This is a genomic window from Calyptranema fuscum S582 (assembly GCF_055793305.1).
Window position 1 is genome coordinate 1 of the sequence record NZ_JBSLYH010000047.1, and the last position, 57,395, is coordinate 57,395.

Here is a 57,395-nt window from a genome sequence, read left to right on the forward strand (position 1 = left end):
GAACAGCCTGGGGCATTCCTTGCTGTTCTTGTGGGGTCCTGAAGCTCAATGGGATTTCACCCGTTGGTGTCAACTGGGCGGTCTGTGGACATTTGTTGCCTTACATGGTGCCTTCGCCCTGATTGGCTTCATGCTGCGGCAGTTTGAAATTGCTCGCTTAGTGGGGATTCGTCCTTACAACGCGATCGCATTTTCAGCACCGATTGCTGTTTTTACATCTGTGTTTTTGATGTACCCCTTGGGACAGTCGGGCTGGTTTTTTGCTCCTAGCTTTGGAGTCGCCGCCATTTTCCGCTTCATCATTTTCGTGCAAGGGTTCCACAACTTTACGCTCAACCCATTCCACATGATGGGTGTGGCAGGTGTATTGGGCGGTGCGTTGCTGTGTGCGATTCACGGTGCAACGGTAGAAAACACCTTGTATGAAGATGGCGATAAGGCAAACACGTTCCGCGCCTTCAATCCGACGCAGTCAGAAGAAACCTACTCGATGGTGACGGCAAACCGATTCTGGTCACAGATTTTCGGGATTGCGTTTTCCAACAAGCGTTGGTTGCACTTTTTCATGTTATTTGTACCTGTGACGGGTTTGTGGATGGCAAGCATCGGCATCATCGGCTTGGCATTGAACCTACGGGCATATGACTTTGTCTCACAGGAGTTGAGAGCGGCAGAAGACCCCGAGTTTGAAACGTTCTACACCAAGAACATTTTGTTGAACGAAGGGATTCGCGCTTGGATGGCTCCTCAAGATCAGCCTCACGAACACTTTGTATTCCCTGAAGAAGTTCTACCTCGTGGTAACGCACTGTAAGGTCTGAACCTCTGTTAATCAAAGCGATGCCGTTGCCCGATGGGCAACGGCATTGCTTTTTGCGTTCACGCACTGAAACTGCGCTTTGCGCACGAAAAAACAACTTTTAAAACAGACTCTATAGCAGTATGCAAGTTCGTTAAGTACAGAAACGGTGTTGTGGGGCGCGGAGCGCCCCACAACACCGTACTGAATCAACCAGCGCTATAGTACACCAATTTAAAAGTTTTAGAGGGGGTGGAGGGGGTTTTACCCCCTCTTGGGGGCGCAGCCCCCAAACCCCCATGTTGCAAAATTTCGTGTTTGCAACACTAGAATCTGCAACCCTGGATCTGTTTCTTCAAATCATTGTTTTCCCTTGGTCACACCCAAAAATCCCTATGCTATAGTGACATCAGTGTTAGACATCTAGCATTCCATGTTTCTAGTAAAACCGTTAGGGAACAAGGAGGTGATGCCCATGCAAGATAGTAGTATACGCATGGGTCTGAAGGTTGAGGTTAGCTGGCTGTGCGCCAGGGCCGTTCGATAAGAGCTGACTCAAACCTCTGAGAAACCTTTCTCTAGAGCTTCGCTGGGTAGGCTTCTCTTAGTTCCTCCTGGCAGTCAAGTCTCAACCTTAAAGACCCGCTAGACCGCTCTTACCTTTATAAAGTGTGAAAGTTTCGGCTCGATCGCTTTGGGTAAGAGCGGATAGTTTTTTTAAACAACTTTTTTCAGCAAATTTTGTCGAGTTCAGGGTTTTAATCGATGGCTCAATTGCTTAATGATGCTGAAATTCAAGAGCGGATTGCCCAATTAACGGATTGGACGCTCGCAGGCAAAGAAATTCGATGTCTGCGAAAATTTAAAGACTTTGTTGAGGCGATCGCCTTTGTCAATCGTATGGTCGAACCTGCTGAAGCTGCCGGACATCATCCCGATCTGGCAATTTCCTACAATAAGGTGACAGTGACGTTAACCAGCCATGACGCGGGTGGCTTAACCGCAAACGATTTTGAGATGGCGCGTGTAATTTCTCAAATTCATTAAGGCCAAGTCCATAATCCTTAAAAAAGGGGAGTTGCGCATCGCGCAACTCCCCTTTTTTAATACAGCAGTTGAGGGTTGATTGGAACAAAGGTTGTGTGAGAACCCGCGCTCCGCGCGGGTTCTCACACAACCTCCTGATTCAACTGTCGAGACAGTTGCTATAGCTCCACTTAAAACCGTTCTACATGGGGGAACTGTTGATGGGCGATCGCCTTGGCGGCTTCTCCACAGGTGCGTGGAGTCGGAAATATTTTTTCAGGATTGGCGATCTGCTTGGGATCAAATACCTGCCGGACAAACTGCATGGTTTCTAAATCGGCTTCGGTAAACATTTCTGGCATATAGCACCGCTTGTCTGCCCCAATGCCGTGTTCACCCGAAATGCTGCCCCCCACTTCCACACACAGCTTGAGGATATCGCCCCCCAGCGCTTCAACTTGCTCTAGCTGACCGGGAATGGAATTGTTGTAGAGAATCAGCGGATGGAGATTGCCATCCCCGGCATGAAACACATTGGCAACCCGATACCCATGTTTTTCACCCAACGCCGCAATCTGGTTGAGTACATAGGGCAGCTTGGTGCGGGGGATGACGCCATCTTGCACATAGTAATCAGGGCTAATCTTACCCATAGCAGCAAATGCAGCTTTGCGTCCTTTCCAAAGGGTAAGGCGTTCTTCCAGATCCGTAGCTGTTCGGACGTTCCGGGCACCATTCTGAAAACAGATGGCTTCTACCCGTTTGCTATTGGTTGCCACTTCAACTTCTAACCCATCCAGTTCGATCAACAAAATGGCAGTGGCATCACGGGGATAGCAATTGGTTGCTACCACATCTTCCACTGCATTGATGCTGAAGTTGTCCATCATTTCCATGCCAGCGGGAATGATGCCAGCACTGGTGATATCAGAAACGGTTTGCCCCGCTGCTTCAACGCTGGTAAAGTCGGCTAAAAGCACATGGATAGCTTCTGGCACTTTGAGAATCCGCAGGGTAATTTCAGTGGCAATGCCCAGCGTTCCTTCCGAGCCAACAAATACGCCTGTAAGGTCATATCCCGGCATCTCTGGCAGTTTATTGCCGACATCGATCACAGATCCGTCGGGTAGTACCAGTTTCAGACCCAGGACATGGTTAGTCGTGACGCCATATTTGAGGCAGTGAACGCCGCCCGAATTTTCTGCCACATTGCCACCAATGGAGCAAATGATTTGGCTGGATGGGTCAGGCGCATAATAAAACCCGGAGCCGCTGACCGCTTGGGTTACCCAATTGTTGATCACACCCGGTTGGACGACGACCCGTTGATTTTCTAAATCGACTTCTAAGATCTGGTTCATCCGTGAAGTGACGATGAGAACGCAGTGTTCTATAGGCAGCGCCCCGCCAGACAGTCCTGTACCAGACCCACGCGCCACAAAGGGAATCTGATGGCGATCGCAAATTTTTAGAATGTCTGCGATTTGCTCGGTCGTTTTGGGCAACACCACGACCGCAGGTCGTTGGCGATAGCTCGTCAACCCATCACATTCATACACCAGGAGTTCTTCGCGACGCTGGATCACATTGGCTTGACCAATTGCCGCTGCAAACTCTCGAATAATTGGTTGCCAGTCTCGTTGGGTTGACAGAGTCACCATAGTGTTTTCAGCGATTGAATTTTATGTCTCATTCCTTTGTTTCTTCGCTTTGAAAATGAGTGGGGTTTGTCGTTGACGTACTCGTCGGAAAATCTATCAGAGATCTAACGCTCTTCATCTTCATTCTGTCACTTTAAGAAGACGAAATTTAGAACGCTGATTTCTGGGTTGTATGTCGTGTGTGCCAAAGATGAGAGTAGGGAGAATAGCTATTTCTTATATTCTCTGATGAGAATAACAAAAAGAAAATCATACATAAGAGTATTGATTTGTCAAATCTGAGCAAAGGATAGCTGAAATTTGAAGAGGTCAGTAATGTTATTCATTTCAGCTTGCGTTTCAGCATAATTTAGCAGCTTCAGACGGGTAAGGAGTAATTTGGCGCTTCTTTCAAAGGAATTTGAGCTATAGACAAAGCTTGTCTATAGTGAAAATCATCAATCACGGGAGATCCTTATGGCATAAGCGATCGCAATCTGACACAGAAAAAATTTTTTCGAAGTCGGACTTTATAAGCCAATTTGTTGTGGCTTTAGGACTGATTGCTTTCACACTAGAGCTAACAAGGTTCTTCAGAACCCGCAAAAACAAGATCTGCCTACCGCCGGGAAGCATCGGGCAGATCTTGTAAATCCATTAACCAAATAAAAATAAGAGGTCAATATGACTCAAGATCAAAGTAACATGCCGGTCCAGTCTCAAGACACAGCCACTACTGGCACTATTCTCTCTATCGAACCTCAACTTCTACTTGATCCCACTGTTATCAAGGCATTAGTGGATTATGGAGGAGCAAGTCTTCTCCTCGTTGCGCTTGGCTTTGTTCTTTGGATGCTAACTCGCTTTGTGGAGGCAGTGAATAAGTAGTAGAAAAGCGATCGCCGTGTTAAGGCTGAAGCGACTATTCATTATTGCTTTGGAGTTAATCTTTCCTAGACTAGGCGATCGCTTTTTGAACAAATTTATAGAAAAGCTGATTTACAAAAATAAAGATGTCCAATTTCAATTTGCATATAATTGACCAGCATAAAGGATATCAATAATGCTCACTGATCCAGAAAACCTTGACGAGCAACCACAGCAATATGATGAGCCGATCATTGCTGCTAGTCCAGAAGAAGCAGAGTGGCTCTGTCAGAAAATAGCTGAGCGGGACGGTGTGCAACTGGTTAAAGTTAAGCAACCTAGCCAGATGCGCCGGGGGCAAAATCAGATGTATCGTTGTATCTTTGAATCAAACCCGATCGAGTAAATTGGGTATAGATTGAGGAACGCGAACGATGAACGCCACCGAGCAAGTCAAAGCCTTAAAGATGCGACCGGGAGCCAAACCAGGACAGATCATTCTGGGAATCGATTTAAGTGAAGTTGAGCATCCTTCCGAGATTCTCGCTTTATTAGAGCAGCAAGGCTATGAACCGCAACTGCGGTATTTGGAGCTTAAAATCGGTTTGCATATTTTTGCCGTCCTCAAAGAGGAACAGCATGACTCAACCGTCATGCTTGATGACGAGTATTTAATGGACGAATGGGAAGCCCTGCGTCAAGCAATCACCCCACCAACTGCTGTTCGCCTGTGGCGAGGCTGGCCGCAGGAACAAAGCACCGCTGCTTAGAAATCTCCTTAATTGAGTGATTCCAGGAAGGACTGCACTCGCCCATCTGGACTTAAGACCAGGCGAATGCGAGCGCTTTGACCTGACGACAGGGGTGACACAAACGCACTGCCAACTGTGGGAATGCTTGTGCGATCGAAATAGATCCGCGAGGCTTCGCCTAGGGGTGTAATTTGCAAGATCGACCCATCGGCACCAATTAACAAGCGATATTCCAGGGTTTGATTTAACGCTTGCGGTGGCACCCAGGATTGTTGAATCATGTCTCGTGCTTCTGCCACCTGTGGAATGACGTCAAAAGCCGTCACACTTTGATTTTCAGGAGCCGCTTGAGGTTGTGGAATGGTGGAGAGTGAGGCTGGATTTTGTGATTCTAACGAGGGTGCTAAATCCGCAGAAGCCGATCCGTTCGCACCTTGCCCCGGAATTGCCCGAGCCGTTGGCACGCTGGAGGAGCCTTGCGATTCATCTAACGAAAACGTTTGAGGCGATCGCCCACTACCATTGGCTGTGGCGGGTGGGGCAGTCGCTATTTGGGGTGAAACCGGAGCCAGAGATGGCAATGCCGGGATGGGTCGGGCTTGTTGGTTGCCTTGTTGGTTGCCTTGCTGATTGCCATTGGCTGGGGTCGAGGGTGCGGGTCGTCTTCCTGCCGGGGCACGCCCAGGGGTAGTAGCCGGTTGATTAGGACGGGCAGCCGGTTGCGTCGGACGGCTGAGTGCGGCAGGGGGCAAGGGGCGTAAATCTGGAGGAATGCGTGTTGCTGTACGAGAAGGTGCCGGTTGCTTGGCGTTACCCAATGTCTCATCGGCGGGTGCCTGTGCCGTACTCGTTGCACTTTCTGTTGTTGCGGTTTGGGGTGAAGGTGCCGATAGATCCGTCACATATTTAAAGATCGACGTGCTTACCCCTACTGCTAACACCAACACGGCGACCGCCTGCAACCATCGTCTTGATGCTAAACTGCTAGTCTTCCCCAGCGCCGGTAATGCCAGAAGGTCGGCAGCATATTCATCCAGTGCATTCGCCAGATCAAACAATTGCAGGGCACTAAGCTGGATGGAGGGACCGGACACCTCATTTGCCAGTGACCCTAAAAACAACTCATGTTTGATCAGACTGTTGGACGTGAGGTAAATTCCAGCATCATTTGCGGCAAATCGATGGTTTGCACTTGCACCCGCAGTAGAACTGCCAACGACTCTCAACGGTTCACCTGGTTTATTGATGCGAGAGACGCCACCGTTTGAATTAATCGCGGCTGGAGCAATTTGCAAGCCAGATGAACTATAGTCGGGGTCGAGCAACTGCTGAACGTAGCCCGTGACCGATTCGCATAAGGCTTCTAGTTGAACGCGATCGCCCTGTAACGTCACATGATCCTCATGAATCAAGCGGGGATCATCAAAGCTGAGATGAAAATGTAAATTTTTAACGACCGGACGATCCGTCCAACGAGACAACGGTGAACCTGCCGCCACAATTTCCAGCGTGCAAGTTGGAGGTGTATATCGACGGAGAACGGAGGTAGGCATCGGGACTGTAGGGAAAGGATAAGGAAAAAACGGGGAAAAGGCGGATTCAACGATTTAGAGAAATGCCAGTCAGAATTAAGCCTAACAGCTCATAGCTCAGGGTTCACAGATAAAACTTAACACTCAAAACTTAACATTTCTAATAGATTTAGAGCGGTTTATTTAGAACGGTCGAGTAATGCCATCCATAGCCGTCGTACACCCTGGGAACCGCTGTAAAACATCAGGTCAATCAGCAGTTTGAGTGCCAGGTTGCTGAGCTGATCGGCATGGGTTTCGTCGCCGTCTTCCATGCGCTCCTGGTAGGTATTGCTGAAGTTGTCTAAATAATCACCCAATAAGGCAACCTGATGGGGTGGGCGATCTTGTTCGGCAAGTTGTTCCAATAACCCGACCGCTCGGCGGATCAGCTCTTGATGTTGTTTTGCCAGATGACAAATGATCAAGACCAGTGTGCGTGCCTCTTCTACATCCAGTCGTTTGCGACCGTGCCCTTTGCGCAATGGGCTAGATTGCCGTAATCGCCAGAGGGAAACTCGATCTGCGACGATGTTGGTCAGACCTAAGTCTGCTGCCGCCTGGAGCATGGCTTCTGAGCCAATTCCAGCAAGCGCCTCCAGGGACAGCAACACCAAATCTAGTTGAGCTTTGATGTTATCTAGTTGATCAGGATCGAGAGGCTCTGTGACTGGGAATTGTTCCCAAGCAGGTTGCGGTGTTGGCGACTTGATGCTGGAAGGCATAGTTTCAGGATATGAAATAAAAGATGTCCCGGTGGGTTGGTTACGAGTCTTGAAACAGGTGGCGATTCAAACACTCTGTTGGTGCTGGCTGCGATCGCCTTCCGTCTTGACAAACCTGACGATTGCGATCAGACCCAAACGTTGTAAGGGTCGTGTATGTCTTAAATTAAACACTAGCCTGAACGGGTTGGGATCGCCTCTGAGGACAGTTTATTAGTTGGCAAAAGCTCAGGATCAGCCATCAAATTGAGCTTGAAGGAATGTTGGGAGGGCGCGGCAACGCCGCGCCCTCCCAACATTCGCGTAATTCGCGCTAATCAATATAAGCAACGGTAACGCCTGTACCGCCATCGGTTTGCTCTGCGGCTTCAAAGCGCGAGACTTGAGGGTGTTGTTTCAAAAATTCTTGAATCCCTCGTTTGAGTTTGCCGGTGCCATGACCGTGAATGATCCACATCGGACCCGCTGGTGCTGTGGCGATCGCCCGTTCGACGACCACTTCGGCATCTGCCACCCGACTCCCCCGGATATCAATCGTATTACGAGCCGTCCGGACTATGGGTGCCATATTGGCAGAGGATGGCGCTGGCTCTCGCTCGGCTGCTTGCTCTCGTCGCACGTTTGCCGCTTTGCTGCTTTGCTCCTCTACGGTTTTTGCCTTCGGCAATTCCGCCTTTTCACCCTGAAGTGATTCCACATCTGCCAAAGAGATCGTCATCTTCATGATGCCGAAGCGGACGGTCATCTCACCATCGTCATTTGGATGGGTGAGCACTTCCGCCGTTTGCCCCAGTCGTGGAATCCGGACGCGATCGCCCACTTGCGGACGAAATCCCGGCTTCGGTTTAGCCGCTTGCTGCCGAGAGGGCAGAGTTTGAGCCGCAATTTGATTAACGGCATCGGTTGCGTGCTGCGCCTCTTGTGCCGTCATCGGACCCTGTTGCAATTGCCGAATCACCTTAGCAATATCCGCTTTTGCCTGGGCGATCGCCGCTTGTACAGCTTGTTCTTGTTGTTGCTTCAGGTCTTGCTCGCGTTGTTTGAGTAAATCCGCCTTCCGCGAGACTTCTTGATGTAGCTTTTCAGCTTGTTGTAGCAGTTGTGCAGCAGCTTTGGCTTTGTCTTCCTGCTGCCGACGTTGTGCTTCCAGACCAGCAATGACTTGATTGACTTCTTCAGAATCTGATACACCGACATGGTTTTGAGCCTGGTCAACAATGTCGCCACTTAACCCCAGCCGACGGGCAATGCTGAGTGCATTGGAACGACCGGGAATCCCCCACAACAACCGATAGGTGGGCGATAGGCTGACATCATCAAACTCCACCGACGCATTTTCAAAACGCTCATCTTGATATTTCAGCGCTTTCAGCTCGCCAAAATGAGTCGTCGCGACCGTCAGCATTGCATGATCTGCCAGATGCTTAAGCAACGCGATCGCCAATGCACTACCTTCTAACGGATCCGTTCCGGCTCCGACTTCATCCAACAAAACCAGAGACGTCCGAGGTTTAAGTGGTTGGCTATTGGCTGTTAGCTGTTGGCTATTAGCTGTTAGCTGTTGGCTATTAGCTGTTAGCTGTTGGCTATTAGCTGTTAGCTGTTGGCTATTAGCTATTAGCGGCTCCCCAACTCCCCCAACTCCCCCAACTCCCCTATCTCCCCCAACTTCCCTACTTCCTACCGCCTCATTCCCCTGAAGCGCTGCCAAAATCCGGCTAATCCGCCGAATATGGCCTGAAAAGGTGGATAGGCTCTGCTGGAGCGATTGTTCATCGCCAATATCCGCCAGAACTTGATCAAACCAGGGCAATTCAACGGGTTCTCGGGCAGGGACAAATAACCCCACCTTTGCCATCAAAACCGCCAGCCCCAACGTCTTCAGCGTCACTGTTTTGCCGCCTGTGTTGGGACCTGTGATGGCGACCACCCGAGTGTGGGGCTGAATTACCAGATCAATCGGTACAACGGCTGATCCCTGTTCGTGGTGCTGTTGCCAAACCAGCAGCGGATGGCGCAGTTGCCGCAGGATGATCGGTTCGCAGGGCAGGATAGAGCTAAGGGATGGTGGGGTTAAGGGATGAAGGGATGAAGGCGCTAGTGCAGAAGCGGGACGATCCAACGGATCGTCCCCCGACTCCTGAGATTCGATCTCTGGGGGCAAACCATCTCTGGACGAGAATCCTGGATTTTGAATCTCTGATAGCTTGATAAATCGAGGCGGATTGGCACCCAACCAAAATGAATAGCGAGAACGAGCCGTGGCAAGATCCAGAGCCGTGGCGATCGCCAGCAATCTCTCTAAATCAGATTTAACATCGGCAACCTGTGCGGTTAATTGCCGACGCACAGCTTCTTCTTCGGACTGTTCCTGACGCAATAGTTGGCGCAGGCGATTGCCCATTTCCACAATGCTGTGGGGTTCGACATACAGCGTTGCACCGCTGGTAGAGGTGTCATGCACGATGCCGGGAATGGCGTCTTTTTGAGGAGCTTTCACGGGCAGGACAAAGCGATCGCCGCGTTGGGTAATCAGCGGTTCCTGGAGGGCATTGGTCTGCCGTTGAATGATGCGATGCAATTTTTCGTAGATGCGATCGCGTTGTTGTCGTAGATCGTCTCGTACCTTTTCTAACTTGAGGCTGGCACGATCCATCACCTTGCCCCGTTCGTCAATGCAACGATGGATCTCTTGCTCCAGTTCGGGGTAGGTGCGTAAGTCGGCAACCAGCTGATTGAGAACGGTCAGATCTGGATAATTGTCGATAGTGCGGCGCAGGTGTCGGGCACCCGACAGAGTGGTGGCGATCGCCAATAGCTCATCCCCTGCCAGAATGCCGTGGTGTTCGGCTCGTTCTAGTGCCTCTCCAATATCTTGAATCCCGTCAAAATTGAGGCTGATCACTCGTGTATTTTCGAGCTGATACACCTCCTGGGTCTGTGCCAACAATTCCAGGCTTTGTTCGGCTGTGTCAGGAATTCTCAGGCTCCGTGCTGCCACCGCTCCTAACTTAGTTGCCGCAAATGTTGCCAGATGCTGACATAGACGCGACCATTCCAACAGTTCTAAAGTCTCGGCTTGAATCAAGATGTTTGCGACCCAAATGAATTTGAAACAGAGTTTCCTATGCCAACGCTGATCCTCATTCAATTCTAACGGAGGCAGGGGGTAGAGATGGGGGTGAATTATGGATGCGAAACGGAGAGACGCGATTCGTCGCGTCTCGACCCGATCGGAGAATCGTTGACCTTTGACTTGTGCTACATCCTGACATTGGGACGGAGCAACCAGAGGTGTTCTGAATACAGCAAGTTTTCCAGGCCTTCTTGCAGAATTTCGGCGCGTTCATAGCGAGCCTGGGCAAAGGATACAGTGCCGTTGGCATAGAAGTTGTTGGCAGTGGCAACCCGAGTATGACCGCCATTGGCGATTTGGGCACCGGGGTGATCTTGCAGGAGACAGTCTCCCGGTTGGGCTTTAGCCAGTAAATTGGCGATCGCCAGGCGTCGTTCTCCATCGTCAGATAAGGACAGCATGGCAATTTCATCGATTAGCTGAAAATGTATCTTGTTGCCATGTTGAGGGGCATAGCGATCGCTCCATTTAAACCATTGGTTGGCATTGGGATATTCGCCCGTCCCTTGATTGCCGTAATAGGGTGGCTCGTACCCACCTTTGCGCAACACGTTGCCGCCAAAGAGATTGCACTTCCATTTGTTGGTCATAAAGGCAAACGGACGGTTGACCGGAACGGCATGATTGGGATCAGTGTTTACCCAGGGTTGAGGCACCCCATAGTTCAACGCTATGCTGCCCGTACATAGCTCAATGGCAGCGGTCGTTAAATCCTTGGGAGTTGCTGCCAAAATTCCGGGTGCAGTGGTCTGCCTCAGCACGCGATCGAGGGCTTTTGCGGTCATCACGTCCACGCTGCCTGTGATGGGCAAGCCTTCTTTTTGTTGAAACGCTTTTACGGCTTTCAGGGTTTCATTACCATAATCGCCATCAGCCCCATACAGCGGCAGCATATAAGCTAACTGGCGGGTACGACTGGCGATCGCAATCAATGCCCGTTGCACAGTCTTCACAGCAGGGTGCTTGCGACCATCGTCGGGTAAAACCACGTCGCCATTTAACAGACCTGTCTCATTGGCAAGAGTGGCGATCGCCGGTTCCACGGTAGTTGTATTGCCCAGGCTGCGCAAGAGGGCTTTGAGCTGACTGCCGACTCCTGCTTCTAACGTATCGACATAGCGCGTCGCAATCAGGGCAGCATCTTGTACGGTAACGGTGCGATCGCGAATCAATTGTTTCAAATTTGCCAGATCCGCCGCAGTAAAGCGGGCTTCGGTAATCAGGGCGCTGGTTTGGGGGCGTAAAACAGGCATGACAATCTCTCCAGGAACTTGAACTCTATCGACCGGGAAGATGGCATCAAACCGCAAGTTGATTGAGAGCAATACAGTGTGGCTGTATTGCCCAGAATGTTATTGGTTTGAGCGAGCGACGTCGTAGCCGTCGCTCGCTCAAACCATTGGGGTTGATTCAATTCACGATCCTAAGGAGTTCTACAGAGCCACGGAGAAAGGTTCCGTAGATGTGCGGAGAGAAGCCTCAGGCAAAATCAACATGGCATCGCCAAAGGAATAAAATCGATACTGCTGGGCGATCGCCTCATGATACAAATCCAACAAGCGTTGTCGCCCAATCAACGCACTCACCAGCATCATCAAGCTTGATTTGGGCAGATGAAAATTGGTAATTAAGCCATCCACTACCTGCCAGCGATAACCGGGATAGATAAATAAATTGGTTTTGCCACAGCAGGGTTGCAAGGTTCCCGTCTGAGCCGATCCTTCCAGGGCACGGGTGGCAGTCGTGCCGACTGCCACTACCCGACCACCCTGCGCTTTGGTGTGCTGAATTTGATCGATGACGTGGGGCGAAACCTCGATCCATTCGCCATGCATGGAGTGAGTCGTAATGTCTTCCACTTCTACAGGGCGAAATGTGCCCACTCCCACATGCAAGGTGATAAAGGCAAGTTGAATGCCTCGCTCTTGCAACCGCTGGAGCAGGGTTGGGGTAAAGTGCAATCCGGCAGTAGGTGTCGCCGCCGAGCCAGGGTGTTCAGCATAAACCGTTTGATATTGCTCGGGTTGCGATTGCGATTGGTCGATATACGGCGGTAAGGGTACCTGACCGAGTTGATCCAGCACCTGCAACAGCGAGTAGCCCGGGGGCAAATTAAACGCCAGTTTTCTACCCCCTGTGTCGTCATCTCTGGCGATGACGTGAGCCCGTAGGGTGAGGCGATCGCCCTCCATCTCTGCGCCTGGGAGATGAACCACCCCAAATTCGATCTCTGTTCCCGGCTTCAAGCGTCTGCCCGGTTTCACCAGAGCCAACCACTGCTGCGGCTGATCTTCTTCTAAGAGCAACACTTCTACCCGAGCACCCCCCGGTGTTTTCCCATACAGACGTGCCGGGATCACCCGTGTATTGTTGAGGACTAGTAGATCTCCGGGGCAGAGCAAATCCGGCAGATCCCGGAAGATGCAGTGACGGTGTTCGGTCAGCGAGTTGACCACCAACAAGCGGGAGCTATCTCTGGGCACGACCGGGTTTTGTGCAATGCGGTCGGTCGGTAACTCATAGTCATAGGCAGTTAGCTGTAAATCAAGCGGGGTTGGGTGAGCGGGCGAATACGCCGCGTTGACCATCGGGTTATGTAAATTCATCCCAGTATTTCTGACAGTGTTAGGGCGATCGCAACGTGGGCTTAGATCCCAAGTTTTTTGTCTTTATGTTTTCTTAAGGGCTTGGGGATCGCGTGAAATGCTGACTCAACAAGCGTTTCAGCAAGAAAGCCGAGCGGTTGTAGCCGGGTTGGTAGGCGAGGATCAAGCTTAAGTTCATCCGTAACAATGGGGAGAACCCCTTATCAGGGCGGGGACTTCTCCCCTATCACTGATAGTGATTTATCGGCAGAATGAAGATGTAGCTTTTGCGCAGGCATTGATATGGCGGAATATATCTACTATTTAGCGAATGCCAGCCTGACGCTGAGGGTGGTGGAGTTTCTTCACAGTAGTCCCTGGTTATCAGTTCGCTTCATGACCGTAATTCATCAAATTGATGGATGGGTGATCAAAGTTAAGTTAAATCATCCTCTCGATCCACAGCGTGACGGTGACTTCCAAGCGTTTCTAAATGAGTTGGGTATTCCTCACGACCCAGAGATTCGGGTCAGAATGGCGCTTTGGGGACTGGAAACTGGTCAATCACCGATCGATGTCATGCGTCGGTATCAAGTTGCGATTGTTTCTCATGGTAGACCCGACCGGAGCGAGATTGAAGAATTTCGCAAACAGTTTGTGCAAGGTTTAGGCTATTGTCCTGAAACGCTTGCCTAAAAGTTTTGAGCTTGACTGGTGAATCTGGGTTGATATCAAGGGGTGCGGTGAGCGCCCCTTTTTTATTGGCTGTTGGCAAAAAATGAGCGCATAATTTTATTGGCGAATGATTCGATAGGGCTGCGATCGCCTTTTGCCAGTGCAAACATCGCTGACCCGTTGTATAACTGCATTTGACCCCTTTTACTAACCTGCTCAATGACCACCAAAAATATCATCTTCTCTGTTTTACTGATCTTTGTCCCAATTTCTATCCTGGCGCATTTTTTAGAGTGGAGTCCGCTCGTCATCTTCATTACCGCTGGTTTGGCAGTCTTACCCCTTGCCGCCTGGATGGGAATGGCAACCGAAGAAATTGCGGTGGTGGCAGGACCAACCCTGGGAGGGCTACTGAATGCAACCTTTGGTAATGCGACCGAGTTAATTATTGCCCTGGTTGCACTTAATGCTGGCCTGGTTGATGTGGTCAAGGCAAGTTTGACAGGGTCTATTGTCGGCAACCTCCTACTGGTGTTGGGGCTGTCTATGTTTTTAGGCGGATTGCGCTACAAAGAGCAAGAATTTCAGCCGATTGTGGCACGGGTCAATGCCTCGTCGATGAACCTGGCAGTTATCGCTATTTTGCTGCCGACAGCGGTTGACTTTACCTCTAACGGCATTGATGAACCGACGCAGCAAAAGTTATCGATCGCCGTGGCGATTGTGTTGATGGTGGTTTATGCGCTGACGTTGCTTTTTTCCATGAAAACCCATGCTTACCTGTGTGACGTCGGCGAAGCAGAAAATGAAACGGAGGCGAATGCCGGTCATCCCCAGCCGCCCAATTTAGCATTGTGGATTAGTGTTTTGCTGGTTGCTACGCTGTTAGTTGCGATCGAATCGGAACTCTTAGTCAGCAGTTTGGAAGTGGCAACAGAGAAGTTGGGTTTAACCGAACTGTTTACGGGTGTGATCTTGCTACCCATTATTGGCAACGCGGCTGAACACACGACTGCTGTCGTCGTCGCCATCAAAAATAAGATGGATTTATCTGTTGCCGTTGCCGTCGGCTCTAGCTTACAGATTGCGCTCTTTGTTGCCCCCGTGTTGGTGCTGGTCGGTTGGGTCATGGGGCAACCGATGGATCTAAATTTCAACGGCTTTGAACTGGTTGCCGTTGCCGTTGCTGTGCTGATTACCAATTCCATTAGCTCAGATGGTCGGTCAAACTGGCTGGAGGGGGTCTTACTTCTGGCAACTTATACCATCATTGCCATTGCCTTTTATTTTCATCCTGTCATTGACGGCATGGGCTAACCTGCAAGGGTTTTCAAGATCCAACCGATCACGATTCCTGCTCCCCCAAAGCGCACAGCCTGCCAAAAGATTTCGCGCAACCCATTCCAGGAAAACAGTTGGCTTTCCAGGGCAATTTCCAGATCTTCCAAGCGTTTTCGGATGTGCTTGATTTCTGTTTTTAAAGCCGGGGTGGGTTGCTGACGATAGTCGTGCTGGCTTTGGCTCAGCTGTGCTTGTAAATCACGTTGCAGTAGTTGGTCTGCTTTGACCTGGTAGTAGCGGGCTTTGAAGGTTTCTAGCGATCGCTCAACATCGGCGATCGCCAATTCCAGGTCTTGTTCCTCAGAAGGGGATGGGTCTTGCATGGGCGATGAAAATAGATATCGGTGAATATAGCGGGTTCAACGGGCAGTTTCTCTGCGGTGTTCTAGATCGGTAATGTGTTGGCAAGGCGCGCGGAGCGCGCCTTGCCAACACATTACCAACAGATTTGAACCACGACCGGGAAAATGCCAGTGAGCAAAATCAATTGGGTTTAGCCGCAGGGATTCAGGACGTTATCTTATACTGAAATTCAGACCGATCCATCGAAACCCCGCGCCTTGATTATGCCCGAACCCCTGATTTCTAACGTCATTTCGACCCCACATAGTCAAACTCTGGCAAACTACAGCACCCTAGAACTGGCTCAAGCTCTGGCAGAACGGTTGGCGATCGCCCCCAATGATTGGCATCGACTCAAGTCTAACCGCAAAGCCAGGGCGGGTGAGCAAGCGGCTACGGCTCTGGTGTATTTACTAAAAGATCAGCCCGAGGAAGCCCTGGCACGATTACAACAAGCCAGCGGTTGGATCGATCGATCGATCTCGGCACCCCCTTGCCCCAGCCATGGCGATCGCTAATCATCATCGCTAAAAAACATCATCGCTAGACAACGTGAATGGCAGTGCCGCAACGCGGCACTGCTATCCATCACCCTTTAGTGTTAGTCACGCCACCCCATTCACATCGACCTTTTCACCCGGACACATCCCACTATGCAATTTATCGATCAGGCAGAAATTGAAGTTCACGCTGGTAATGGTGGCGATGGCATGGTAGCCTTCCGGCGAGAAAAATATGTCCCTGCGGGTGGTCCGTCGGGCGGTAATGGGGGACGGGGTGGCTCTGTCCTACTGGTAGCCGCGGCAAATCTCCAAACCCTGCTCGATTTCAAATATGCTCACGTCTTCAAAGCCGAAGATGGGCAAAAGGGGGGTTCCAAGAGCATGACGGGGGCTTCAGGCAGCGATCGCCATATCCAGGTGCCCTGCGGCACGGTGGTGTATGACGCCGAGACAGATGAAATTATTGGCGATTTGGTCACTGCCGGACAGACTCTTCTGGTGGCGCAAGGTGGCAAAGGTGGGTTAGGGAACAAGTGCTTTCTCAGCAATCACAATCGCGCACCCGAAAAAGCCCTACCTGGCATCCCTGGCGAAATTCGGTTGATTCGGCTGGAGCTAAAACTATTGGCAGAAGTGGGCATTATTGGCTTGCCCAATGCCGGAAAATCGACCTTGATTTCTGCTCTGTCTGCGGCACGTCCTAAAATTGCCGATTATCCCTTTACCACCTTGATCCCCAATTTGGGTGTTGTCCAACGACCCACGGGTGATGGCACGGTGTTTGCGGATATTCCGGGATTGATTGAGGGGGCACACCTGGGCATTGGTCTGGGTCACGACTTTTTGCGCCACATCGAGCGGACTCGCGTCTTGTTGCATGTGATTGACGTAACTCAAGACGATCCGATCAACGCCTATCACACCATTCAAGATGAGCTGGTTGCCTATGGGCGAGATTTAGAAACGCGTCCCCAAATTGTGGCACTGAATAAAATCGATACGATGGCTTTGGACTTGGATCAGGTCGAAGCGATCGCGGCAAAACTACAAACGTTAACAGACGCCCCCATTTTCACGATTTCAGCCGTCGCCCGCACGGGGTTAGAACCCTTGCTTCAGCAAATCTGGAACACCTTAGATGCTGCCAACGAAGCCCGCGAGTTAGCTTTACCCATGGGTCCAGGTTGACAACATGGCATGTTAAGGGACTCGCCCAAGGATTGCTGAATCTGAAGTGGGCTGTGAAACCAGAGGTTTCACAGCCCAATCTCTGATACTGACAGATTTTGTGTCGGAGCCATTCAATTCTGTAAGGGCATAGCATTTGGGCAGCAATCTTCGAGGTCAATCAAGGATGTTTTACCAACTGCTACGTCTTTACGCCAGGGCAACACAAACTGAGCTAAAACTAGCTCAACTCAGACCCAGATTCAGCAAGAATGAAAGGCGATCGCCTAAGAATCCTCATAAAAATAACTTGAATACTTTTTATGGGAGAGTGCGGCGGAGCCGCACTCTCCCATAAAAAGTGTGGGTTTTAATTTTGTAATGATCTTAACTCCACGCCCTAGCGAATTTTTGCTGCCAAAACTTTGTTGGGTTCGGGTTGGGTTTCGTGCTGTCGGAAGATTTCTAATTGGGCTTCGATCTGGTCGCGCACAATATCTCGGTATTCGATAAAGTGCTCTGCATGGGCACAGGTGACGAGATAGTGTTCCCACACCCCCGGATTTTTCTGAATCATGCTAAATAGCTGTCGCCAGAACTGCCAGCGTGTATTGCGTTTGATTCCTTGTCGCCAAACAATAATAGCGAGTGCTTTCAGATCTACCAGGCTGGGGAACTGGCTGGGCGCTTGGCACGGAGAGGGCTTCATGTTCAAGAAATGGCGGTAGACACGGGCAAGAAACCGATCGGGTTCGTATAACGTGCGGAACGCATGGACATATTCTCTGGCGATCGCCTCTACCGGGCGCGTTGGCACAAAGTTCATCAATGCCATCTGGTTACCATCGGTTTTACTATCCAGCATCCGCCCTTCTTTTTCCAGACGATACCACAGTGCTGTATGGGGCAAGGCTTGCAAAATCCCAAACACAGCCGTGGGAATAGCCGTCTGCTCAACAAATTCAATAATGCGATCGCCTGCCCCACTCTTTTCGCCATCAAAGCCGATGATAAAGCCTGCCATAATCCGCAGACCCGCCTGGTTAATCGCCAACACCGAATCAGCCAGAGACGAGCGGGTATTTTGAAACTTTTTCGTCAGTTGCAAACTTTCTTCATCTGGGGTTTCAATTCCCAAAAACACAGCATTAAAGTTGCACTCGACCATCAACTGCATCAGTTCTGGGTCTTGCGCCAGATCGACGGATGCTTCCGTATTTAACGTAAATGGGTATTGGCGTTCTGACATCCACTGCTTCAACTCTTGCAGCAAAAGTTTGACGTTGCGCTTATTGCCGATGAAGTTGTCATCCACCATAAACACAGCCCGTCGCCAACCCAGGTTATACAGGTATTCCAGCTCGGCAATCAGCTGCTGCGGCGTTTTGGTTCGGGGTTTGCGACCATACAGCACAATGATGTCGCAAAACTCGCACTGAAACGGGCACCCGCGCGAAAACTGCACCGACATTGAATCGTAGGCATCAAGTTCCAATAAATCAAACCGAGGAATCGGTGTTTCCGTGACATCTGGTTTTTCGTCATTTGAACGGAACACTCCTCGCAGCTCACCCCGTTGCACCGCATCCACAAACAGGGGTAGGGTAATTTCCCCTTCATCTAAAATCAGGTAATCCGCTCCTGCTTCCAGGGCATCTTCTGGAATGGAGGTGGGATAGGGACCCCCCACCGCAACCCGTTTTCCGCGCTGCTTCGCGGTTTGAATCAACGCCAGCAAATCTTGTTTTTGCACAATCATGGCAGACAAAATCACCATGTCTGCCCACTCCCACTCTGCCTCTGTAATATCCCGAACGTTGCGATCGACTAGCTTAAACTCCCAGTCCTGAGGCAATAAGGCAGCAACTGTCACTAACCCCAGCGGCGGCAGCAGAACTTTGCGATCGACCAGTTCCAAAATTTTCTCAAATGACCAAAATGTCTTCGGAAATAGAGGATAGAGCAGGAGAATTCGCATAGATTGTTAAGTTTAATGATGCTAAAGCCCCAGCTTATCGCACATTCAGGGGCAACATGTGCATCGATCGCATTTTGGGACAATTCAATCAATCCCCTGCTGCCATCGAGTGAGGACCAGGGATATGTTGAGAAGTGGCTCGGAGCGGTGTTTCTTATACCAATTTAATTAGCGATTGCATCGGATACCGCAGGGGCGCATCGCCATGCGCCCTTACAGAAGATTGATGTGCCATGCAGCCTGCTTAAATCGGTATTAACATATCGCTATTCTGATTCTGAGTGCCCATCAGTATTTCCCGTCCTTCCTCCGTAGAGATACGGAAACTGGCTAGACTGGCGATCGCAAGGTCTAAGAATCTTGGTTTTTATAACGACGCAGGGTGATGATAGATCACGCTATGATTCGATCGATTTGCTAGTGTCTCCAGCTACATTCTTCACCTGCCAAGCGATCGCACCATGCTATTACAGTCAACGTCTTCATCTCGTCGTGCAGTTTTTCTAGTGGGATGTCCACGCTCTGGCACAACTTTGTTGCAAAGTATGCTGGCGGCCCATTCTCAAATCGAATCTTTCCCAGAATCAAAGTTCTTTTTGCAGTTGGTTTCGACCCCCGACTATCAGTCAAAGCGCTACGCAATGGGGCTGATTGCACCCCAATTAATTCCCTGTATTGATAGCTTCTTGCAAGCGGTAGACCATCCAGAATGGCGTAAGACCTTACCCCCAATCCCATTAATTGGTTGGTATACCCGTTGGTTTTTGCATACGCTCGATCGCCTGACTCAATTAAAAGGCAAACAATTTTGGCTCGAAAAAACCCCAGATCATCTGCGTTGCCTGAAATATATTGAACAATTTGTTGAACCTGTGCGTCCTGTTCAGGTGATTCATATTGTTCGGGATGGCAAAAATGTGATTGCTTCTCTTTATTCCCTTTCGCAAAACCATCCCAAATTTTGGGGCAAGTACTTTAAATCTCTCGATGCTTGTATCGATCGCTGGTTAGAAGACGTGGAACTGACCAAAGCGTCTCTCAAAAAGCCAAACCATACCTTAGTCCGATACGAAGATTTGATTACCCGACCCGATCAGGTATTGGCGGATCTCTGCTTATTTCTGGGGATTCCCAGCGAAAGCGCGATGCTCGAAAATTACAGCCAGGTTGTCAGCAGCTTAGTCTTGCCCCGAGAATCCTGGAAGACCTGCGTCGGCACTATGTTGCAGATCAATCCCTCCCAGACATTTACTCAGGTGTTTGATGCAGATCAGCAAGATTATGTCTTACGCCGCATTGCCGGTGTAGATCTGGAAATGCTGCAATGCTGCTAATCAGCTCAATCTAGAACATTAAAAACCGTAACTCGTTTTGAGAGAGCGACGGCGGAGCGTCGCTCTCTCAAAACGAGTTAGTTGTATTCAATCTATGTCCTGTAGCGCTGTGCGGATTTTTCTTGCGAAAAACGGGTGGGTTGCACAAGATATGCTTAACAGACCTTAATCTGTTCCAGACAAGAACCTTAAGCCTATCCGTAGAAGTTTTTTATCATGTTAGGTTTATGGACATACCTAGCAGGAGATACTTATGCCGCTCCAAACTCCTCCTCCCCCCTCTATCAGCCCTCGTCAAATGAACTTGTTGCGCATCGTCGCTTCGATGGCATGGTCAGATGGGCATCTTGCCTCCGAAGAAGTGGATATGATGCTCGATCGTTTTAGTGGCATGTTTGCAGCTGATGCGCCGCAGCAACAAAAGCTGCGCCAAGAGCTTCAAGAATACTTAACCCAAAACATTCCGCTAGAAGAATTAACACCGAAACTGCAAACTCCTGAAGAGCGTGAATTGGTTCTGAAATTGGGCTACGAAGTGATTCAGTCTAGTTCGCGGACACCCGACGAACCCAAGATTAACCTCGAAGAAGCCGCCGCTTACCAACGTCTGATTGCATTGCTCGGTCTGCCTGCCGATGTTGTCCATCGGATTACAGCAGAGATTTCATCTGAATCTCACGATAGCGAGGGCCTGGTAGATACCCTCACCCGCAAGCTAGAAGAATTTATGCAAGGGTAACTGATGTTGCCTTCTCAATGTCGTGGCTTCTTTGCCCGCAGAGTTAACTCATTGCCAACATGCGTTGGATGGGGCGGAGGGCTGCCAAACGGACTTCCTCAGATAATGTAATTTCTGGGGAACCGTTTTTCATCGCTAAATAGAGCTTTTCTAAAGTGTTGAGGCGCATATGGGGGCACTCATTGCAGGCGCAATTGTTGATTGCGGGTGCAGGGATAAAGTGCTTACCGGGCGCTTCTTTTTGCATTTGATGGATAATGCCCGGTTCGGTCGCCACAATAAATGTATCGTTAGGGCTTTTGAAGCAATACTTGAGCAACGCAGTGGTAGACCCAATGTAATGAGCATGTTGCAACACATGGGGTTCACATTCTGGGTGGGCAATGATTTCAGCTTGAGGATGCTGAATGCTCAGTTGCACAATTCTTTTTTCTGAAAAGGTTTCATGAACAATGCAACTGCCCTGCCAAAGTACGAGATCTCGTCCAGTTTGGGCGCTAACATATCGCCCTAAGTTGCGATCGGGCGCAAAGATGATCGGTTGATCGGCTGGAATCTGCCGAACAATATCGACGGCGTTAGAACTGGTGCAAATGATGTCGCTCAGTGCCTTAATTTCCGCAGAACAGTTGATATAAGAAATGACGATATGATCTGGATGTTGGGCTTTAAAGGCTGCAAATTCCGGGGCAGGGCAACTGTCGGCGAGAGAACAGCCCGCATTGAGATCGGGGAGTAAGACGAGCTTATCAGGATTGAGGATTTTGGCGGTTTCTGCCATGAAATGGACGCCTGCAAAGACGATAACGTCTGCGTCAGTGCTGGCTGCCTGACGGGAAAGCCCAAGCGAGTCACCAATATAGTCGGCAATGTCTTGAATATCTGGATCTTGATAATAATGTGCCAGGACTACAGCATTAAGCGATCGCTTTAAGTCTTGGATTGCGCCAACCAAATCGCGGGGTAGGGGCGTGGAAACAGCAGAATTTTGGTGAGAAATTTCAGTAGTAAACACAGTTAAGAGGTTTCCGGGGTAGATCTTAGGTGTGTAAGATCTACGATTATAGTCAATTTCACCAAAAATAAAAACGTGGAGTTTTTATCTCACCGTATTCTTTTTGCACAATAGTTTGATCGGGTAGTAGAATCGTGATTTGAATTAAAAGTCAGGGTCAAAACCTCGTTTGGTTTGCAACTTGGCTCAACACAAGAATTTTTACTTTCAGGATTGTCGATGTTATCCAACTCAATTCTTTTGGGGAGAACAATGGCTTTGCTATCGTGCTCTCCAAAGGAGTTACAGCTTCATTAATTGATGAGCCGCAGGATCACACATTAATGAAGATCCAAAGGTTTATTTTTGCAGGTGGGGCGTTGCTGCGCTTTCAGAAATGAATGTTGGATGGAGATCATTGACTCAACAACGACTCAAAGTTGTCAAAAAATAAACCCACCAAGGCTCTGCTCATGGGAGTATACAAAAATGCAATGGAAGTGCTGGTAGAAGAAGAAGTTGATCGACAGGTCAACGCCCTACCCGCTCGTGCCGCTTCCTATATTAATCGCCTGGAATTAGTTGCCTACGCGTTGAATCAACTTCCTCCTCTGTACGCTACCAGTCAACAGGGGTTATCTTACCAACTGCAACGCGGGCGGGCAAAACTTTCAGGTCACATCAACCAAGCCGTGCAACGAGCATTGGCTGCGGTGCAGCGTGAGCCGATTCGAACCTACATGCCACTGCAACCTCAGCAGTCTGCTCATCTACGAGATGTCTTAAGTCAACTACGGCTTTTACTCAAAAATGATCAGTTGAATTGGGAGAATCTCCCGATTGCTGTCAAACAAGCGCTGGGAGAAAAAGCGAATACGCCCTCTCGGCAGCCTCAGTATCCACCGACGCTCAGTTCGCTCAACTATCCCATTCCGCCTGCTCACCTGCCGGGAAAACGAGCTATGCCAGCTCCAGCGGTTAATGCTACGCCAATCCGATCTGTACCGACTGTCGCGCCATCACCCCTGTCCCAATCTCCTGCACCTCTGCCAATGCGACCTAAAAATTCGTATTTTCCGGTCAAGGATATAACGACACAACCTTCCCAGAAAGACGATGATTTTAATGGATGGGATGATCCGCTCTATAAGGTCTGATAACGTTTTCAGGGCAGTTTTACGGAACTGCGTTTCATGATCAAATTCATTCCTCGATCTACTAAAATCTAAACTGTAGCTTTCGTTACTGTTTTCGATCGTGCAGTTCGTGAGTTTTCTAGAGAGGAATTTGAATGAGCGTTAACCCTCATCAGAAACTAACTGAGAGTCCGAATCAGATTCCTACTTCACCCAGGGTTGATAGTCCGGAGTTTGATCGGTGGATCAGGGATGTTAAGCAACAGATGATTGCCAGTCTTCGTCGGCGCGAAGGTCGATAAGTGCGTTACGAGTCACCCTTTGCAGGGTGCAGTTGAAGCTTCAGGGTGCAGCTGAAGCCCAATCGCGCCTGAAAACTAAGTTTTCAGGCGCGGTTGGGTTAAATATAGCGCTTTGCGTCTGGATAAATTATTAAGTCTACGATCCTAAGGAGCAGGCGATCGCCAAGCAGGGAGAACGGTTTCCTTAAAACTCTTCTGCATCGTAGCTACTGCCCCCACCAGATTCCTGATCTTTTTTGGAGCCGAGCAAATCGAGTCGATCCACTCGCACCACAGGTCTAGACCGATTCGTTCCTGTACTCCGGTCTTGCCAGTGCTCAATCTTTAAGGCTCCAGTGACACCCACAAGACTTCCTTTGCGCACATAGTCTGCTGCAACTTGGGCGGGTTGTCCCCAAACTTCCAGGTTAAACCAATCGGGTTCATCACTGTTGCGACTCCGACGCCGAACCGCAAGCGTAAATTTACAAACGACACTACCCGATTCAAAGTATTTGACATCTGGGTCACCGCCGACCCGACCGACAAGATTGACTATATTCAAACCCATTGCTTTTTACCTTTAGCAGAGGCACTGAGAGTGGCTTAGAATCAAAAATTAAGTAACACCCGGACGTTTATTTTTGGCAGCGCGGCGACGCCGCGCTGCCAAAAATAAATCCTTAAATCTTCGGTTTTATGAGATCCACGATCCTTCGATAATCCTAGACAATACTGACTGCAATTTGCATCGGCAAGGTATTAATCGTTTGCTCAAACCCTTGCTCAAACATGATACCGACTATTGCAGAATAGTGTGATGGGTATCGCTGGACTGATGCGTTGTTGCCGGTGTGTGCTTACACAGCACAAGTTTTTTATTCAGGTCTATACCCTGAGATAGACGCTTAATTCAGGCGGATGCAGTGAAGTAAAGACTTGGCATCCTGTCCTATAGATTTTGCATATATAAGGATCAGAGACTAATTAACCGTAATTCTCTTATGAGAGCGATCGCAAAGCCATTACTCTCAAAAAAGAATTAGATGTCATCCCATCCACAATCTTGAAACACAAACGTAGGGGGGGAGTCTGAGACCTGATCTAAAAATTGGTTCGATGGGTCTAAAACCCATTCAGATAGGCTGTTTTACCCGTTTTTAGCCAGGGTTTTGAGCCAGATTCAATGAGTATTGTTGCTCAACAAACCTTAAAAGATAGTAAGATCCATCCTGATTGTAGGTTTATGTGTCTGAAACAGATTTTGAAAGGTTCTATATCATAGAGTCTTAAAATGAGATACATTTTGTTTGACTAGACGAGTGATAAAAAACGTAATAAAATCCACTTCGATTGACATAAATCGCATCATGCGATCGCAAATGGAATTATTTGACTGTGGGGGCTTGACAAGCTAGTGGGTTTCTTCAATCGCTTCTCGTTCTCGCGTGACATGGGTATCGACTTAGGTACCGCAAACACGTTGGTTTATGTTTCTGGTAAGGGTATTGTTCTCCAAGAGCCATCCGTCGTTGCTATCGACCAGGATAACAAAATCCCGCTAGCCGTTGGTGAAGATGCCAAGAAAATGCTAGGTCGAACTCCAGGAAATGTCGTTGCGCTGCGTCCATTGCGAGATGGTGTTATTGCAGACTTCGATACAGCCGAGCTGATGCTAAAGCACTTTATTCGCCGCGTACATGAAGGGCGCACCCTGGTTTCACCTCGAATCGTCATCGGTATTCCTAGTGGGGTGACTGGCGTTGAGCGACGAGCCGTCATGGAAGCCGCGTCGCAAGCCGGTGCTCGTGATGTTTATTTGATCGATGAGCCTGTGGCTGCTGCTATTGGCGCAGGGTTGCCGGTGGCAGAACCAACGGGCAACATGATTATTGACATCGGCGGTGGCACCACAGAAGTTGCCGTCCTCAGTCTTCAAGGAACCGTCTTGAGTGAATCTGTCCGGGTTGCCGGAGACGAGTTGAGTGAAGCTATCACTCAATATATGAAGAAGGTTCATAACCTGGTGATTGGGGAAAGAACATCGGAAGAAATCAAAATTTCTATCGGTTCTGCCTATCCCATGGATGAAGATGATGAGATTGTCATGGATGTCAGAGGGCTGCATTTGCTCTCTGGTTTACCTCGAACCGTTACTGTCAAGGGGCCTGAGATTCGTGAAGCCATGTCTGAACCCCTGGCTGTGATTATTGATGCTGTGAAGCGAACCCTAGAGCGGACTCCGCCTGAGTTGGCAGCCGATATTATCGATCGGGGCATCATGCTGGCCGGTGGTGGAGCGCTGTTGCGCGGATTAGACACCTTGATTAGTCATGAAACTGGCATAGTGGTTCATGTCGCAGCAGATCCTTTGAGTTGCGTGGTTCTAGGCACAGGGCGAGTGCTTGAGAACTTTAAGCAACTGGAACGGGTATTTAGCGGTCGCTCTCGCAATATGTAGGTTTAATGTTTACTTTACGTCGTTGGTGGGATCGACATGGACTAAGAATCGGGCTCAGTGGTGTCGTGATCACTACAGCCTGGCTCTTAAGGCAATCTCAAGGGCTACCTGTACTTGAGGTTTACCAGTTACTCTCACGTCCGTTTCAAGGGGCTCCCCCAGCTCAAGAAAGTATTCTGGAAAACGCTCAGGTACAAGAGTTAAAGCAACGACTTGCCGAGCTAGAAAGCCAGAATCGTCAGCTTCGTGAGTTGATCAATTATGGCGAAGATTTGCCAGAGGGGCATGTTTTTGCACCCGTGATCGGGCGTAGCTCTGATCATTGGTGGCAGCAACTCACGTTAGGACGTGGCAGTCGTGACGGGATTGAGCTGGGGGCAATTGTTTCAGGAACGGGTGGTATCGTTGGACGGGTTGTCCAGGTTACTCCCAATACTAGCCGAGTGTTATTGATTAGTGACCCCAGCAGCCAGGTGGGTGTGACGGTGAGTCGAACCCGTGCCATGGGCTATATGCGGGGGCAATCTCAAAACCGTGCGGTGATGGAGTTCTTTGATAAGGTGCCGGATGTGCGTCCGGGCGATGCTGTATCTACCTCTGTTTTTAGCCAGTTGTTTCCGGTTGGCTTGCCCGTGGGTTATGTGGAGTCAATTAATTTAGAAAAGACTCCAGCTCCAGAGGCAATTATTCGTTTATCTGCACCCATTAGCTCTCTGGAATGGGTTGTAGTTTTGCCGAATCCGAAGGTACAGACATCTCCTGATGCCGGTGCAGCCGATCGCAGCTCGTCTAATGGTACGTCTACGGGAGACGCAGATCCTTGACGCCAAATCTACTTCAATCTAGTATCTATAGCCGACATCTCTCGAACTGGGGTGTCACGATCGCCTCTGTTTTGCTTTGCCTATTTATATTACCGACACGCTTTCCGGGGATGGAGTTGCTCGGCGTTGGTCCCAACTGGTTGCTGATTTGGGTGGTGTCGTGGAGTGTGAAGCGCACCGTTTGGCAAGGAGCGATCGCCGGATTAGCGTTAGGTCTGATTCAAGATGGCATGACCACGTACAGTCCTTCCCATGCAGTGGGTTTGGCGTTAATCGGAGCCCTAACGGCACGCATTCAAAAGCAGCGCTATATCCAGGAAGATTTTATTTCCGTAGCGCTGATTGTTTTTGGGATGGCAGTGGTGGCTGAAACGGTGACGGCGATTCAATTCAGCGTATTGGGATTTTTGGATAGCGACCTGCTGCCAAAGCGATCGCTGGCTGAAATTTGGTTTTATCACCAGCGAATTGCCCTCAGTTCTGCGATTCTCAGTAGCTTATGGGCACCCGTGGTTTACTATCCCCTCAATCGTTGGTGGGAACGGGTTCGAGCCGCAGAACAAGATTAGAGATCCATAATCGTCAGCGTGTTAGTTATAGAAACGGTATTTTGAGGCGCGGAGCGCCTCAAAATACCGTACGGACTCATCCGCACAACGATCTATGGGGATGCGGCGCGAAGCGCCGCATCCCCATAGATCGTTGCAAGCGAGTTTGATATTAGCTCGCTCCCTTCAGTTCTTGCCAATTGAGTTTGCCGGAATGAAAACTAGCCGCTTCGATGGCAATGTCTTCCGGCAGAAGGGTGGTTAATACTTCATCAGATAAAGACGACATGACGGCAAGCCGATTGGCTTGCTTTTCGATCGTTTTCTCAAACAGATTGCGAATCACTCTGGCATTACCAAAGGTGCGATCGCGATTGACGTACAGTTCATTCAACAGCTTTTGTAGCCGATCTTTTGCCTCTGGCGTGAGATTGAAGTGATTTTTTTGGCTCATTTTGTCGAAGATCAATAACAGTTCTTCAGGTTTGTAATCGTTGAAATAAAAATATCGATTGAATCTAGACTTCAAACCTGGGTTTGCTTCAATAAAGGTCGTCATTTCATCGGTGTATCCCGCCACGATGACAACCAGGCGATCGCGATGATCTTCCATGCGTTTCAACAAGACATCGATCGCCTCTTGACCAAAATCACGCGCCGCATCCTGAGGCACCAGAGCATAGGCTTCATCAATAAACAAAACCCCATCTAATGCAGAGTTGACCAATTCTTCGACTTTTTTAGCGGTCTGCCCAATGTAGCCTGCGACCATCCCTGCTCGATCGGTTTCCACCAGATGCCCTTTGCTCAAAAAGCCCAAGCCCTTATAAATTCGGCTCATTAATCGGGCAACGGTCGTTTTTCCGGTGCCGGGAGGACCACAAAACACCGCATGAAGCGAAACTGGGGTTTTGGCTAAACCTCGCTCAGCCCGGATCTTTTGGACTTTGAGAAAATTGGTGAGGGTTTTAATTTCTTCTTTAATGTTGTCCATGCCCACCAGTTCATTCAGCTCTGATAGCGCCTGTTCTAAAATCTGGTCGAGATTTTCTTGCGTTGGTGGAGGTTCTACGGCTGGAGGTTGGGCGGCGGTTTGGACTTGGTCTGGGGTCGGAGGTGATTGGCTGGATGACGTGACCTTTGGCAACGTGGCGATCGCCTGTTGCAGCGATTCTTGATAGCTACCGACTTTGGCATAGGCATGCAGCAATTGCCAGATCTGCGACAAGCCTTCCATTTCTTGCATGGAAATGTTGCCATCGGACTTAACCAGCACCTGCGCAAATCGATAAATAGCGTTATTAATCGTGCCTAAATAATTAGTTCCTTTTTCCTCATCCAATCGATTCAAAATGGCAGGTAATGCTAATTGATCAGGAGATTGAGTGCCGCCCGTCAGTTCTAATAAAATTTGCAGCGTAATTTTTTGATATTTCAGGCGATTTTCTTCCGAAAATTCCCAGGAATCCATCGCAAACGAGAGCTTTTCTTTATCCTGCTTAATCAAGGCATAAATGACCAAATAGGCGAGCAATTCCGCCGAACTAATTTCTTTATTGCTGCGGCCGCAAATTTGGACAACTTTTGCCAAATCTCTCAAGACTAAATCTGTGAAGCGCGGATCGACAGATAGTAGGGGAGTAAGGGACTTGTAAAGTTCCTGAGCTTCTTGCTTCACTTGTCTGAAACTAACAATTTGCTTAAAGTCCACAAATATCTCCTATGAGAGCACGTTGGCATCGATCGAATGTTTTAAGAGTCAGGATTATCAGGCGGGTCAGGGGCAATCTCTGCACTATTTCCCCGGACGGGAGGTAAGATCTCAACCAAGCCTAGCTCAAATGCAATATCTGGCAAATCACCTGCAATATATTTACCCGGTTCAAAAATGCGGCCTGGGGTAAAGCAGATTTGGCGCAATTCCACCATGTCCCCCGGTGAAAATGCAGTTCTGCTGAATCGCCATTCGATCGCCATTTTTACATCCTCATTGTCCTATGGGTGAAGCTATAGCGCTACGCGCTCAGAACCAGGATGGTGATGGATTGAAACGCGTCGCGTTTCAATCCATCACCTGTCCTAAAACGAGCCAGGTTCATGTCGAATGATGGGGGTTGACTTATCTCTCTAGTTCTAGCAGGTTTGAGGGTTCAGATGGCACCGAACAACATAACCGTCTCCTTGTCAAATGCGGCGTTGCTGATTTGCGGGATGAATTTGAACGTGAACCCTTTGGGTTCACGTTCAAATTCATCCCGCCATTAAGCTGAATAGACCCCATCTGTTGTGTGAGATCCCCGCGCTCCTGTCGTAACCAGCCCTTCGGCTGCTATGGACGTTGACCTGGACGGGGAGTTTAACCCATTGCCCAAATTTTAAAGGGATTGGAGTAATGATTCATCAAAATGATCTGGTCTAATTCCATATCTAGTGTAATGATCAGGAAAATAATCCTACCTGTGGAATTGAGACTGCTGCCTTTGTCCTCCAACCGCTGGAACCATGTCTTATTCTCTCTCTGCTGCTAAGCTGCAAACCTACTATCGTTGCCCCCAAGCCTACTATTTTCGCTACGAACGTAGAATTCAAGGGGCTGCTTTCTTTAGTTCCGCAGCCTTGGGAACGTCGCTTCATCAGGCGTTGGCGCAAATTTATAAAGACTGGCACTATCAAGACGCCATTCCTACCACCGATTGGATTGAGCAGTGCTGGAATCAGCAGATTCGAGATTTATCCGCAAATCAGGTATCCGAGGGGCGGTCGATCTTGATGCGTTACTATAACACCTTCATTGCAGGGAAAGGGGCGATGCGTAAACCCCTGGCGGTTGAAGGCAGAATTCAAGGGTCGATGTGGGTAGAAAATTTAGAATTTTCGTTATCCGGACGATACGATCGCCTGGATTATTTGGACGATGGTTTGGAATTGATCGATTACAAATCGGCGCGGGAAGTGGATGTGTTTGATCCCGATGAGGTCGATTTGCAGATTGGGCTATATTATTTGGCGCTAGAACAACGCTATCAACGCAGCCTGAAACGCCTCAGTTTGCTGTATTTGCGCACTGGCGAAAAACTTTGCTTTGAGGCAACCCCAGAACATCGGGAACGGGTGGAGTCGGTGATCGGCGATCTGGCAGTGCAACTCAGACAAGATAACCAATGGGTTCCCTTTCCGGGTGGACAGTGCGATCGCTGTGCCTATGCGCGGTATTGTCCCGGCGTTCATCCAGAACCAGAACCGTTGCCTCAAGATGCCAAACCCAAAGAAGGATTACAGTTAGTATTAAGCCTTTAGGCAGAGGATAACGCGGGGAAGATGGCGGATAAAGAACGAAGAACCGTTTTGCCAGTGTAGTGTCACCCTTTAAAACTCAACACGGTTTATCATGTGTGGTCGATTTACCTTAACTCAATCTGGAGAGGCGATCGCCAGACAGTTTCAGCTTTCTGAAATGCCGTCCGTCGAGCCTCGTTATAATATTGCACCCACTCAACCTGCGCCAGTGGTGCGGCTTGATCAGGCAGGGTCAGAGCGGCAATTTGATTATTTGTATTGGGGCTTGATTCCGTCGTGGGCAAAAGATCCCAAGATGGGAGCACGGATGATTAATGCGCGTTCGGAAACGATCGCCGAAAAACCAGCCTTTCGGGCAGCGCTCAAACGCAGACGCTGTTTGATTGTGGCAGATGGGTTTTATGAATGGCAGCGATCGGGCAACATCAAACAGCCGTATTATTTCTATCTCAAGGACTCAAAATCGACGCAGACCGACGAGACGCACCGTAAACTTTTTGCGTTTGCAGGTCTATGGGAACATTGGCAGGATGCCGACGGCAACCCGATTGAATCGTGTACGATTCTGACCACGATTGCCAATGCGACGTTGGCAACAATGCACGAACGAATGCCTGTGATTCTTCAACCGCACGATTACGAGTTGTGGCTTGACCCAGTGGTGCAATCGGTAGAACCATTGCGATCGCTGTTTGCACCGTATGATGCTACAGCAATGGGCAGTTATCCCGTGAGCACTCAGGTCAATGCCGCTCGATTGGACGCCCCCGACTGTATTCAACCGATCGCTCTAGACTCGTGAAAGCCCTATCTTCTCTACTGCGGCAGATGGAGAGCTGGCAATGGGCGATCGCTCGTTATCTGCTGTCTCGCCAGCCGCATCTGACGGTCGATCTGCTCAATCAGCAGGTTTGTAGTCTGATCTATGTGGTTCTCACTCTACTGATTGGTGAACAACAGCACGATTTACCCGAAATCAGGGTGCTGAAGGGGTCAGAATCCCAAGATAAAGGGCGATTACCCGAACGTCAGGGCGATCGCTTGTTGGAGGCGTTGCAAGTTTTAGTGCATCACTACCCTTCTTTACTGCCATCGGATTGGGTGCATCTCTCGATGATGACGCTGGCTGACCCAGTGTTTCCGTCACTCCTCCCCAAAGCCTGGTGTCAGGGAACCGCGCCGATGTTTTTAGTGCTTACTCTGGCGCAGGTTCATGAGCATTTGTTAGCAAAGCCGTTGAATATAACAGCGACCCACCAACTTGTGTGTGATGCTCAGACCACGACCAAAAAATCCAGAGGCGTCTACTACACGCCCAGTGCGATCGCAGAGTTTATGGTGCGCCAGACTGTAGGAATGGGTTTAACGCAACAACTTGCCCAGGCAGAGCGACGACCTGTTCTGCGAGTTCTCGATCCGGCGTGTGGCAGCGGCGCATTTTTGCAAGTGGCGTATCAATTTTTGCTGGATGGGTTGCTCAAGCACTACATTGAATACCAGGCGATCGACTATCTCCAGATGATGCCGGATGGCACCTGGAAACTCACCTGGGCAGCGCGATCGCAGATTTTACTCGACCATATTTATGGAGTGGATATTGATGCTCGCTCGGTTGAAGTGACGCGGTTATCACTATTACTGATGGTGTTAGCGGGAAATTCCACTCAATCCGCTGATCAGTTGCCTGATTTGACCACTAACATTCAGTGTGGCAATGCGCTCATTGGCGCAGACTTTGGGCTAGAACGCTCTGATGCTCAAAGCGATCGCCCTGCCTATCAGACACCGACCGACTCTGCCGATGGGACAACGTCGCCATCAATTCAGCCATTTGATTGGGCGATCGCGTTTCCTTCAGCCCTGGAGGGGTTCGATATTGTCATTGGCAACCCGCCTTACATTGACTCCGAAAGCATGGCAGCCCATCTGCCCCATTGGCGCAAATACTGCACGCAGCACTATCGCACGGCAACGGGCAATTGGGATTTGTTTTGTGTGTTTATTGAAAGGGCATTGTCTCTGTGTAAACCCGATGGGTTAACCAGTTTTATTGTCCCCAACAAGTTAAGTTCGGCAAATTATGCCGCTGCTGTGCGATCGCTCTTAACCCAGGACAACCAACTTCTTGCCATTCGAGACTATTCACAAGTGCCTCTGTTTGCTGCTGCCGTCTATCCGCTGGTTTACACCGCTCAAAAAACAGTTCCCAATCCCAACGCTACAGTTCACTACGAACGGATGCAGAGTTTAGACAGTGTGGCTCAGTCTCATCACCTTCCCTATCTACAATTTTGGCAAAGTCCCAGAGCCTCCTGGTCATTCCCTACCCATCCTCACCTTTCAGAGTTACTGGCAAAGCTGCAACAAGCCTTCCCGACATTAGAAACTCTGGCGGAGGTGTCGGGTGCTGCCACCGTAGCCGAAGCCTACGCCCTGCATCCGTTGTTGCAAGATCGGGCAGATCTGAGCAGTGGCGATCTACAACTGGTGAATAGCGGCACAATCGATCGCTACCAACTGCTGTGGGGGGTGAAACGCTTGCGCTATCTGGGGCAGAACTATCTTCATCCCATCCTGACTCACGATCGTGCCACACTGCTTTCGGCAAGACGACAAGCCCAAGCCCATCAACCCAAGATCATCATTTCAGGCTTGAGCCAGCAATTAAAATGTGCGGCTGATTTCAGGGGTTCCGTATTAGCCGGAAAGTCAACCTCTATTATTCTGACCACTCTCGACTTACGGTATCTTTTGGGTGTGCTCAACAGCCATCTGATTCACCTCTATTTCGCTCATCAATTTGCGGGCAACCGTTTGCAGGGAGGTTATTTGCGTGTCGGTCCCCCGCAACTCAGACAAATTCCAATTGCGATCGCTGACTTCAACTACTCACCAACAGCGTCTGCATCTGCTCAACTGATTACGGCAGTCGAGCATTTGCTGGCATTACAGCAACAGTCTGCCGAGGCAGCCACTCCGACCCATCGAGCCACGATTCAACACCAAATTGCCGCTGCCGATCGACAGATTGATGATCTGGTCTACCAGTTATATGGGTTAACCACTCGCGAGATTGAACTGGTACAACAAGTACCACGCGCCCAAACGAATTTGGGTATGAGGACATCATCCTCATACCCAAATCCATCCCTAACTTAAGCCGTGTTGTTCATTCGCTGATTTTCTACCTAAACATTGGCATGAGAGCCTTTGCTTACGCCATTGGCAGCCGTACCATTTTGGCTAGCTTGCGCGCTATTTTTACCATTGGCGTTGCCGTTGACATGACGAGGCTGAATGACGCCATAACCACCATGATTTCGCTCATAAATCACATTGATTTCACCTGTTTCTGCATTGCAGAACATATAAAAATCATGATCCACGAGTTCGAGTTGCTCCTGTGCTTCCAGAACCGTCATGGGCGGCATCAGGAAGTATTTCGTCCGCACAACTTCACCGGGCAGTTCCGGCGTACGGTTGCTGACTAAATCGGTTTCAACTGGTTTGGGGCTGATCGCTTCAGAGGTTTTGACAGGAGCCTGGATCTTGTCTTGACGTTTCTCCTTGTACTTACGGAGCTGACGGGTGATTTTGTTGGCGACCAGGTCGATACTGGCGTACAAGTTTTCGCTGCTTTCTTCTGCTCGCACAACTGTGCCATTGGCATAGATTGTGACTTCAGCAGTCTGTTTAGGGTTTATCCGGGGATTGCGTGCCACCGACAGATGTACATCGATTTCGGTTGTTAGATTTTGGAAGTGGCTGACGGCTTTCTCAATCTTTTGATGTACATACTCACGAATCGCATCGGTGATCTCAATGTTTTTGCCCTGGATAACAAGCTTCATAAAGCTGCCTCCCCTGAGAATTTGGTTGTATTACCTTCACCCTACCACCTTGTATCCTGCACAACAGTGTCGTTTAAAATGTTTTGCATCCCTTGATAAATCTTGATTCAAACAATCAGGCTAATCCTGCAAATTTGCGTTAGATCCCCCTTGATTTTCTGTAAAGATCACGAGTATGTTGCTAATTTATGCCCAAAAAATGAGTGGGTAAAACTTGTCAAATCGTCGTCGATGTTTGCTCTATAACGAAGGTATCGTGCCCTATGCGACTGCTTGGCAGTGGCAGCGATCGCTTGTAGAAAGTAAAAAAAATAATCTTTATCAAGACGATGTTTTGTTGCTTTTAGAACATCCTCCGGTCTATACATTGGGCAACGGTTCGAGTTTAGAATTTCTTAAGTTTGACCCTACGGACACCACCCATGAGATTTTTCGAACGGAACGGGGTGGGGAAGTAACGTATCATTGCCCAGGTCAGCTTGTCGGCTACCCGATTCTCAATCTCAACTATTACCAACCAGACCTTCATTGGTATTTGCGTCAGTTAGAAGAAGTCGTGATTCTGACCCTGGCAAATTATGGGGTATACGGCGAAAGAATTGCGGGTTTAACAGGTGTTTGGGTAGAAGGCTGTAAGATTGCGGCGATTGGGATTAAAGTGAGCCGATGGATTACGATGCACGGGTTTGCACTCAATATTTGTCCCGATTTAAAGGGATTTAGCCAAATTATTCCGTGTGGTATTGCCGACCGACCCGTTGCTAGCTTAGAGCAATTTATTCCTAATATTTCAGTTGAGCAGGTTCGTCCTCAGGTTTTGCAAGCGTTCACAAGGGTTTTTGACGTCGAGCTAATTCCTGCAACAGCCGCATGTAATTTGGATCACTTACGAGGGGCAAGAAGTCAGAAACAATAAAACCAATGGGATCGTTTGGAAAACCGAATTGTTCCATTCAAACCTAGCTATTCTCAATTGCATGACGTATCAGGTGTTGTGATAGAGTCGCGCTCTGCGTGGCTCTATCACAACACCCGTAATCGGTTCAGGCGCAAAGCGCTATAAAACTACTGCGTTAATCAGGTAGCCCCCGCATGCTGGATTTAACTCAGATGATATAAATAATTTCCCAGAGAATAGAATACCGATTATTTCGGGAAGTCCTGTCTTACAGGGCTTTTTGAAAAATAAGCTGGGTTAGCGTATGGTTCAAAGGTGGGTCATTTTGCTTAAAAAGCTCACGTCGTGAGCTTTTTAAGCAAAATGACCCACTGATCTAGACCCTCACCTTTTTAACCGTGCATTCAAATTGTTGAGAAGATTGCTGAGAATTTATGAAAATTAGTTCGTTGTGATACTTAAGGTTTTACGGATGATCGGTTAGCTTCCTTATAATCAAGATAATCCAGATCTATCGCTTGATAGATCGCCATAGATTAGCCTTACATTTGGTGCGATGGGCTAACTCTATCTGATGATTTTTTTAAGTTTCTACTGTGTAATTGAGTGCATTGTAATCGAGTGCATCTGCTGCGTGACGTAACCGTCTAAATCCTGGGCTTGAAGAGGCGGATATCCAGGATTGGATAGCTAAAATGGCTGCTGAGTCTCTGTTTCAGCGCAATCAAACTCGCAATTCGAGCAGTTGAATTGTCGTAATTCTCAATGGCGTAATGCTTGCGTGATGTACACATTTTGTGTGAGAGTTTTGCCTTGCGCGGCTCTATCCAGGCACGAAGCGCTGGGGTCATCCGTGTTGTGAATCAGTGCCATTGGGTGCGCTATTTTGGGCAGTCAGTCAATTCTGAGGCGTTGTTTTTTCAGTAACGTCGGCATGAAATCCCTGATTTAGCTTCTTCTGACCTGCTGTATTGGCAGGATCAATCGTCGCGATCGCAGATCGAGATTAACATTCCTGGAAATCTCTGATGGCTTCTACCTCTACCTCTACCAGCAACAACCGAGATCCGTATTTGGCGGAGCTAGTGCAATTTAGCTCACGGGCTTTGCTGAGAAAACCTGCAAAGCGATCGCCCACGCCCTATTATGATGTGCGATCGCCAGAGCCGCATTCGGAAGCCTTGCACCTGAGTGCGTTTAACTGGCTGAGTGAGCCATCCAGCGAGACGGAGTTGAGAAATGCCCAGATCACGGCAGATATCAACGACATTCATGCTCAACCGCTGATGCCGTTGAGGCAAAGGGATTTAGAAGCATTGACGGGTTTATTTGGGGCAGATGGCATTGAAGCGATCGAATTAGATATTGCCAATGGCTTAAAAAATCGTCGTCCGGAACCCTGTTGGGAAGATGACCCCTTTAAGTTTCTCCAAGAGTATCTGTAGAAATCAAGCGCTCTCACGCCATAACGTATACCTGACGCCATTGAGAAGTATAAGCAAAAAGCAGCAGGGTGAACCTACTGCTTCTTGACTCTATTTGGGGAAGTGTTGAGGAACCAATTTGGAAACAAGCGAGGTCTTTAGCCTCTGGTTGAGGATATCAGTTTGATGTTGACCACTGCGACTGGGTTTTTACAAAATGCTGAATCCTACAAAATTAATCAGATGTTGATTCTGGGCGATGGTTGCGAATGCGTTCAACTTCCGGACAATCTTCAGAAACCAGGGGTTCAACATCTCCACGAGGCACAGTTGCCAACTTTTGCATGACTGAACCAATGCTTTCTAAACGAATCATCTCCTCCCAAGAGCAGACTTCATCTTCCTCGTCTGTTTCATACCGGACCGTCACCAGATCTCCTTCAATGTCTAAGATTCGAGCCCGTTCGATCCAGCGCTGTTGATCCCGCAAAAAGATCCAGACATCACGCCCATCAGAACAGAGTTGATAGATCTTGCGGTGTAGCATGTATTGCTTCTCCTGAGCAAATGATTATCTTAAACGTTCGGTCGAGATGCTGCCCACGGGTGATGGAACAGCTTGAGTAGCCTTTAATTGGGCTTTACCTCTCCCTTAAACCAAAAGTTAGAAATTGGGTTAGGCACTAAGAGCACTCCAAATACTCTTGTTTATAGTCTGTCTGCCCATCTTTAGTCTGCCCACAGACCATGTTTCTATAGCTAAGCCAAAGATCCTAACACAGCTATGGCAAAACAACCTTGAGGCAAGCTGCACTGAAGGGCTGAACGTGACCATTACAGCCGTGATTGAATGAAAATAAGTGTTTGGGAAACTCAATGCTATCTCACCGTTGAGGTTGTGCTAGAACTGGGTTTGTTCTGGGACAAGAGCAGACTTAAAAATTTAGGATTTCAGGAAGGGTTATGGCGTTGGTACCTTTGTCTAGAGTGTGAGTCTCGATAGACTCAGGATGATCCCCATGCAACTTTGCAGGTAAACGGTACCACTTTGATGGATGCCAGTTTTGTAATTAAGTACATCTCTACTCATCATTCTAACGACGTTGGATGAACTTTGGGACTCAAGTGAGATCATAAGACGGCACTGCTCCCTGCTATGTAGCGATTGTTGCATGTAGGACAAGGGATAGTGGCAAGATGTTGCCAAAACACAGGGGGATGATAGAAGAAACAACAGCCTAAACAGCGTAGAATTTTGCGATCGCCATCACCAAATTCAAGCGGGGTCATAGATCTACAGTACTGATGGTCATCTTTAAAATGAGGTTAGGTACTGATGATCAAGGTTTAGAGGTTGAAAAATCTATACAACCCATTATGCCCTTTGCCCCATCATATAGCAGTCCTAAATCATTTTTGAGATTTATCCAAATATAGTGCTTTGCACCTAGCTAGATTACGGTTGTTGTGAGAGAGCCGCACTCCGCGCGGCTCTCTCACAACAACTTGTACTTGATGCCGTTGAGAATTGCTATATGCTTTTACATTTGAGTACGTGGGTTGAAGTTGAAGAGTATCTGACGCGATCGCCAGGGTTGATCATTCCCATCGGTTCGACCGAGCAGCACGGTCCCACCGGGTTAATTGGCACGGATGCTATTTGTGCAGAGGCGATCGCCCAGGGTGTGGGCGAGGTGGCACAGGCATTAGTGGCTCCGACGATTAACGTGGGTATGGCACTGCATCACACTGCCTTTCCGGGGAGTATGAGCTTGCGCCCCAGTACATTGATTTTGGTGATTCGAGACTATCTCACTAGTTTGACCAAAGCCGGATTTACCAAATTCTTTTTTATCAATGGTCACGGAGGCAACGTTGCCACACTGAAAGCTGCCTTTTCTGAAACCTATGAGGTGTTGGCAGACTTACAAATTCCTCAGGCAGATCGGGTTCAATGCCATCTAGCAAATTGGTATATGTGTAGCTCGGTCTACCAACTGGCTAAAGAACTCTATGGCAATCAGGAAGGATCGCACGCCACCCCCAGCGAAGTGGCACTGACCCAATATATTTATCCGGACGCGATCAAGCACGCTCCCCTGTCACCCCAGGTAGCAAGCCGACATCCGATTTATGGTGCGATCGATTTTCGCCGACGGCATCCCGATGGGCGCATGGGGTCAAATCCAGATCTGGCAACACCGGAACATGGCAAACAACTGTATGACCGTGCTGTGAAAGAGTTAACCCAAAGTTATCTGGACTTTGTGCAAGACTCTTAATCCTTGCAAAACCCTGCGGTTAGAACCTGAGGATTTCTTGCTCGTAAGCGTCGGGGGTGGGTTCAATTTCCCAAACCAAGCCTTCTCCGGGGGTAAGTGCCACCTCGACAAATAGTTGCTCAACAGCGGTGGTGGCGATGTCTTCGTTATTATCGAACGGTTGCAAATCTTCGGATAACAAGCGCAAGATAAACCCACCCGGCACCCGTCCGCCGGGACTGAGGTTTTGTAACTCAAACCGCCAGATAGTGCCGTTGTCGGTTGCTAAAGGCAGAATGCGAAGTTCGTACGCTTGTCCGGCAATGGTTAAGGGGCGAGATAAACCGACCGAAACGGTGTCGCTGCTGTCTCCTCGGGCACTGGCTAGGCTGGATTGAAATTCGATGGCTTGCCAACCCCACTGTTGTGCCAGGTTCGATATTCCCGTTTGTAGCCATTGCAGAACCGATCGCTGTTCGGGCAAATTGCGCCGCAACTCAGTTAACCGTTGTCTCCAACCGCCATGCTGGATCAAACTGCCCCACTGTTCGAACGGAATTTCTAAACGAGGATTGAGCATCTCGGCGTTGCCCAAACGGTGCAATAGACGGTCGGCTTGGGTAAGTGGCAGAGGAGCGATCGCCGCAACCGTTGATCGTGTCGGTTCTGCCAGGGATAAGGCTTGGGCTACCCACAGGGCACTTAGATCCGTAACGATATCAGTGTCTTCTAACGCATAGGTGCGATCGCGCCAATCATACACTCCAGCCGTTTTCAGCTGATGATGACTGGTAAAGCCGCTTAGTCTCACCCAGCCTGCATCCACATTCACCTGTACTGACACATAATAGTCTGCCACCCACTCTGGCAAATCCACCCATTCTTGAGGCACCCGGAGTTCGTCGAGATCGATCGCTTCCGTCGGCAGTAACAGCAACCGCAAATTGCCCATGGCGATCGCCGTACCGTTTACCACTTCCCAAATGCTCTCCAGCGCCGCAGGAGAGGCTGTAGAGATGGTCTGGGTTGACTTTTCGCGGAACCAGGGCAATAGCGTATGGAGACAGAGATGGTTGAGGTATGCTGTCCAGCGACTGGATGCGGTGGCAAACGGCTGACTGACTTGCCACGACTGAGATAATAACGCCGGATCAATCTCCAGACAGACTTGGGTGGGGTCAAACAGGGTGGAATCGAACGTCATAACAGCTACTCCGCTGAGGATGGCAGGGCAGAAGGTTGATAGTGGGTTTTGAGCCACTCTTCCAGCGCCATACTGGTATGTTTCAGTACGTCCAGGGTGGGTGTAATATGCAACGTGTCCTGACTCCATTGCATCAATATGGTTAGCAATGTTTCTCTCGCCTTAGTTAGACGACGTGAGACGGTGTATTGCTTCGTGTCCAGTTGGGCTGCCATCTGTTGTTGAGTCAGGTTTTGCAGATAGTACAACTCCAGGATGGTCTTTAAATCGGATGAAAGATTTTCTAGAGCTGCGGTCAAAATAGCATTGAGTTGCGTCTGTTGAGTCAGGCGGAACTGGGTGTCTTCGTCGGCAATCATCTCCTGCAACAGCGACGTTTGAGCAGTTTGGGTCAGGTCATCTAAAAATTCGCTCGATTCTTGTCCGGGTTTTGGTGTATTGATCGAAATCGCGGTGGGATAAAGGTATTGTCGGGCAGCTTTGGCACAGTGGGTCAGCCACTTTTCTAGCTGTTCAATACTGGCGGAGGGTGTGTTGGCAGCGATCTGGGTATGGCGATCGCGATTATACAGAGAGGCGATCGCCTCCCACGTCTCCGGGGTTGGTTTGGGTAATTTGCGGGTGCCGCTGGTCTGGGTCGGAACATAGACGGTTTTAAAGCAATTCCATGCCCAAACCAGGTTGGCGATCGCCGCTGGCGTTGCCCCCAAATTTTGTAACGCTTCCACCAGACGTTTTTGACTGAGTTTGCGCAGCAGTGCCCAATCGGTGCAAATATCAACCTCTTGCCGTTGCCGTAATGTTTCTCGAATCAGGCTGCTAAACGTAGCGCTGGCATAATTTTTGAAATTAAATCCCTGGCTAGAGTTAAAGCCTTTAAGCAACTTATCAAATCCGGCGATCGCCATCTGAAAGCAGTCTGCCAGCGTATATTGAGTGCTGACAAACCCCAGAGTGGTTTTTTGTGCTGCCCAGTAGCACGGTTCTTGGGCATAGGCAGACAGGTGCCCTTTGGCGAGGCTCGTGGGCTGGGTCTGCCACTGCTTATGCCAATACAAAGCCCAAAAATTTTCTGAGACGTCCGCTTGGGAGGATGACGTTGATTCGGAGAGATTGAGTTGGCTCTGCATACTGCGTTTTAAGCGAGAGTCTGCCAGCCAAGTGCGGACGCGATCGTGATCAAATTGCAAAAACGTCGAAAACAGTTCAATTAAATCTTTACGGGGGCGCATAGCTTCAACCATTCAGGCACTGTCAGCCGATGTGCATAACGGAGCAGAGATAGACCTACTAAGGAGAAGGAAATCATTCAGGAGAGTGATCATGCAAACCCTGACGCCCATCTCGTTCACTGAAGTTTCAGGTTTAGAGACGTTGACTCCTCAAGTATTACTTCCTATCTTGCTTAACAATTTCGCAGTAGATCCCATTTTTAAAATCGTTTGCTGGAACAACTGGGGCGATCGCCAGGTTGCAGCGAGTGAACTCCGACAGTTTATTCGCTGGGCATTGCAGATCAGCTATTGCGATCGCTATCCCCAACCGATCCGGCTGCAACTGTTAGACCTTGCCTGGAGCGCCCAAAAACTATTGTGGGTCTTCTAAACTCCGGTTGGGCTTGATTTCCCCGATTTTGATTGAACTGGAAGGGTGACGGTTTACGACGAAAACACAGGTGCGGTATCCGTCCTACCAAAATCTTTAAACTTACTTAACCTATATTCCTCAAAGAGAGAGCAAAATATAGCCATCTCACCGTATGCTCCGACGTTGATTTTTGTTAGCGCGGCGTCGCCGCGCTAACAAAAATCAATCTTCGGCTTGATTAAATCTACGATCCGTATTTCCTGAATCGTCCCGGTTGCGCTACCTGAAACCATGTTTGACTTTTCCTATCCTTCGCTCACCCAAAACTGGGCACATTTTAGCTGGCGTATTTTCTATGGCTTGACCCACCCCTGGCTGATCAGTACAACCTTGCTCATCATTGCCATGGTTCCCCTGTTGCTTAACCTGGCGCGCTGGAAAAATCGCCTGAGTAAGCCTGTTTTAATTTGTTTAATCCTCTACTGGATAGCGATCTCACCGCCCGTTGCCTGGTTGGCAACTCAGAGTCTGATGCTGTTTGTCCCTGCCGATTTGGGCGGTGCAACGGATGCCATCGTGGTTTTGAGCCGAGGTCCTGATATTGAAAACACCCGCTATGAAGCGGCAATTCAACTCTGGCGCGATCGCCGTGCGCCCCGCATTTTTGTCACAGGGCAAAAGAATGTTGATAAGACGCTGAAATTATTCGAAGAAAATCGCATTCCCCAGCATGATTTGAGTGGCTCGGCCTGTGCGATTACGACGCACGATGAAGCGGTTTCAACGGCTGTGTTATTGGGACCTCAAGGGGTTAAGAAAATCATCTTAATTACAGATCCACCCCATATGTTGCGATCGCTACTGATATTTCGCAGTCTTGGGTTTTCTGTGACCCCGCATGTTAATCCTTTGCCTGCCGATCTCAGTTCGGTCAAGCAATCGTTGCTGGTATTTCGAGAATATTTGGGGTTAATTAGCTATGCCTTATTGGGACGATTTCGACCCCAACCGCCAGAACAATTAGCCAACCCACCTGCCCTAATTGTGAAACAAGTGTTAGAGCGTCACTGTGATATTGAAGGTACCCAAATATAGCGATCCTAAATTTAGTTGTGAAAGCGCCCGCCCGAAGGGCGGGCGCTTTCACACCGGATCATTTTCATGAATCAAATAGGATTGCTATATGAGTGGTTGAGTAATCCCAAATGGATTGAGGGAGGCGCACCCCGCAGGGGTGCGCCTCCCTCAATCCGCTCATCTGATAATGTATTGGGGACTGCTGTATGTCTACATAAAAAGACAGGATGCTAGAGGTTAATGCTCTGCATCCCGTCGTGTAAATGGGTAAAAAATATGGCTCTTCCCAGTCGGAGAACAGCCAATTACGTGAGAACCATAGAAACCTACTGTGGTCTTTTCAAAGTTACTCAAAATTACTCTTCTAAATGCTCTTCCAGCGCCTTTAAATTGTCAGGGTCAACATAATGACAGGTGGCTTCGTCAATACAGATTAATGCCCAGCCTGACTGATCGACACCCATAAATTTATATGAAGCTTCCTGCACAAAAAACCCTTTGTGATTACGAGTTTCAGGCTTTACTTCTACATCCTTGTTAGTCAACATAGTGCCCAACCCCTAGATATTAAATAAATTCAACTGGAGCGGTTAGCTATATGTTTAGCTAATCGCCAACTTCACTGAATCTTATCATTAGATTTTCGGGGATATCGTTAATTATCTTGGCTAATCATTGCGATATCTAAATGAATGAGGTGATTTATGGCGTTAAAGACCCCCCTAAATATGAAGTTTTGATCCCTAACTTTCAAATATCCAGGTTTGAACTCGTTCCAGACTCTTCCAATTGGGCTTTCTGCTTAACCCTTCTTCAAAATTCTGTTTAACTTCTTCCCGAAATTCTGAGACGCTGGCAACCAGTTGACCGGCAATTTCTACATGCTCTCTGACCCCTTTTTGAGCCGTTTCTAGCATGGCGATCGCCATATTAATTCGAGCTTGTGGGTCTTGGGGGTTTAGCTTTACAGCTTTTTTTGCCATTTTGTAGGCTTGGGTCGGTTTGTTGTCGAGTAAGTAAAGCCACGACAGACACGTCCATGCAGAACTGCTTTTGGGAGTGCGATCGCAAACTTCCTTAAAGAGAGGAATTAAAGTAGCGATATCTTCTCCAGCTTTATAGCGTTCAATTCCCTGATCAAAAAGCTCATCAACAGACTCAGTCATAATTCCTCAAACCTTAGACAAAGAAATAGCGGACACCGCTCAAACCCCAAAAATATAACAAATTCCCGCCGAAACTTATACCAATTTCTCACAGCGTTTTGAGCCAGATCGTTAATCTGTTGTCGGGACGGTTGGGACGGATATAAAACTCAAACAGGGCAGATGGGGTTAAGAGCCACGCGAAGCGTGGCTCTTAACCCCATCTGCCCTATTGCTCAGTTAAATTGTTTTTAAACCTTTATGAACTAAAGGCGATCGCACAATTTATGAGAAAGACTTGCCACACCCGCAGGTCTGATTGGCGTTGGGATTGGTGAATTGGAACCCACCCCCAATCAGCGCATCGCTGTAATCTAAGACTAAACCATAGAGATACAGCATACTCTTGGGATCGCAAACCACCTTAAACCCTTCATAGTCAAACACTTCATCGGTTTCCCGGATGTTGCTGGGGTCTTCAAAATCCATTAAATAGGACATGCCAGAACAGCCGCCTTGCCGCACCCCGACCCGCAGACACAGATCCTTGTCTTGCTTACTGCGTAGTGCGAGGACGTGATTGAGGGCTGCATCGGTTATCATGATGCCCCGTTGTTGAGCTTGAGCAACCTGTGTCATCTGTACAAAACTCCTGGCTCGGTCAAATTCATCGCCCTTAATCAAAGGCTTGTGCTGACAGCTTATACGAATTTAACTGCAAGGCACTACTCAGATCATACAGATTCTGCTGATGACTTGCCAAAGCAATTTCTGATGCGACTGATTTGGGCGATGAAATTGGGTGGAAGTGCCGCACGGCACTTCCACCCAATTTCATCGCTGGATGAAGCAATGCGATTTAGGGTTGGGATCGCGGCATCGCCGCGATCCCAACCCCGAACGTTGGTTTGATTTAACCCACGCTCCTTAGTTTGAATCAAGATCCTCAAAGATTTTGCTGGTCGTCAGCCGATGTGATGGAGTTTGTCCTAGATTGAGAGTGAAACTGAAATTTTATAAACAAAGAGTTCGGCTTTTTCTACGATCAGCCCCAGTCTCTTTTGGGTAAAGTTTGGTGCCTCTGATTCAGTGCCTCTTATTCAGTGGTTAAAGTGTTTAAGATGAATACTTACAGATGAATCACTGAACGGTAGCTTCTGTGCGACTAGAAACCGATTTTGCTAGTCTTCAGGCAGATAGGCTGAGGACTCGCAAAATCGTTAAGTTAGGAGACGCTGCTGTTGTAGCGGTCTCCAACCTCCAAGCGATGTTAGGGAAACGTAATGGCTTAAGTCTGTTTTCTAACAAATTGGCTGGATTTGTTCACCCTATCTGGTTTTGTAATATGACTGCCCTTAATCGCACTACCCTTCGCCGACTCAAGCAGCTCCATCAAATTCCGAGTGTATGGGAGGGCGATCGCCGTCTGATACAACCTGGTTTTGCCGGAGGTGTGGAAGCAGGGGGTGACATTCGCGGCGAGTGCATTCTCTGGGTAGATGGCAGCGAGGGTATTGTCCGGGCGATGGATCTGGTGCCGACGGATGTGGGGCATGAGGCAGTCGTGCGGACGTTGTTGCGGGCGATGGAGTATCCTCACAGTTCTGTTAGTCCGGCACGTCCCAAAAAAATTGTCGTGCGCGATCGCGAGATTCAGTTTTTCCTTCGGGGCGTTTTGCAAGATCTTAATATTGCGGTGGACTATGAACCTTCTCTGCCCTTAATTGACGAAATTTTTCGCAGTCTACAAGAAGCAACCAGTAATCGTCCGCCGCAGTTACCCCCCGAACATGCAGCAGCGCTGCTCAAAGTCACCCATGAGATCTGGCAAGATGCCCCCTGGGAACGCCTGGATGAGGAAAAAATTATTGCAATCGAGCTGAATTATGGCGATGTGGGCACGCTCTATGTTTCTATCTTGGGAATGCTGGGGATGGAGTATGGCATTCTCATGTATCGGTCTGTGGACTCGCTCAAGCAGTTTCGTCAGCGGGTGTTACAGGCAGATGATGCGCCCGATAGTTTGGAACAAGCGTTTTTAGAACAAGATTGCTTTTTCGTAACATTTGACCAAAACGAAGAATTTTTAGACGGCGAGGATGATGAATTCCTGGAAGAGTTTCTCGATGCCAGCGTCATCCCCTCGTTTGGTAATTTGCACCCATTGGAAGGGATGCGCCCCATGCTTTACGAAGATGAGGCGACCGCCGTGTATGTTGCTCTGACGGCTCTCCATCGATTTTTTAAGCAACATTTGCGATCGCTTTCTAGCGACGTGTTTCCGGCGATCAGCGGCAACTTCCGGGTGACAGATCCCCAGGAGGAGAAAAAGAAAATCTCGGTTAAGGTTTCTACCCTACCGGATTTGGCAGATGAGCTGTTTCAAATGGCTGCCCCCGATGACGATGACGATGACGCCGTGTTTGATTTTGGGTTTGATGAATTGCCAACGCTGCGGCATGATCTGGTGCCCACCGATGCGTTCTACAGCTTGGGGGCGCTGTCGTGGGATATCCTTGATTTTCTCCGCTCTAGCGTCAAATTCCATCAAGCTGTGGATATCGAGTTTCCCACCAAATCAGACGGATTTCCGGTGATTTTGATTCAGGCAACCCGACCCAAGGCAATGGCATTGATTGAGGGTTTGCAGGCCTCGGGAGGGCTGAAAGCGATTTGCTTTAATCCTGGAGAAGACCCCTTTGCCAATCAGCATTATGACCTGGGCATTTTGCAGGCGAATAACGGCGATTTGCACTTGTTTGGCGAATTTTCAGAAGACGATCCGGTGCATATTCAAGCCCGCAAAAAGTGGGATCAGCGCTGTAAAAAGACGGAAGGCTATTGTGGATTGGTGGTCGCTAAAGGCTTTAAGGGCGCAACTCGGGCAAATCCTGATCTCAAAGATATGCTGGCGTTATTTGAGGTGCGATCGTTGTCTGCCAAGGAATTGGGGCTTGGAGCCTTAGAGCTTGTTCCCCAGATCGAGCTGCCCTAACCTGAAGAACTGTAACAGATCCTGACAAAGTCGATATAGTGTCAATTCTGAGTGATAGGATGCCTAAAAAATGTTCAGCGAAAATTCATGACTGAAACTCTTACTGGACAAACGCCCGCATTCGGTGGCAGCACTGGCGGTCTTCTCAGCAAGGCTGACACTGAAGAAAAGTACGCGATTACCTGGACTAGTTCTAAGCAACAGGTGTTTGAAATGCCAACTGGCGGCGCTGCCGTTATGCATGAAGGTGAAAACCTTCTGTATTTGGCACGTAAAGAGCAATGCCTTGCTCTTGGCACCCAGCTGCGGACGAAGTTCAAGCCTAAAATCGAAGACTATAAGATCTATCGGATCTATGCCAACGGCGAAACTCAATACTTGCATCCTAAGGATGGCGTCTTCCCTGAAAAGGTAAATGAAGGACGACCCTTTGCCGGCAAGGTTGACCGTAGCATTGGTAAGAATCCCGAACCAGCCACCGTTAAATTTAGCGGTCGGAATACCTACGATCCTTAAGCACTCGAATTGAAATAAAACTTACATCCGTATTGTGGGTGTCGTGGCATTGTCACGATGCTCACAATAAACCCAGGTTTTATGAAACGGTCGGCTTAAAGGATTCAATTTAACTAAATCTGCATCGAGAGCTAAAAAAGTTCAGCATCGTTGCTGGGTCTTTTGCTCTAATTTCGACTCTCTTTATGAGCTGTATGTAGCTTAACTTGTCCCAAAAGGCTGTCCTTTTGGGATTTTTTATTGGGCTGATATAGCAATCCTAAATCAGTGGTGAAAGCGCCCGCCCTTCGGGCGGGCGCTTTCACCACTGATCAGGTTCATGAATCAAATAGGATCGCTATATGTAGTAGCCGAGGGGTTGATTAGGACAAAGGTGACAGCGGTACGCATTAGGGTTAGGACGGGGTGCAGGGGTAGAACCCCTGTCCGGCAGCACCGCCCCCGTGCCCCTGTTTTAACCAGCCCTGCGACTGCCATAACACTTTTCAATAGCCAATCGAGTTAGGACAGGGGATCAAGTATACTTTCAGAACCGGACACGTCTAGATCTGTTCTGGCATGAAATTTTATGCCAGTTTTTTAGCGTTTGTTCGGCAAGAGGGTCTCCTTGACTTTTGGCATTGCTTAATAGCGGGATGAATTTGACTGTGAACCCAAAGGGTTCACAGTCAAATTCATCCCCAAAATCAGCAATACCTGGCTTTTCTCTACACTCCCCGGCGTTTTTCGAGATAGTTGTGATATTCCCCGACTTTAAACAGTTTTCAGCTCTGGCAAAACAAGGCAACTTTGTCCCGGTCTATCAGGAATGGGTTGCGGATCTAGATACGCCAGTTTCAGCCTGGTATAAGGTTTGCGCAGGGCAACCCTATAGCTTTTTACTGGAGTCGGTCGAGGGTGGAGAAACGATCGGGCGGTATAGTTTGCTGGGGTGTGATCCGCTGTGGACTTTGGAAACCCGAGGCAGCCAAACGACTCAAGTGTTTCGCAATGGCGATCGCCAGGTCTATGACGGTGATCCGTTTAATGCGTTGGCAACGTGTCTAGCGCCTTACCGTCCTGTAAAACTTCCCGAATTACCCCCTGGTATTGGCGGCTTATTTGGCTTTTGGGGATATGAACTGATCCATTGGATTGAGCCACGGGTGCCGGTCTCTGAGGCGTCGGACGGCGATCCACCCGATGGGGTCTGGATGCAGATCGACCATTTACTAATTTTTGATCAGGTAAAGCGCAAGATTTGGGCGATCGCCTATGCAGACCTGAGAGATCCTAAAACCAAACTAAAAGAAGCCTATCAACAGGCGTGCGATCGCGTCACCCAGTTAATTGCCAAACTGCAAGCGCCCCTGAGCGGACAGAACACGATTTTGGCGTGGCAACCGCAGGCGACTCCAACCCCTTCACCCACGAAAGGTAAAAAGCGAGCAGGCACCGCCAGTGTACCGACAGGTTATACCAGCAACACCTCTAAAGAACAATATTGCGCTAACGTCAACGCCGCGAAAGACTATATTCGGGCGGGTGATATTTTCCAGGTTGTCCTGTCTCAACGGCTTTCGGCAACCTATGAGGGAGATCCATTTGCCCTTTATCGCTCGTTGCGGCAAATTAACCCGTCTCCCTACATGGCTTATTTTCACTTCCAGGACTGGCAAATTATTGGCTCCAGTCCCGAAGTCATGGTCAAGGCAGATCAATCGGTAGGTGACGATGCGACGATGGTCGCAACGGTCAGACCGATCGCAGGCACTCGTCCGCGTGGTAAGTCTCCAGCCGAAGATCTCCAGCTGGAACAGGATTTGCTACAAGATCCTAAAGAGATTGCCGAGCACGTCATGCTGGTTGACTTGGGACGAAACGATCTGGGACGCGTCTGTGCCAATGGCACGGTTCATGTAGACCAATTGATGGTGGTGGAATATTATTCCCATGTCATGCACATTGTTAGCAATGTGGTGGGCAAGCTTGCGCCGGGTAAAACTGCCTGGGATTTGCTCAAAGCGTGTTTCCCTGCCGGAACAGTGAGCGGTGCGCCCAAAATTCGGGCGATGGAAATCATCCATGAACTGGAACCCTGCCGCCGGGGGGTCTATTCCGGAGCCTATGGCTATTACGATTTTGATGGGCAGTTGAATACAGCGATCGCCATTCGCACCATGGTCGTGCGTCATCAGCCCAATGGCGAGCAGATGGTGAGTGTTCAATCGGGGGCAGGTCTGGTAGCGGACTCTGATCCCGAACGAGAATATGAAGAGACGCTGAATAAAGCCAAGGGGATGTTGGAAGCGATTCGCTGTCTGCATCCTTAAAATCGGAGAAGCAATAAAACCCCCATTCTTTTGAAAAGGGCGACGGCTTTGCCGTCGCCCTTTTCAAAAGTAATGCCAGAGTGATTGATTAGTGTCTGGACACTTATTCTTCGTCGTCTTCAATTTCAGGACGGCTCGACGCCAGCGTAAATAGCTTTAAGGATAGATTGGGCTGCGATTGAGTTGAGGAAGTTGTCGTTTGCTGCTGCGCCACAGACCCGCCGTTCGTAGACGTAGAGGGTGGGTTAGCGACGGAATGGCACAGTAGGGTCAAAACACAAGAACAGAGCGCCAGTGACCAAAAATCTAACTGTCGGGCAGAAAATATCCATTCTCTGGCGATCGCCTGCGACGGAGGCATAGCAAGACTGTCTTCAGCACCATACGCCGAATATGGCGATCGCCTTGCTGCTAAAGATTGGGTTTGATGTCTCCGATACGAGGATCGACTATTTTTTCTCACCACAGTTTTGAACCTTAAATTTCTGTCTAAGCTCATTGAAAGCATACCCAATCTACTAGTTTCCCTTACACCATCCGTAGGTCTGAGAATGGCTGTTGCCCCAACAACGGTTTCTCTAAAACGATACCTATCAGCAGGCAGACCTGAGTCTGTGATGTCACCTGTAGGATTGAAACCCGATTCTTTTTGAGAGAGCGGCGGCGGAGCCGCCGCTCTCTCAAAAAGAATTACAGATTAATTAATCTGTGATCCTTAGTCTTTTCAAGCCGATGGTTGGCGAATCAGCCTCTAAACTAGAGTTGCTCTCATTAGCCCAATCTATCTTAGAGGGTGAAGGGCTATCTGATGACTCAATCCACTTTTTGAAGTGGACAAAGGTAGAGCCATTGCACGAGTCGATCGGGACGATAGAGGTTGAGAGCCTTGTATAGCAAGCTTTTTAAGCATTGTCTAACTGATTTCAAGTTCAAATTAGGAGGGTCAGGATGCCCCCAGTTCATGCCAATCAGGGGCAGTGGTGCGGTTGAATCCATAATTTTGAGGTAGATCGGCTCTTGTGCAGAGGTTCACAGTAAGAGATCATGAGTAAGGATCGTTAATTGATAACTCTGTCGTGCTGGGTGAGAGGGCAATAGCTCGGCTGTCGTTCTGTCAAAAAGCATCAGAGTGATTCAATTCACGCTTCTAAAAATTGGTTCAGTTCAAAAAAAATGGAATTAAGTTTCCCACTGCATCTCAGCATGTGATATCGTAGTAAACGCTGTCTGACTGACGCACATCTGGGTCGCTAACTCAACGGTAGAGTACTCGGCTTTTAACCGAATAGTTCTGGGTTCGAATCCCAGGCGACCCATTTTTTCCTAAAGGAATGCCCCTGAACACAGTTCAGGGGCATTCCTTTTTGGATCAATGCTGAGTTTGGTAAAGCCGTCGAAGGGCTGGGTAGAACCCCGTTCTAATTAACCATTCCATTGCTATAGCAATCCTATTTGATCTGTGAAAATGATTCGGTGTGGAAGTGCCCGCCCTTCGGGCGGGCACTTTCACACCGGATTTAGGATCGCTATATCATTTTATTTTGTCAGGAAGGTTTAGTTGAGACTTTCGATCACATTCAGGAGTTCGCTGGGCTGATGAATTAAAAAGTCGGGGTTTTGTTTCAATAATGCGGCTTCTGAATTAAACCCCCAGGTTACGGCTACTACACGAATTTGGATATTTTTTGCTGCCTCAATATCTCTGGTTTCGTCTCCGACATAGACGACCCGACGATAATCCAAACTGTGTTGTTTCAAAAGACGGTTAATCACTCGCCCTTTGCCGAAGAGGGTGGTGCCCGAATAAATAAAACTAAAAAGTTGTCCTAACCCATGGGTGTTGAGAAAGGCTTTGACGTTGTCTTGTGAGTTGGAGGTGACGATACCCAGCAGATGATCTTGTTGTTTGAGGCGAATCAGGGTGTCACTCATCCCTGGAATAGGCTTGAGTCGTCCGATTTCTTGCCTGAGTTCGGTTTTTAGCCGCTTGAGTAAAAACGGCAATCTAAATAATGGAACTTTTGATTGCTTGATAATTTCTCTAGAGTCGAGGTTACGCAGCCGTTGAACTTCTTCGGGCGTTGGAGGTTGATAGCCTAACTCGGCGGCTAGCTGACTCGTAATTCTCAACACGGCATCAAAGGTATCTGCGATCGTTCCATCAAAATCAAAAATAACGATTTTCACATCTCTACTCAGTGGGGGTGATGCTGCCAAATGATATGGGGATGGGCGGCAGACATAGCCCACCACCCATATAACCCTAATCTATTATGAGAACTGGAGTTTTACGCAGAAAAAAGTCCAGTTCCCCCGTTGAAGTCTCGTGTCAGATTCTGGATCAAAGAATAAGTAGTGGTACTCATGTCATGACTTTTTTAGAGCTACCAAAGAATAAACGGCAGTGCTGATTTTTAGGATGAGTTTGAACGTGCAACTGAAGATTTCACGGTCAAACTTATCCCAACCACTTAAGGAATGGGAATTAAATAACTCCGATGATTTGTTGTACGGGCGTACGGGCGAACGGCAGTTCGCCCCTCCAAAGATTCAATATTCGACCTTATTTAATCCACGATCCTAAGCTATTACACAATTCTGATGGGCAAACGAGCTTACTTTTTGAGACGCTGCTCGGACGGACGGGCGGCTTGAGTAGACCGAGTCGCTGAATTTGAACTATTGGGGGGTTCTGGGTCACGCGATCGCATTGGAGCGGTTTCTGGTTGGAGTTGTTGCCGCCCATTGCGCACAATCCGCATCATTTCACCCAATTGCTGCTCCATATCGCGCAACACCCCATCGGCATAGCTGTCAGCACCGGATTGGATTTCTTCACACTCGGCGATCGCCATCCGCCGCATCTCTTCTACCTCTTGTTGCACCTGCCGCCGCATTCGTTCAATTTCTGCTAAGGTTTGCTCTTGAGCTGCCTCACATTCTTGCTGAACTTGTTGGCGAATTTGCTGAATTTCTAATTCTGCCTGCCGCACCAGGTTCATTTCATCTAAAATCTGAACGGCTCGCCGTTCTGCCGCCTCAATAATTTCTTGAGCATATTGTTCGGCTTCTGAAAGCACTTCTTCTTTATGGCGAAGCGTTTCTGCCGCTTCTTGAAAAGCCGTGGGTAAATTGAGACGAATTAAATCGAGTTGATCGAGCAATTGTTCTTCATCAACCAATGTCCGCCGCGTCAAAAAGACACGAGGGCTATCTAAAATCATTTCCTCAAGCTTGTTGAGTTCCCGCTGAATATCGACACCTCCGCTTCTCGAAGCTTCTCTGGGAGTCGCATTGCTGGTAGGGTTGGCGGGGTTCATGTCGGGTCCGTTGCGGTCGGAACTGATGGCAGAAGCGTCTTGACGTAACATCGGTGAATATCTAGGGCAACAGTTTGCGGGACAAGATGATCAACAGGTCCTCCAAATTTAGCAATTTCCTTAACCAGACTACTGCTAAGAAAACTGTATTCGTTGGAGGTTGCTAAAAAGACGGTTTCAATCTCATCAGAAAGAGTTTTGTTAGTATGAGCCATTTGCAGCTCTTTCTCAAAGTCAGAAAGAACTCGAAGACCTCGAAGTAGCACCCCAGCGTCATGAATGCGGGCATAGTGAACGGTCAGACCATCGAAGCTATCTACTTCGACATTGGATAAGTGCGATGTAGAAATGCGAATTTGCTCTAGCCGTTGCTGCACGTTAAATAAAGGAGATTTATTGGGGTTTCGGGAAACCACAACGATCACCTTTTCAAAGAGCTTGCAGCCGCGCTCGATGATATCTAAATGACCGAGGGTTATCGGATCGAAACTGCCAGGATAAACTGCAATCACGATTTTAATTCGCCATTATTTAGGCAATTATACTGGAACCCTGAAGGAATTTCGGGGATGTCAGGTCATTATATAGGGATTAGGGATCGGGGGTCAGAGATTCGGGGCAATGGGGATGCACCTCAGTTCTTCAATCTTCTCCCTGCCCGTCTTTGTGGCTGACGAAGCGGTTGGCAACTGTTTCAGGCTGGATGGCAGAGAGGATGATGTGTCCGGAGTCGGTAATGATCACGGCTCGGGTGCGGCGACCATAGGTAGCATCGATCAGCTGACTGCGATCGCGAGCATCGGTAATGATACGCTTGATGGGGGCTGACTCTGGGCTAACGATGGCAATCACCCGATTAGCAGAGACGATGTTGCCAAACCCAATGTTAATTAGCTTAATATCCATGAGTGAACTACCCAGCCCAGAGAGGGGGCATTGGAGATCTCTGCTCTGATCCTAATCGAAAAAAATGGGTCTGTTGGGATAAATCTTTTGTGAGACTTAATTAAAATTTATTTTTCCAGCATCTTTTAAGGATAACCGTGCAACCGCTTGATTTGACGACACTGACAGCTGTCTGCACAGAACTGCGGACGGACTGGCTCCCGGCTCGACTAGAGCAAGTTTACCAATGCGATCGCTTTACGATTGCCCTGGCTCTGCGGACTTTAAACCAACGGGGCTGGCTGACGATTTCCTGGCATCCGCAAGCCGCCCGTCTTTGCATGGGCGATGCGCCACCCCGCACTCCCGATACGTTTACCTTTAGCCAGCAGTTACGGCATCAGTTGAACGGGTTGGTGCTGACCAAGATTGAGGCGATCGCCCCCTGGGAACGTGCCTTGGATCTACAGTTTGCCCGTCGTCCGGGTGATCCACCCCTGTGGCATGTCTATGTCGAGATCATGGGCAAATATAGCAACGTGATCTTAACAACGGCAGATCAGCAGATTGTGACGGTTGCCCATCAGGTGAGCAACCAGCAGTCGAGTGTGCGATCGGTGTTGACGGGGCAGCCTTACGAATTTCCGCCCGCCATGACCGACCCAGCCCCGTCTTTGACGGAGCCTTTGGAGTCGTGGCGAGAACGAATTGCGTTGATCCCCGGTGCGCTCAAACGTAATCTGGTCAAAAATTATCGGGGTCTGAGTTCGGCGCTGGTGGAATCGATGATTTGGGCAGCTGACCTGGAACCCGAGCAATCAACCGACACGCTCACCGAAGCGGAGTGGCAGCGATTGTTTCAACGCTGGTGTGACTGGTTGCAGGCGCTGGAGCAGGGCACCTTTCAACCCGGATGGTTGACGCAGGGGTATACGGTCATGGGTTGGGGACTGGTGGAACCTGTCGCGACGGTGCAAGCGCTGGTCAGTCGTTATTATCGTGATCAACTGAATCAACAGGAGTTTAAGCAACTGCGGCACCAGATTAGCCAGAAATTGGGCAGTGTGCTGAAAAAGCTCTATGTCAAAGCAAACGATTTTCAACGCCGCATTCAACTGTCTGATAACGCCGATCAATATAAGGATCAGGCGGATTTGTTGATGGCATATTTGTATGAGTGGCAACCGGGGCTAAAACAAATTCAATTACTCGACTTCAGCACCAATGAGCCGGTGGCGATCGCCCTTGATCCTGAAAAAAATGCGGTACAAAATGCTCAGGCACTTTATAAGAGACATCAGAAATTGAAGCGATCGCGGGCGGCAATTGAGCCATTGTTGGCAGCGGTGCAAGAGGAAATTCATTATTTAGAACAGGTAGAGGTGGCGATCGCCCAGATTGAGCACTACCAAACGGCGGATGATCTGACCTCGCTGGAAGAAATTCGCGATGAATTGATCCAGCAAGGCTATCTCGATGATCCAGATCAACGCTATCGAGGGGCGATCGCCAAAGAAGCGACTGAATTTCACCAATACAAAACGCCCAGTGGCTTTGATGTGTGGATTGGGCGCAACAATCGCCAAAACGATACCCTCACCTTTCGGATCGCCGGAGACTACGATCTCTGGTTTCATACCCAAGAAATTCCTGGCAGTCACGTCCTGTTGCGCCTGCAACCGGGAGACGTGCCCGATGATACCGACCTACAATTCACCGCAAACCTATCTGTCTATTACAGCCGCGCCCGCCAAAGCGATCAGGCACCCGTCGTCTATACCGAACCCAAAAATGTCTACAAACCCAAGGGGGCAAAACCGGGCATTGCTATCTACAAACACGAACGGATTATTTGGGGAGAACCTGACAAAGCGATCCTGCTCGCATAGTTTGGGTGTGGCACGGCAGAGCCGCGCCACACCCAAACTCAGATCTTCAATTACGACCCTAGGGGAGAAGGTTGGCGGCTGATCAATAAGCGCAGGACGGACAAGCTCAAGATGAGCAGAAACATGACGAGTCCAATGGTGCAGGCATAGCTGATTTCCAATTCCTGAAAGGCGTGTTCGTAAACGTAATAGACCAGGGTTTTGGAGCTATTGCGGGGACCCCCTTGGGTCATGATGTAGACTTCTTCAAATACCTTGGTTGCAGAAATTGCTGAAATCACCGCGACTAAAAATAGATAAGGCTTCATTAAAGGCACCGTAATATCCCAGTGCTTTTGCCAGCCATCGGAGCCATCGATTGCCGCTGCTTCATACAAATCTGCTGGAATGGACTGCAACCCCGCCAGATAAATCACCATGTAGTACCCCAACCCCTTCCATATGGTCACTGCCATGACACTGAAGAGTGCCCACCGGGGACTGGTCAGCCAGGGAATTCCCTCTTTAGACAGGTGTAGCCCTTGCAAAATCTGGTTGAGTAACCCTGTTTCGGCATAGAGCCAGCGCCATGCGATCCCGGCGACCACCATCGACACAATGACGGGAGTATAGTAGGCTGCCCGAAACCAGCGAATTCCGGGTAGGGCACGATTGACTAAAATTGCCAACACCAGCGGTGCCGTTACCAAAATGGGCACGACACCGATTAGATACACCAACGTATTGCGGAACGTTTTCCAGAAGACTTTATCTTTGACCAGGGTTTCAAAGTTTTCAAACCAAATCCACTCGGGCGGTTGGGTCAGGTCAAATTCGTAACGAGTAAAACTTAAGAAAAAAGCTTGCAGGGCTGGATAGAAAACCGTCAGGCTCAGCACCAACAAAGCAGGCAACAGAAAGAGATACGGGGTGGAATAGCGTTGAAGCGTAGACCAACGGTGAGTGTGTCTGCTTTGCATGGACTGGGTCATGGACTGGGTTCAACTATCTGGGTTACTAGTCTTGCTAAGGATCAAACCCGAAGATTTAGTTTTGGAAGCGTGGCGACGCCACGCTTCCAAAACTAAATCTTCGGGTTTATTAAATCCATGATCCTACGGGTTGGGATAGCGTTTACAGAGACCAACGAAAATTTCTCCTGCAATCCTATCCGATGATGCAACAAGATCTGTTTTCCAGCGTACAAGAGAAAAGCGCTCAGGATCATAGGTTTCTTAAGGATCGGGGATTGAATAAGAGAGGTTGTGTGAGAACCCGCGCGGAGCGCGGGTTCTCACACAACCTCCTGATTTAACCGTCTCGACGATTGC

At 48.9% G+C, this 57,395-nt stretch carries 54 protein-coding genes, 1 tRNA gene and 2 pseudogenes; 28 read left to right on the forward strand and 29 right to left on the reverse strand.

Going from position 1 to position 57,395, the window contains the following annotated elements; genetic code table 11:
* Together ACR6Z4_RS25000 and ACR6Z4_RS25005 are read left to right on the forward strand one after the other, a co-directional pair.
* On the forward strand, positions 1–814 hold an 814-nt coding region (locus tag ACR6Z4_RS25000; protein ID WP_479717651.1), incomplete at its 5' end, for a photosynthetic reaction center family protein.
* A gap of 750 nt (positions 815–1,564) precedes the next feature.
* Positions 1,565–1,846, forward strand: a complete 282-nt coding sequence (locus tag ACR6Z4_RS25005; RefSeq protein ID WP_479720061.1) for a 4a-hydroxytetrahydrobiopterin dehydratase — start codon at positions 1,565–1,567, stop codon at positions 1,844–1,846.
* Positions 1,847–2,016: 170 nt separating this feature from the next.
* On the opposite strand, the gene glcD is transcribed toward ACR6Z4_RS25005, so the two are convergent.
* Positions 2,017–3,486: a glycolate oxidase subunit GlcD gene (glcD, locus tag ACR6Z4_RS25010; protein WP_479720062.1), complete on the reverse strand. Its 1,470-nt coding sequence runs from the start codon at positions 3,484–3,486 to the stop codon at positions 2,017–2,019.
* Positions 3,487–4,528: 1,042 nt separating this feature from the next.
* Here glcD and ACR6Z4_RS25015 point away from each other — a divergent pair.
* Positions 4,529–4,738: a hypothetical protein gene (locus ACR6Z4_RS25015; RefSeq protein ID WP_479720063.1), complete on the forward strand. Its 210-nt coding sequence runs from the start codon at positions 4,529–4,531 to the stop codon at positions 4,736–4,738.
* Between the two features lie 28 nt (positions 4,739–4,766).
* Positions 4,767–5,102, forward strand: coding sequence for a hypothetical protein (locus tag ACR6Z4_RS25020; protein WP_479720064.1), 336 nt, complete (start codon positions 4,767–4,769; stop codon positions 5,100–5,102).
* Positions 5,103–5,110: 8 nt separating this feature from the next.
* On the opposite strand, the gene ACR6Z4_RS25025 is transcribed toward ACR6Z4_RS25020, so the two are convergent.
* From ACR6Z4_RS25025 to queA, 6 genes and pseudogenes are all read right to left on the reverse strand, one after another.
* Positions 5,111–6,637: a DUF4335 domain-containing protein gene (locus tag ACR6Z4_RS25025; RefSeq protein WP_479720065.1), complete on the reverse strand. Its 1,527-nt coding sequence runs from the start codon at positions 6,635–6,637 to the stop codon at positions 5,111–5,113.
* 158 nt (positions 6,638–6,795) lie between these two features.
* Entirely contained in the window at positions 6,796–7,380 is a 585-nt protein-coding gene (locus ACR6Z4_RS25030) for a DUF3038 domain-containing protein (protein ID WP_479720066.1), read from the reverse strand.
* Positions 7,381–7,693: 313 nt separating this feature from the next.
* Positions 7,694–9,424, reverse strand: a pseudogene (locus ACR6Z4_RS25035) (endonuclease MutS2); the annotation flags it as partial.
* Positions 9,425–9,577: 153 nt separating this feature from the next.
* Positions 9,578–10,468: pseudogene (locus tag ACR6Z4_RS25040) on the reverse strand (endonuclease MutS2); the annotation flags it as partial.
* A gap of 173 nt (positions 10,469–10,641) precedes the next feature.
* Positions 10,642–11,769, reverse strand: coding sequence for a peptidoglycan-binding domain-containing protein (locus ACR6Z4_RS25045; RefSeq protein ID WP_479720067.1), 1,128 nt, complete (start codon positions 11,767–11,769; stop codon positions 10,642–10,644).
* Positions 11,770–11,949: 180 nt separating this feature from the next.
* Positions 11,950–13,122 carry a tRNA preQ1(34) S-adenosylmethionine ribosyltransferase-isomerase QueA gene (gene queA, locus ACR6Z4_RS25050; protein WP_479720068.1) on the reverse strand — a complete coding sequence of 391 codons (1,173 nt, stop codon included), beginning with the start codon at positions 13,120–13,122 and terminating at the stop codon, positions 11,950–11,952.
* A gap of 282 nt (positions 13,123–13,404) precedes the next feature.
* Here queA and ACR6Z4_RS25055 point away from each other — a divergent pair, with 282 nt between their 5' ends.
* On the forward strand, positions 13,405–13,797 hold the full coding sequence (locus ACR6Z4_RS25055) for a hypothetical protein (RefSeq protein ID WP_479720069.1): 393 nt from the start codon (positions 13,405–13,407) through the stop codon (positions 13,795–13,797).
* Positions 13,798–13,995: 198 nt separating this feature from the next.
* A complete protein-coding gene (gene cax / locus ACR6Z4_RS25060) occupies positions 13,996–15,093 on the forward strand; it encodes a calcium/proton exchanger (RefSeq protein ID WP_479720070.1) in 1,098 nt (365 codons plus the stop codon).
* Here cax and ACR6Z4_RS25065 read toward each other — a convergent pair.
* Positions 15,090–15,440: a sll0565 family protein gene (locus tag ACR6Z4_RS25065; RefSeq protein WP_479720071.1), complete on the reverse strand. Its 351-nt coding sequence runs from the start codon at positions 15,438–15,440 to the stop codon at positions 15,090–15,092. The genes cax and ACR6Z4_RS25065 overlap by 4 nt on opposite strands.
* A gap of 243 nt (positions 15,441–15,683) precedes the next feature.
* On the opposite strand from ACR6Z4_RS25065, the gene ACR6Z4_RS25070 reads away from it, so the two are divergent.
* Positions 15,684–15,977 (forward strand): DUF6439 family protein, encoded by a 294-nt coding sequence (locus tag ACR6Z4_RS25070; protein ID WP_479720072.1) that lies wholly within the window; start codon positions 15,684–15,686, stop codon positions 15,975–15,977.
* A gap of 135 nt (positions 15,978–16,112) precedes the next feature.
* The gene (gene obgE, locus ACR6Z4_RS25075; protein ID WP_479720073.1) at positions 16,113–17,150 is read left to right on the forward strand and encodes a GTPase ObgE; all 1,038 of its coding nucleotides are present in this window, start codon (positions 16,113–16,115) and stop codon (positions 17,148–17,150) included.
* Between the two features lie 379 nt (positions 17,151–17,529).
* Here the strand turns inward: obgE and ACR6Z4_RS25080 are convergent, their stop codons facing one another.
* Entirely contained in the window at positions 17,530–19,107 is a 1,578-nt protein-coding gene (locus tag ACR6Z4_RS25080) for a B12-binding domain-containing radical SAM protein (RefSeq protein WP_479720074.1), read from the reverse strand.
* A 461-nt stretch (positions 19,108–19,568) separates the two neighbouring features.
* Here ACR6Z4_RS25080 and ACR6Z4_RS25085 point away from each other — a divergent pair, with 461 nt between their 5' ends.
* Positions 19,569–20,441, forward strand: coding sequence for a sulfotransferase family protein (locus ACR6Z4_RS25085; RefSeq protein WP_479720075.1), 873 nt, complete (start codon positions 19,569–19,571; stop codon positions 20,439–20,441).
* 253 nt (positions 20,442–20,694) lie between these two features.
* Positions 20,695–21,180 (forward strand): tellurite resistance TerB family protein, encoded by a 486-nt coding sequence (locus ACR6Z4_RS25090; RefSeq protein WP_479720076.1) that lies wholly within the window; start codon positions 20,695–20,697, stop codon positions 21,178–21,180.
* A gap of 43 nt (positions 21,181–21,223) precedes the next feature.
* Here the strand turns inward: ACR6Z4_RS25090 and nadA are convergent, their stop codons facing one another.
* Entirely contained in the window at positions 21,224–22,195 is a 972-nt protein-coding gene (gene nadA / locus ACR6Z4_RS25095) for a quinolinate synthase NadA (protein WP_479720077.1), read from the reverse strand.
* A gap of 452 nt (positions 22,196–22,647) precedes the next feature.
* Between nadA and ACR6Z4_RS25100 the strand changes: the two genes are divergently transcribed.
* Together ACR6Z4_RS25100 and ACR6Z4_RS25105 are read left to right on the forward strand one after the other, a co-directional pair.
* The gene (locus tag ACR6Z4_RS25100; RefSeq protein ID WP_479720078.1) at positions 22,648–23,331 is read left to right on the forward strand and encodes a late competence development ComFB family protein; all 684 of its coding nucleotides are present in this window, start codon (positions 22,648–22,650) and stop codon (positions 23,329–23,331) included.
* Positions 23,332–23,465: 134 nt separating this feature from the next.
* Positions 23,466–23,612: a hypothetical protein gene (locus ACR6Z4_RS25105; RefSeq protein ID WP_479720079.1), complete on the forward strand. Its 147-nt coding sequence runs from the start codon at positions 23,466–23,468 to the stop codon at positions 23,610–23,612.
* Positions 23,613–23,796: 184 nt separating this feature from the next.
* Here ACR6Z4_RS25105 and ACR6Z4_RS25110 read toward each other — a convergent pair whose 3' ends face one another.
* Positions 23,797–24,162: a single-stranded DNA-binding protein gene (locus ACR6Z4_RS25110; protein WP_479720080.1), complete on the reverse strand. Its 366-nt coding sequence runs from the start codon at positions 24,160–24,162 to the stop codon at positions 23,797–23,799.
* Between the two features lie 846 nt (positions 24,163–25,008).
* Here ACR6Z4_RS25110 and ACR6Z4_RS25115 point away from each other — a divergent pair.
* The 3 genes from ACR6Z4_RS25115 to mreD are packed head-to-tail and all read left to right on the forward strand — an operon-like array spanning position 25,009 to position 27,445.
* Positions 25,009–26,052, forward strand: a complete 1,044-nt coding sequence (locus ACR6Z4_RS25115; protein WP_479720081.1) for a rod shape-determining protein — start codon at positions 25,009–25,011, stop codon at positions 26,050–26,052.
* Positions 26,053–26,057: 5 nt separating this feature from the next.
* The gene (mreC, locus tag ACR6Z4_RS25120; RefSeq protein WP_479720082.1) at positions 26,058–26,876 is read left to right on the forward strand and encodes a rod shape-determining protein MreC; all 819 of its coding nucleotides are present in this window, start codon (positions 26,058–26,060) and stop codon (positions 26,874–26,876) included.
* The gene (gene mreD / locus ACR6Z4_RS25125; protein ID WP_479720083.1) at positions 26,873–27,445 is read left to right on the forward strand and encodes a rod shape-determining protein MreD; all 573 of its coding nucleotides are present in this window, start codon (positions 26,873–26,875) and stop codon (positions 27,443–27,445) included. The genes mreC and mreD overlap by 4 nt, the downstream gene beginning before the upstream one ends.
* A gap of 151 nt (positions 27,446–27,596) precedes the next feature.
* On the opposite strand, the gene ACR6Z4_RS25130 is transcribed toward mreD, so the two are convergent.
* Both ACR6Z4_RS25130 and ACR6Z4_RS25135 read right to left on the reverse strand, forming a co-directional pair.
* The gene (locus tag ACR6Z4_RS25130; RefSeq protein ID WP_479720084.1) at positions 27,597–29,135 is read right to left on the reverse strand and encodes an AAA family ATPase; all 1,539 of its coding nucleotides are present in this window, start codon (positions 29,133–29,135) and stop codon (positions 27,597–27,599) included.
* Positions 29,136–29,176: 41 nt separating this feature from the next.
* The gene (locus ACR6Z4_RS25135; RefSeq protein WP_479720085.1) at positions 29,177–29,401 is read right to left on the reverse strand and encodes a hypothetical protein; all 225 of its coding nucleotides are present in this window, start codon (positions 29,399–29,401) and stop codon (positions 29,177–29,179) included.
* A gap of 525 nt (positions 29,402–29,926) precedes the next feature.
* Here ACR6Z4_RS25135 and ACR6Z4_RS25140 point away from each other — a divergent pair.
* The 3 genes from ACR6Z4_RS25140 to ACR6Z4_RS25150 all read left to right on the forward strand — a co-directional run bounded on the left by ACR6Z4_RS25140 (position 29,927) and on the right by ACR6Z4_RS25150 (position 33,880).
* A complete protein-coding gene (locus ACR6Z4_RS25140) occupies positions 29,927–30,721 on the forward strand; it encodes a RecB family exonuclease (protein ID WP_479720086.1) in 795 nt (264 codons plus the stop codon).
* A gap of 91 nt (positions 30,722–30,812) precedes the next feature.
* Entirely contained in the window at positions 30,813–31,523 is a 711-nt protein-coding gene (locus ACR6Z4_RS25145) for an SOS response-associated peptidase (protein WP_479720087.1), read from the forward strand.
* Entirely contained in the window at positions 31,520–33,880 is a 2,361-nt protein-coding gene (locus ACR6Z4_RS25150) for an Eco57I restriction-modification methylase domain-containing protein (protein ID WP_479720088.1), read from the forward strand. Before ACR6Z4_RS25145 ends, ACR6Z4_RS25150 begins: the two co-directional genes overlap by 4 nt.
* Before the next feature lie 29 nt (positions 33,881–33,909).
* On the opposite strand, the gene hpf is transcribed toward ACR6Z4_RS25150, so the two are convergent.
* Positions 33,910–34,572 carry a ribosome hibernation-promoting factor, HPF/YfiA family gene (gene hpf, locus ACR6Z4_RS25155; RefSeq protein ID WP_479720089.1) on the reverse strand — a complete coding sequence of 221 codons (663 nt, stop codon included), beginning with the start codon at positions 34,570–34,572 and terminating at the stop codon, positions 33,910–33,912.
* Between the two features lie 214 nt (positions 34,573–34,786).
* Between hpf and lipB the strand changes: the two genes are divergently transcribed.
* Both lipB and ACR6Z4_RS25165 read left to right on the forward strand, forming a co-directional pair.
* The gene (lipB, locus tag ACR6Z4_RS25160; protein WP_479720090.1) at positions 34,787–35,488 is read left to right on the forward strand and encodes a lipoyl(octanoyl) transferase LipB; all 702 of its coding nucleotides are present in this window, start codon (positions 34,787–34,789) and stop codon (positions 35,486–35,488) included.
* A gap of 1,010 nt (positions 35,489–36,498) precedes the next feature.
* Positions 36,499–36,915, forward strand: coding sequence for a hypothetical protein (locus ACR6Z4_RS25165; RefSeq protein WP_479720091.1), 417 nt, complete (start codon positions 36,499–36,501; stop codon positions 36,913–36,915).
* Between the two features lie 214 nt (positions 36,916–37,129).
* Here ACR6Z4_RS25165 and ACR6Z4_RS25170 read toward each other — a convergent pair whose 3' ends face one another.
* Positions 37,130–37,441: a DUF6679 family protein gene (locus ACR6Z4_RS25170; RefSeq protein WP_479720092.1), complete on the reverse strand. Its 312-nt coding sequence runs from the start codon at positions 37,439–37,441 to the stop codon at positions 37,130–37,132.
* Between the two features lie 584 nt (positions 37,442–38,025).
* A complete protein-coding gene (locus ACR6Z4_RS25175) occupies positions 38,026–38,184 on the reverse strand; it encodes a hypothetical protein (protein ID WP_479720093.1) in 159 nt (52 codons plus the stop codon).
* 245 nt (positions 38,185–38,429) lie between these two features.
* On the opposite strand from ACR6Z4_RS25175, the gene ACR6Z4_RS25180 reads away from it, so the two are divergent.
* Positions 38,430–39,176: a creatininase family protein gene (locus tag ACR6Z4_RS25180; protein ID WP_479720094.1), complete on the forward strand. Its 747-nt coding sequence runs from the start codon at positions 38,430–38,432 to the stop codon at positions 39,174–39,176.
* Positions 39,177–39,195: 19 nt separating this feature from the next.
* On the opposite strand, the gene ACR6Z4_RS25185 is transcribed toward ACR6Z4_RS25180, so the two are convergent.
* Both ACR6Z4_RS25185 and ACR6Z4_RS25190 read right to left on the reverse strand, forming a co-directional pair.
* Positions 39,196–40,359, reverse strand: a complete 1,164-nt coding sequence (locus ACR6Z4_RS25185) for a DUF1822 family protein (protein WP_479720095.1) — start codon at positions 40,357–40,359, stop codon at positions 39,196–39,198.
* Between the two features lie 5 nt (positions 40,360–40,364).
* Positions 40,365–41,603: a sigma-70 family RNA polymerase sigma factor gene (locus tag ACR6Z4_RS25190; RefSeq protein ID WP_479720096.1), complete on the reverse strand. Its 1,239-nt coding sequence runs from the start codon at positions 41,601–41,603 to the stop codon at positions 40,365–40,367.
* A gap of 79 nt (positions 41,604–41,682) precedes the next feature.
* Between ACR6Z4_RS25190 and ACR6Z4_RS25195 the strand changes: the two genes are divergently transcribed.
* Positions 41,683–41,964 (forward strand): hypothetical protein, encoded by a 282-nt coding sequence (locus tag ACR6Z4_RS25195; RefSeq protein WP_479720097.1) that lies wholly within the window; start codon positions 41,683–41,685, stop codon positions 41,962–41,964.
* 273 nt (positions 41,965–42,237) lie between these two features.
* Entirely contained in the window at positions 42,238–43,041 is an 804-nt protein-coding gene (locus ACR6Z4_RS25200) for a YdcF family protein (RefSeq protein ID WP_479720098.1), read from the forward strand.
* Between the two features lie 338 nt (positions 43,042–43,379).
* Here ACR6Z4_RS25200 and ACR6Z4_RS25205 read toward each other — a convergent pair whose 3' ends face one another.
* The 4 genes from ACR6Z4_RS25205 to ACR6Z4_RS25220 form a co-directional block, all read right to left on the reverse strand.
* The gene (locus tag ACR6Z4_RS25205; RefSeq protein ID WP_479720099.1) at positions 43,380–43,571 is read right to left on the reverse strand and encodes a hypothetical protein; all 192 of its coding nucleotides are present in this window, start codon (positions 43,569–43,571) and stop codon (positions 43,380–43,382) included.
* 195 nt (positions 43,572–43,766) lie between these two features.
* Positions 43,767–44,189: a tetratricopeptide repeat protein gene (locus ACR6Z4_RS25210; RefSeq protein ID WP_479720100.1), complete on the reverse strand. Its 423-nt coding sequence runs from the start codon at positions 44,187–44,189 to the stop codon at positions 43,767–43,769.
* A gap of 264 nt (positions 44,190–44,453) precedes the next feature.
* Complete coding sequence (locus tag ACR6Z4_RS25215; RefSeq protein WP_479720101.1) at positions 44,454–44,807, reverse strand: HesB/IscA family protein; 354 nt, start codon at positions 44,805–44,807, stop codon at positions 44,454–44,456.
* 95 nt (positions 44,808–44,902) lie between these two features.
* Positions 44,903–45,109, reverse strand: coding sequence for a hypothetical protein (locus ACR6Z4_RS25220; protein WP_479720102.1), 207 nt, complete (start codon positions 45,107–45,109; stop codon positions 44,903–44,905).
* A gap of 218 nt (positions 45,110–45,327) precedes the next feature.
* Between ACR6Z4_RS25220 and ACR6Z4_RS25225 the strand changes: the two genes are divergently transcribed.
* The 3 genes from ACR6Z4_RS25225 to ACR6Z4_RS25235 all read left to right on the forward strand — a co-directional run bounded on the left by ACR6Z4_RS25225 (position 45,328) and on the right by ACR6Z4_RS25235 (position 49,991).
* Positions 45,328–47,163 (forward strand): DUF6930 domain-containing protein, encoded by a 1,836-nt coding sequence (locus ACR6Z4_RS25225; RefSeq protein WP_479720103.1) that lies wholly within the window; start codon positions 45,328–45,330, stop codon positions 47,161–47,163.
* Between the two features lie 87 nt (positions 47,164–47,250).
* A complete protein-coding gene (gene psaD, locus ACR6Z4_RS25230) occupies positions 47,251–47,679 on the forward strand; it encodes a photosystem I reaction center subunit II (RefSeq protein WP_479720104.1) in 429 nt (142 codons plus the stop codon).
* A 737-nt stretch (positions 47,680–48,416) separates the two neighbouring features.
* Positions 48,417–49,991 carry an anthranilate synthase component I family protein gene (locus ACR6Z4_RS25235; protein WP_479720105.1) on the forward strand — a complete coding sequence of 525 codons (1,575 nt, stop codon included), beginning with the start codon at positions 48,417–48,419 and terminating at the stop codon, positions 49,989–49,991.
* A gap of 103 nt (positions 49,992–50,094) precedes the next feature.
* Here the strand turns inward: ACR6Z4_RS25235 and ACR6Z4_RS25240 are convergent, their stop codons facing one another.
* Both ACR6Z4_RS25240 and ACR6Z4_RS25245 read right to left on the reverse strand, forming a co-directional pair.
* Positions 50,095–50,457 (reverse strand): hypothetical protein, encoded by a 363-nt coding sequence (locus tag ACR6Z4_RS25240; RefSeq protein ID WP_479720106.1) that lies wholly within the window; start codon positions 50,455–50,457, stop codon positions 50,095–50,097.
* Positions 50,458–50,804: 347 nt separating this feature from the next.
* Positions 50,805–50,987 (reverse strand): hypothetical protein, encoded by a 183-nt coding sequence (locus ACR6Z4_RS25245; protein ID WP_479720107.1) that lies wholly within the window; start codon positions 50,985–50,987, stop codon positions 50,805–50,807.
* A gap of 248 nt (positions 50,988–51,235) precedes the next feature.
* On the opposite strand from ACR6Z4_RS25245, the gene ACR6Z4_RS25250 reads away from it, so the two are divergent.
* Positions 51,236–51,307: transfer RNA gene (locus ACR6Z4_RS25250), tRNA-Lys, on the forward strand.
* 238 nt (positions 51,308–51,545) lie between these two features.
* On the opposite strand, the gene ACR6Z4_RS25255 is transcribed toward ACR6Z4_RS25250, so the two are convergent.
* The 4 genes from ACR6Z4_RS25255 to remA all read right to left on the reverse strand — a co-directional run bounded on the left by ACR6Z4_RS25255 (position 51,546) and on the right by remA (position 54,217).
* Complete coding sequence (locus ACR6Z4_RS25255; protein ID WP_479720108.1) at positions 51,546–52,178, reverse strand: HAD-IA family hydrolase; 633 nt, start codon at positions 52,176–52,178, stop codon at positions 51,546–51,548.
* A gap of 428 nt (positions 52,179–52,606) precedes the next feature.
* On the reverse strand, positions 52,607–53,362 hold the full coding sequence (locus tag ACR6Z4_RS25260) for a DivIVA domain-containing protein (protein WP_479720109.1): 756 nt from the start codon (positions 53,360–53,362) through the stop codon (positions 52,607–52,609).
* Positions 53,308–53,823 (reverse strand): pantetheine-phosphate adenylyltransferase, encoded by a 516-nt coding sequence (gene coaD, locus ACR6Z4_RS25265; RefSeq protein ID WP_479720110.1) that lies wholly within the window; start codon positions 53,821–53,823, stop codon positions 53,308–53,310. Before coaD ends, ACR6Z4_RS25260 begins: the two co-directional genes overlap by 55 nt.
* A gap of 130 nt (positions 53,824–53,953) precedes the next feature.
* A complete protein-coding gene (gene remA, locus ACR6Z4_RS25270) occupies positions 53,954–54,217 on the reverse strand; it encodes an extracellular matrix/biofilm regulator RemA (protein ID WP_479720111.1) in 264 nt (87 codons plus the stop codon).
* Positions 54,218–54,354: 137 nt separating this feature from the next.
* Here remA and ACR6Z4_RS25275 point away from each other — a divergent pair, with 137 nt between their 5' ends.
* Positions 54,355–56,085, forward strand: a complete 1,731-nt coding sequence (locus ACR6Z4_RS25275; RefSeq protein ID WP_479720112.1) for an Rqc2 family fibronectin-binding protein — start codon at positions 54,355–54,357, stop codon at positions 56,083–56,085.
* Between the two features lie 50 nt (positions 56,086–56,135).
* Here the strand turns inward: ACR6Z4_RS25275 and ACR6Z4_RS25280 are convergent, their stop codons facing one another.
* Entirely contained in the window at positions 56,136–57,056 is a 921-nt protein-coding gene (locus ACR6Z4_RS25280) for a carbohydrate ABC transporter permease (protein WP_479720113.1), read from the reverse strand.
* Positions 57,057–57,395 lie beyond the last annotated feature (339 nt).

What these genes read in the sequence shown, in the direction of transcription:
- ACR6Z4_RS25005 (WP_479720061.1), top strand. Translation starts at nt 1,565, where the DNA reads ATGGCTCAATTGCTTAATGATGCTGAAATTCAAGAGCGGATTGCCCAA.
- glcD (WP_479720062.1), bottom strand. Translation starts at nt 3,486, where the DNA reads ATGGTGACTCTGTCAACCCAACGAGACTGGCAACCAATTATTCGAGAG.
- ACR6Z4_RS25015 (WP_479720063.1), top strand. Translation starts at nt 4,529, where the DNA reads ATGCTCACTGATCCAGAAAACCTTGACGAGCAACCACAGCAATATGAT.
- ACR6Z4_RS25020 (WP_479720064.1), top strand. Translation starts at nt 4,767, where the DNA reads ATGAACGCCACCGAGCAAGTCAAAGCCTTAAAGATGCGACCGGGAGCC.
- ACR6Z4_RS25025 (WP_479720065.1), bottom strand. Translation starts at nt 6,637, where the DNA reads ATGCCTACCTCCGTTCTCCGTCGATATACACCTCCAACTTGCACGCTG.
- ACR6Z4_RS25030 (WP_479720066.1), bottom strand. Translation starts at nt 7,380, where the DNA reads ATGCCTTCCAGCATCAAGTCGCCAACACCGCAACCTGCTTGGGAACAA.
- ACR6Z4_RS25045 (WP_479720067.1), bottom strand. Translation starts at nt 11,769, where the DNA reads ATGCCTGTTTTACGCCCCCAAACCAGCGCCCTGATTACCGAAGCCCGC.
- queA (WP_479720068.1), bottom strand. Translation starts at nt 13,122, where the DNA reads ATGAATTTACATAACCCGATGGTCAACGCGGCGTATTCGCCCGCTCAC.
- ACR6Z4_RS25055 (WP_479720069.1), top strand. Translation starts at nt 13,405, where the DNA reads ATGGCGGAATATATCTACTATTTAGCGAATGCCAGCCTGACGCTGAGG.
- cax (WP_479720070.1), top strand. Translation starts at nt 13,996, where the DNA reads ATGACCACCAAAAATATCATCTTCTCTGTTTTACTGATCTTTGTCCCA.
- ACR6Z4_RS25065 (WP_479720071.1), bottom strand. Translation starts at nt 15,440, where the DNA reads ATGCAAGACCCATCCCCTTCTGAGGAACAAGACCTGGAATTGGCGATC.
- ACR6Z4_RS25070 (WP_479720072.1), top strand. Translation starts at nt 15,684, where the DNA reads ATGCCCGAACCCCTGATTTCTAACGTCATTTCGACCCCACATAGTCAA.
- obgE (WP_479720073.1), top strand. Translation starts at nt 16,113, where the DNA reads ATGCAATTTATCGATCAGGCAGAAATTGAAGTTCACGCTGGTAATGGT.
- ACR6Z4_RS25080 (WP_479720074.1), bottom strand. Translation starts at nt 19,107, where the DNA reads ATGCGAATTCTCCTGCTCTATCCTCTATTTCCGAAGACATTTTGGTCA.
- ACR6Z4_RS25085 (WP_479720075.1), top strand. Translation starts at nt 19,569, where the DNA reads ATGCTATTACAGTCAACGTCTTCATCTCGTCGTGCAGTTTTTCTAGTG.
- ACR6Z4_RS25090 (WP_479720076.1), top strand. Translation starts at nt 20,695, where the DNA reads ATGCCGCTCCAAACTCCTCCTCCCCCCTCTATCAGCCCTCGTCAAATG.
- ACR6Z4_RS25100 (WP_479720078.1), top strand. Translation starts at nt 22,648, where the DNA reads ATGGGAGTATACAAAAATGCAATGGAAGTGCTGGTAGAAGAAGAAGTT.
- ACR6Z4_RS25105 (WP_479720079.1), top strand. Translation starts at nt 23,466, where the DNA reads ATGAGCGTTAACCCTCATCAGAAACTAACTGAGAGTCCGAATCAGATT.
- ACR6Z4_RS25110 (WP_479720080.1), bottom strand. Translation starts at nt 24,162, where the DNA reads ATGGGTTTGAATATAGTCAATCTTGTCGGTCGGGTCGGCGGTGACCCA.
- mreC (WP_479720082.1), top strand. Translation starts at nt 26,058, where the DNA reads ATGTTTACTTTACGTCGTTGGTGGGATCGACATGGACTAAGAATCGGG.
- ACR6Z4_RS25135 (WP_479720085.1), bottom strand. Translation starts at nt 29,401, where the DNA reads ATGGCGATCGAATGGCGATTCAGCAGAACTGCATTTTCACCGGGGGAC.
- ACR6Z4_RS25140 (WP_479720086.1), top strand. Translation starts at nt 29,927, where the DNA reads ATGTCTTATTCTCTCTCTGCTGCTAAGCTGCAAACCTACTATCGTTGC.
- ACR6Z4_RS25145 (WP_479720087.1), top strand. Translation starts at nt 30,813, where the DNA reads ATGTGTGGTCGATTTACCTTAACTCAATCTGGAGAGGCGATCGCCAGA.
- hpf (WP_479720089.1), bottom strand. Translation starts at nt 34,572, where the DNA reads ATGAAGCTTGTTATCCAGGGCAAAAACATTGAGATCACCGATGCGATT.
- ACR6Z4_RS25165 (WP_479720091.1), top strand. Translation starts at nt 36,499, where the DNA reads ATGGCTTCTACCTCTACCTCTACCAGCAACAACCGAGATCCGTATTTG.
- ACR6Z4_RS25170 (WP_479720092.1), bottom strand. Translation starts at nt 37,441, where the DNA reads ATGCTACACCGCAAGATCTATCAACTCTGTTCTGATGGGCGTGATGTC.
- ACR6Z4_RS25175 (WP_479720093.1), bottom strand. Translation starts at nt 38,184, where the DNA reads ATGACCCCGCTTGAATTTGGTGATGGCGATCGCAAAATTCTACGCTGT.
- ACR6Z4_RS25180 (WP_479720094.1), top strand. Translation starts at nt 38,430, where the DNA reads ATGCTTTTACATTTGAGTACGTGGGTTGAAGTTGAAGAGTATCTGACG.
- ACR6Z4_RS25185 (WP_479720095.1), bottom strand. Translation starts at nt 40,359, where the DNA reads ATGACGTTCGATTCCACCCTGTTTGACCCCACCCAAGTCTGTCTGGAG.
- ACR6Z4_RS25190 (WP_479720096.1), bottom strand. Translation starts at nt 41,603, where the DNA reads ATGGTTGAAGCTATGCGCCCCCGTAAAGATTTAATTGAACTGTTTTCG.
- ACR6Z4_RS25195 (WP_479720097.1), top strand. Translation starts at nt 41,683, where the DNA reads ATGCAAACCCTGACGCCCATCTCGTTCACTGAAGTTTCAGGTTTAGAG.
- ACR6Z4_RS25200 (WP_479720098.1), top strand. Translation starts at nt 42,238, where the DNA reads ATGTTTGACTTTTCCTATCCTTCGCTCACCCAAAACTGGGCACATTTT.
- ACR6Z4_RS25205 (WP_479720099.1), bottom strand. Translation starts at nt 43,571, where the DNA reads ATGTTGACTAACAAGGATGTAGAAGTAAAGCCTGAAACTCGTAATCAC.
- ACR6Z4_RS25210 (WP_479720100.1), bottom strand. Translation starts at nt 44,189, where the DNA reads ATGACTGAGTCTGTTGATGAGCTTTTTGATCAGGGAATTGAACGCTAT.
- ACR6Z4_RS25215 (WP_479720101.1), bottom strand. Translation starts at nt 44,807, where the DNA reads ATGACACAGGTTGCTCAAGCTCAACAACGGGGCATCATGATAACCGAT.
- psaD (WP_479720104.1), top strand. Translation starts at nt 47,251, where the DNA reads ATGACTGAAACTCTTACTGGACAAACGCCCGCATTCGGTGGCAGCACT.
- ACR6Z4_RS25245 (WP_479720107.1), bottom strand. Translation starts at nt 50,987, where the DNA reads ATGGATTCAACCGCACCACTGCCCCTGATTGGCATGAACTGGGGGCAT.
- ACR6Z4_RS25260 (WP_479720109.1), bottom strand. Translation starts at nt 53,362, where the DNA reads ATGTTACGTCAAGACGCTTCTGCCATCAGTTCCGACCGCAACGGACCC.
- remA (WP_479720111.1), bottom strand. Translation starts at nt 54,217, where the DNA reads ATGGATATTAAGCTAATTAACATTGGGTTTGGCAACATCGTCTCTGCT.
- ACR6Z4_RS25280 (WP_479720113.1), bottom strand. Translation starts at nt 57,056, where the DNA reads ATGACCCAGTCCATGCAAAGCAGACACACTCACCGTTGGTCTACGCTT.